The following is a 56,109-nucleotide window of genomic DNA, read 5'->3' on the forward strand; positions in this document are numbered from 1 at the left end:
CACACCGCCCGCCGGAAGAGCAGGAACTCTTCCACCCTCGCCGGTGTCAGCCCGGCCGCGGCGAGTTCACGCCGATCCATCCACAGGCTCAGGCGCCGCATCATTCGTACGGCGTCCTTCACCGACGCCGCCGCGTACCCCCGGGACGCCAACTCCGCACACACCAGCGACTCGTACGACGCCAGCGGTCCCGTCACCATCAACGGCACCGGACCCCGGCGCCGCCCTCCGATCGCATCCATGATCTTCCCCTGTCTGCAGGCAACTCGCCTGTACAGACAGGGGTATGGGCCACCTCGAGCGAAGGCCGCCGGTTATGCTGAAGCTTTCGGAACCAGGCCCCAGGTCCGCCACGCTGTCGCCCCCACAGTCGGCATAACCCGGCGCACGGCATAAGCGGACCTATGCCGAACTCGGCATAGGTCCGCGTACCGCACCAGCACCGGTGTGCCCGCCACCGACCAGGACTCACGGCCCTTTGAGGTCTGGTAGCGGCACCCGGCCGCCGTCTCTAATCCGTGCAGGGCAACGTTCAGCAGCAGCGGGCTGATCACGCCGCCCTGAGGAGTTCCCTCCTCAGTCGGAGCGAACCGACCGCGATCCATCACGCTCGCCTTCAGCCATCCCCGGACCAGCCCCCTGGCGGGGAACTGGCCGAGCATGGCCATCAGATGGTCGTGATCAATACGGTCTAAGGCCGCCGCCAGGTCCGCGTCCAGGACCCACAGGCGTTTCGCGGCCTTGCCCTTTGCCGTCCAATAGATCGCCGCAATGGCATCCTGACAACTGCGGCCGGGCCGGAAGCCGTAGGACCTCGGCTCGAACCGCGCTTCCCACTCGGGTTCCAGCGCGTTCTTCACGCGGGCCTGGAGCACCCGGTCACGGATGACCGGGCTACCGAGCGGTCGCTGCTTCCCGTTGCTCTTCGGGATGAACACCCGCTTGACCGGCCTGGCCTGCCAGGGCTTCGACTGCCGGTGGACGCCGGTCGCCAGCCTCCCTCTTGCCTCAGGGGTGAGGGCGAGGTGCCCGTCGATGCCAGGGGTCTTGCGGCCACTGCTCTGTTGCGTAACCCGCTTCACGCTGACCAGCGTGTTGCTGCGGCTGCGCAGCATGAGCTTCTGCAAGTTGCGGACCTTCTTCAGATCCCCTTCCTGCGTTGCCTTGAAGATCCTCTGCCTCAGTCGCCGTACGTTCTCCTCGCACTGCCCCCAGTCGATGCTGTGCCAGTCGAGAGTCCCGGCCTCGGGTCCGTTCGCCGCAGCCGCGCGGGGCCCAGCCTCGGCTGTGTCCTGCATGTGCGCCTCCGGTGTCTAACTTGTCCCTTGGTTCCGGTGTCCTTGGGTCGGAGCCTTCAAAGGCTCACCTGACCCACGTGGGCACCCTTTCGGGCCGGGCCACCAGGGCCCGTATCCGGCGAGTTATGCGGAAGTGGGTGAAGGCCCCACCACCCCGGTTTCCTCTGGCCTTTCGGCCCGCCGGCGTTCGCTTCTTGGGTCATCCTGTTCCCGCCGGGGAGTTCAGCTCTCCTCACGGTCGGCCTACCAGGCCACTGACCTGGACCCCGACGGGGTTTCCACGTTCCGCACCAGGAAGATGCGGCTGGGGAGGGCGCCCTCTCTACCCCGGGGCCAGCGGTGTCCGCCCCCTGGCTTGAGATCCCCAGGGGTCGCTTTGTGCCTTCCAGCACGCGGGTCCTACGGCTGCCGCATACGTGCCATCGCGCAGCCTCAACGTCACGGGGCATGATCAAGGGTTCACTTGCGTTCGCCCGTCCAGCCTTCCCCTCACCTGTAGCTCCTCGATGGCCGAGGCGCCCTTGGGCTTGAACGCTCAGCTCCACACCCCGCCGTTGCCAGCGACGCATGTGAGCGCGGGGACGAGCCTGGATACTGGCTCGAAGTCCAGCCGTTCTATCTCTCCTTCATCTGGCTGTCCTTACTTCTCTGGTGCGACTTCGTGTCGCACTCTCGGGACGTTGGTTACACGAAGTCCTCGAACGTGAGCTGCTGCGGGATGTCGATGAGCGGTTCGGGCGGCTGAGCGAAGACGAGGCGGTAGTCGCTTCCGGCGGTCCGGCTGATCGGTGGTCGGCCGCCGAGCGCGGCGTGTGGCCGGTCGTGGTCGTAGTAGTTCACGAACTCGGCGAGCGCGACGCGGCGTTCATGCTCGGAGGTGTAGTCGCGGACATACGCCCACTCGCGGGCCAGAGTCCCGTTATAGCGCTCGACCTTCCCATTCGTGCGCGGCGTGTACGGCCTGGTCCGCTTGTGCTTCGTGCCGGTCGCGGCAAGCGCGTTCGCCCAGGTTGTGGACCGGTAGCACGAGCCGTTGTCGGTGAGGCAGCGGCGGATCGGGTTGATGTCGTGGGCTGCGAAGAAGGCGACGGCGCGGTGCCAGAACGCGACCGCGGTGACGGCCTTCTCGTCGTCCAGGGCCTCGGTGTACGCGAGGCGGGAGTAGTCGTCGAGTGCGGAATGCAGGTACGTGTCCCCGACCTTTCCGGTGCCGGGGCCAGTCCGCTTGGAGGCGCGGGCAGCCTCCGTGCCGACGCCATGCATGCGCCAGCCGCCGCCGTCGGGGATACGGCCGAGCTTCTTGACGTCGACGTGGACCAGGTCCCCGACGCGCTCGTGTTCGTAGCGAATGACCTCGCTTCTATTGGTCGGCGGGTCCAGGTCTCGGAGCCGGTTGAGTCCTCGCCGCACGAGGATGCGGTGCACGGTGGCCGGCACGACCGCGACGCCATGCAGACGCTGGAGTTCAGCAGCCAGGCGGGCGGGCCCGTACTTGGTCTGCCGCCGCAGCGCCTCCACCAAGTCCGCGAGGGGCTCGCTCGTGCGAGCCGGGCTGTTGGCGGGACGGGAGGAGTGGTCGAGCAGGCCGTCCTCGCCGTGCGCCTGCCAGCGGGCGTACCACTTGGCCAGGCAGCGGCGGGAGATGCAGGTCTTCGATCGACGGCAGCTCCGGCGCGTCCTTGGCCCGCTGCTCCCACAAGGTCCGGGCTACGCCGTCCGTGCCTCGGTCCTCACGGCGTCGCGACGGGGTGTCCCACCCCCGCGCGCGGGCGCAGTTCCGCGATCGGCTTCCATCCGACCGCGCGCAGACTCGCGCCCGACTCGCCGTCCTGCGTGTACGTGATCACCCGTAGGAAGCCCATCCGGGATGCGGCACCCCAGGCCGCCCCATACAAGGCGCTGCACGCGTTCGGGGTGCCGTCGGTGGCGACGCGGGTGACCTCGACGGTGAGCCGGTTGTCGAAGACGCGACTGACGGGGCGGCCGACGATGGCCCCCCCCGCAGAGGGCGCCGTTCGGGCGCCGCACGCCGACGCTGAACCTGTGCCCCCGCGGCTTCCTGTGGTGGCGGTGGAGTCGGTCGACGACCTCGCATGCGTCGTCGAGCGTCAGCGGGACGATCGTCAACCGCTCCTGCCTACTAGCCATCGGCGCCGCGCTCCCGTCGACCACCGCCGAAGCGCCGGTGTGCGGCATCGAGGATCTCGACCAACTGCCGACCGGAGTCGGAAGCAGCCATGCCGAGTTCGGCGAGCAGTTCAGCGATCTCGGCTTCGTCGATCTCGACATGGATGCGGCGCTCGCCGGGGCGATTGTTGGTGTACACGCGTTCCATCAAGTATCCCCTCCCTGGTCACGATGGCTAGCCACCTCCATCCTACGAGCGATGTGGACGGGTGGCTAGCCACCGTGAAATGCTGGTTTTATGCCCAGCAAGCACAGGAACCCCGCTGCGGTTTACCGCCCAGACCCCGATCTCCACGAGCGAGCCAAGGCGGCCGTCGCCGACGTCGGGTCCGACATGAACGCGCACATCGTCGGCTTCCTGCGCTGGCTCGTTGGCGATACCAACGACCTCCCCGCCCGCCCAGAGTCAATGGCACGCGAGGAGGTCAGTGAGAAGGCGGGCTCGGCCGTGCGGTGACCGCGGACATGGCACCAACCTCATGAGATGGCACAGTTAGGGGACGCTCGCATCGTGCTCACGGCTCGTGGTGCTCTGCACCGTCCGCGGCGCCCGCCCGCGTGCGCACCAGGAGCACGATGTCGTCCCAGGCCAGAGCGATCAGCTCCGCGAATTCCTGCTGCGAGATGCTGGATGAGGGGTGCCGGTACACCGCATAGGTGACCGCGGGCGGGATATCGTCAGCGTCCATGCCCCCACTGTCCCCCACATCCCCGTGTTGGGGCAGTGGCCGGCAGCATCTGCGCCGGGCCCTGCGGCCGCCTACCGCGCCGCGAAGACGTGTGCCGCATTGGGCCGGTCCGGTGGTACTGCGCCCCGGCGCGGCGGGGACCCCGGCAGGGCGGCGTCCGGCCCCGGCGCACTTTCAGGTGGCTGATGAGGGGCCGCAGGGGCCGGGCAGGCTTCAGCCGTGACCGGGCCAAGGATACATGTCGGTGCCATGCACTACTGTTGCGGATGTACATGACATAGACGGATATCAGGGTGAAAAGATGGGCAAGGGCATCGCGCGGCGCGCGGGTGTCTCGCTGGCGGCCGCCACCGTGCTGGCCGGCATAACAGGCTGCCAGTCAGACAGCTCGGCCAAGGCCGGCCACGAGCCACGAACGCAGCGCACTCCAGCGCAGGCGCTCACCGCGGCGTACCAGAAGACCGCGGGAGTGCACTCCGCGAAGGTCACGATGACGATGTCCGTGCCCAAGGGGATGCCGGACAGCGGTGAGACGAAGATGACCGGCACCATGGCCTGGAAGCCCACGGCGCTGGACATGACCATGAGCGACGGCGGAGCCAAGGCGAAGTCCGGCAACGACAACCCCAAGCGGATGATCTGGGTCGACGGCGTCGCCTACATGGACATGGGCGATTTCGGCGGCAAGAAGTGGGGCAAGTTCGATCTGAAGGCCGCCGCCAAGGAGGCGGGCGACGAGGAGATGACCAAGGCCGTGACCGCCGGCCTCGACGATGCGGAGCAGGACCCGGCTCAGCAGCTCGCGATGTTCCTCGGATCGCCGGACGTCCAGCACCTCGGTTCCGGTCAGGTGGACGGTGTACGCGCCGAGCACTACAAGGGCTCGCTGACGGTCGAGGAGGGCCTCAAGGGCGCCAAGACCGTCGGCGCGCTGAAGCCCGCCGACCGCGAGAAGCTGCTCGCGAACGTCAAGAAGAGCGGCATCAAGGGCTACGACTACGACGTGTGGGTCAACGGCGACGATCTGCCGGTGCGGATGACCGTGGACGTCAAGACGCCGCTGGGCACCATCAGCACCTCCGCGTCCTACTCCGAGTACGGAACCACGGCAGCCGTCAAAGCTCCTCCGGCCGCCGAGACCACCGACCTGCTCAAGATCCTCAAGGAAGCCGCCGGCCGTGGCGGGACCCGTTCCTTTGCCTGAGCCTTCGGCTACGGGGCCCAGCCCGGCAGGGGCGGGCCCCGCAGCCCCGCGTACGGCGGCGGAGCTGCCTGCCGGGGCCACGGGCCTGGCCGACCGCCCCAGAAACCGGCAGCGCTTTCGCGCCCGACCCGTTGGGCCGTGCCGCCTGTCCAATGTCCCTGAACCATCCGCGCATCGAGCTGATCCCATAGTCACATCTGACTAGCGGAGCCGCGCAGCGTGCTGCGTAAGGACGGGAGTCGATTGAATACTGCGCAGCGGCCGGACCGCAGAGCACTTCGCGCTCGGCGTGAAGTCCGCCCCCGAGCAAAGTTCCGCTCGGCCGCCAAGTCCACAAGCGCCCGACCCATAGGGCCGCGGAACCATACCGCTCCGGGGCGATCTGGGAAGTACTGAGCGCACTGACCGGAGTAGCCCTCGACACCCACCTGGTCAACAGACCGCTCGCCACCGTCGTTCGCGCCACCTGAGCGCCCCGAACCGGGGCCCGGTCTTGTTCGCCCTGGCTGATGGGGAAAGGGGCTGCGCCGACGGCGGGCCCGCGGGCACGAGAACGTCAGAAGTGGCAGGGGTGACAGGAGTCGAACCTGCGGCATCCGGTTTTGGAGACCGGCGTTCTGGCCTCTGAGCTACACCCCTTCGCGTGTGTCCAGTGTTGCAGGCCGGCCCGCCGGCTTCCAGCGCAATATCCAGCCCCGGTACGGCAGGAAGCTGCGGCAAGACGTCATCACTTGCCGAGGATGCTGCGCACCGTCCCTCGTGACAGCCCGCTCAGGCGTGCGGTCTGTGCCTCGGAGACTTCTGCGGCGACCGCGCGCCGGACCATGTCGTCCCTGCCCTTGATCATCCGGCGGTAGGCCTTGAGTTCCGCGAGCGCGTCCTCGCGGGGGGAGGTACTGACGAGACGGACGTCAACCTTGGGGCCGCTGCCCTCTTCCAGGAGCTCCTGGAATTGGCTCAGTTCTTGACCGGTCACGCGCATCCCGTTCTTCCCCCTGCCGGGTACTGCTTCCTTGGACAGCAGGGTCATGACGGCGTGAAATGACCTGTAGCTGCCCTGTCCCAGCATCTCCACGGCGGGCACCGGATAGCCGCACTGTGCAAGGAGTTCGGCCTGCCGCAGGCCGGCGTCCTCCGCGGGGCCACGATGGTCGTCGAGGAGCAGCGCCAGTCCACGCAGGGCGTCCAGCGCATCCTGCGTATCGCAGCGGGCCGTCTCGAACTGGCCCTGCCGCAACCGTCCGACCAGCCGTGCCACCGACTGCAGCACAGCCACCAGCACCGCCACTGTCAGCCGCTCACGCGCCCTGCCCGCCATCTTGGCCATCACGGACTCTCCTTGGTTAGCCTGCCCGTACTTGCCGTTCAACGAGCCGACCTTCATGGGTGGTACGCCCAGAACCGAGCGTCGGGCTGGGCCTTGTGGCGGGCCGGTCACGGTGCACGGTTACGTCCGCAGCGAAGCCGTGAACAACTGACGGAGGATGCCATGCCATGTGGAGAGTCCAGGTCCCGGTGCCCACGCGACTGCGCCCGGACCGCCCTCAGGACGGCTCTGGCGGGTCCGATGAGACCACATGGCCGTGGTGCGCCGTGGCGGACCACCCTGGCGTCGGGCTGCCCGCGATCTGGCGATGCGCCTCGCCTTGTGCCGTGCCGTCAGCGGCTGGTCGGTCGCCGCGCTGGCCCGGCGCGGCGGCGTCAGCCGGCTTTCCGGCTGGCGGGAAGGAAGCCAGAAGAGCGGTGGAGTGCCGTGCCCCGGGCGAGGGCCGTGTCGCGCTGCTGCTGCCAGCGTGCCCTGTGGGCGTCGCAGTCACGTGCTGTCACGGCCCCCCGGGGCCCGCACACGGACCGGTCGACTGCGGTGCTTCGGCCGGGAGCCGGCGGGCCACAGGTCGGCCGCCAGACCGGCTCCAGGCTGGCCATGGTCGGCAGACCGGGCCGCGCCCGGCCTTCGGATACGTGAGCGACGGTCAGCGACAACCGCTGCACAGGGGGCGGCCGTGCCCGGCCCGGTAAGCGGCCTGCTCAGTGAGCGGCGTCGGTTGCCCAGACGCCGGGGCCGAAGGCTTCTTTGATGTCGGAGGCGACCGCTGCGGGATCCACGAGGAAGCCGAGTTCGTAGACGATGGTTTTGTGCGAGGCCTCTACCCGCAGGCGCACGGGGTTGTCGCCCGGGTGGGCTGTGAGGATGCGTTTGAGTTCGGCGACCGTGCGGGCGTTGATGCGGTGGGCGGGGAAGGCGAGCTGCACCGGGGGGTGTCCGCCGGCGTCGGCGAAAGAGACGTCCAGGACCTGGATTTCCTGTCCGAAGATGCTGACCGTGCCGTCGCGGTCGTTGAGCCGTCCCTGGGTGGAGACGACGCTGTCCGGCAGCAGGGCGTGCTGGACGAGGTCGTAGACGGCCGGGAAGAACAGGATCTCCATCTCGCCGTCCCGGTCGGTGAGGCCGGCGATGGCCCAGGCGCGGCCCTGCTTGGTCATCCGGCGGTCGACGGAGGTGATCAGGCCGGCCAGTCGGACGGTTCCTTCGGTGCGGCCGGAGGCCAGCAGGTCGCTGATGGTGGTGTCGCGGTGGCGGGCCAGGATGTGCTCGGTGCCGTCCAGCGGGTGCGCGGAGACATACAGGCCCAGCATGTCGCGTTCGGTGGCCAGGAGTTGCTTGCGGGGCCACTCGTCGTCGCCGATGGGGAAGCCGAGGCCGAAGCCGGGGGCCTGGTCGCTGCTGGTGCCCAGGCCGCCGGCGAACAGGTCGTCCTGGCCGAAGGCGGCGGCCTTCTTCACCGGGATGATCGCGTCGATGGCGTCCTCGTGGGCGGCGGCCAGCCCCTTGCGGGTGTGTCCGAGGGAGTCGAAGGCCCCGGCCTTGATGAGGGAGTCCACGGCCCGCTTGTTCAGCGCGGCGATGTCGGCCTTGTCGAGAAAATCGGCAAAGGAGCTGTATTTCCCCTTGGCCTTGCGGGCGGCGACCAGGGAGTCGATGACGCTCTGGCCGACATTGCGCACCGACAGCAGGCCGAAGCGCACGTCGTCGCCGACGGCGGTGAACTCGGCGACCGACTCGTTGATGTCCGGGGCCAGCACCTGCACCCCGAGCTTGCGGGCGTCGGCCAGGTAGATGCCGGCCTTGTCCTTGTCGTCGCCGACGGAGGTGAGCAGCGCGGCCATGTACTCGGCCGGGTAGTTGGCCTTGAGGTAGGCGGTCCAGTAGGAGACCAGCCCGTAGCCGGCGGTGTGGGACTTGTTGAACGCGTAGCCGGAGAAGGGGAGCATGACGTCCCACAGGGCCTGGATGGCTTCCTTGCCATAGCCGTTGGCCTGCATCCCGGCATGGAATTTCTCCCACTCGGCGGCCAGCACCTCGGGCTTCTTCTTGCCCATGGCGCGGCGCAGCAGGTCGGCGCCGCCGAGGGTGTAGCCGGCCAGCTGCCGGGCGATGGCCATGATCTGCTCCTGGTAGATGAGCAGGTGGAAGGTGTTGCCGAGGATGGGGTCCAGGGCGTCCTTGAGGTCCGGGTGGATCGGCTCGATGGCCTGGCGGCCGGTCTTGCGGTGGGCGTAGTTGGTGTGGGCGTTGGCGGCCATCGGGCCGGGCCGGTACAGCGCGAGGGCCGCCGCGATGTCTTCGAAGCGGGTCGGCTCCATCAGCCTGAGCAGGGTGCGCATGCCGCCGCCGTCGAGCTGGAAGACGCCGAACGTGTTGCCCTCGGCCAGCAGCCGGTACGTCTTCGCGTCGTCCAGCGGAATGGGCTGCTGGCCGTCGTGCGGGACGGTGTCGGTGGTGAGGGCCAGGCCGCGGTTGTCCCGGATGTTGTGCAGGGCCTGGTCGATGACGCCCAGGTTGCGCAGGCCCAAAAAGTCCATCTTGACCAGGCCCATGGCCTCGCAGGACGGGTAGTCGAAGCCGGTGATCTTCACGCCGTCCTTGGCGCGCATGTGCAGCGGGATGCGGTCGGTGAGCTTCGTCTTGGACAGGATCACCGCGGCGGCGTGCACACCGGTGCCGCGGGTCAGGCCCTCCACCCCGCGGGCGGTGTCGATGACGCGCTTGACGTCCGGCTCACTCTCGTACAGGCGCCGGATCTCGGCGGCCTCCGCGTACCGCTCGTGGGCGGGGTCGAAGACGGCGGCCAGCGGGGCCGGTTTGCCGTTCTGGTCGGGCGGGAGCGCCTTGGTGATCCGCTCGCCGTGGGCGTAGGGGTAGCCCAGGATGCGGGAGGAGTCCTTGATCGCGTTCTTAGCCTTGATCCTGCCGAAGGTGTTGACCTGGGCGGTGTAGGCGTCGCCGTACTTCTCGGTGACGTAGCGCACCATCTGGTCGCGGTGGCGGTCGTCGAAGTCCAGGTCGACGTCCGGCGGGTTGATGCGCTCGGGGTTCAGGAACCGTTCGAAGAGCAGGCCGTGCTCCAGGGGGCACAGTTCGGTGATGCGGGTGGCGTAGGCGACGATCGAGCCGGTGGCCGAGCCGCGGCCCGGCCCGACGGGGATCCGGTGGGCGCGGGCGTGGCGGCAGATGTCGGCGACGACCAGGAAGTAGGAGGAGAAGCCCATCGGGCCGATGACCGTCATCTCGGTCTCGAAGCGCTCCAGCACGTGCGCAGGCACCGGGTCCCCGTAGCGCATCCGCAGGCCTTTGAGGACCTCTTGGCGCAGCCAGGACTCCTGGGTCTCGCCCTCGGGCACGTCCGGGTACTGCGGCATCTCATCGACGTGGTCGAAGACCTCGGCGTAGGAGCCGATCCGCTCGGCGACCAGCAGGGTGTTGTCGCACGCTTCGGGCAGCTCGGCGAACAACTGGCGCATCTGGGCGGCGCTCTTGAGGAAGTAGCCGGAGCCGCTGAACCGGAACCGGTTCGCATCGTCCTTGTTCTTGCCCACCCCGATGCACAGCAGGGTGTCGTGGGCGTCGGCCTGCTCTTCCAGGACATAGTGCGCGTCGTTGGTGGCCAGCAGCGGCAGGCCCAGATCCTTGGCCAGGCGCAGCAGGTCCGCGCGGACACTGCGCTCGATGTCCAGGCCGTGGTCCATCAGCTCCAGGAAGTAGTTGTCCTGGCCGAAGATGTCACGGCAGGTTGCGGCGGTCTCGCGTGCCTGGTCGTACTGGCCCAGGCGCAGCCGGGTCTGGACGGCGCCGGAGGGGCAGCCGGTGGTGGCGATGATGCCGCCGGCGCGCTCGGCGATCAGTTCGAGGTCCATGCGGGGCTTGCCAGCGGGGAACTGGCCGGTGTAACTGGCCTCGGTGGACAGGTGGAACAGGTTGCGCAGGCCCTGGGCGCCCTGTGCCCACATGGTCATGTGGGTGAACCGGCCGCCGCCGGAGACATCCTTGGAGCCCTCCCCGTCGTCGGCCACGGCCCGCACGCCGCCGGGACCCCAGAATTCCTGCTGGCGGTGACGGCGCGAGGAGGGGGCGACGTACGCCTCGATCCCGATGATCGGCTTGACGTCGGGGAAGGCCTTGGCCACCTGCTGGAACTCGTAGGCACCGAACATGTTGCCGTGATCGCTCATCGCGATCGCGGGCATGGCCTGGCGGGCCACTTCGGTGAACATCGGCTCCAGGCGCTGCGCGCCGTCGAGCATCGAGTACTCGGTGTGGTTGTGCAGGTGAACGAAGCTGCTGCCAGACACGAGGAATCGCACCTTTGTTCGACGGCGGAGGGGTTCACCCTAGCCCTGCCGGCCCGCGCACCACCGGCAATTCCGCCGCCCTCGGCGCGTTGTGCGGCGCTCCCGTCAGGCCGGATCCCGGCATGCCGAGGACAAGGTTTCGCGTCCCGGGGCAAGAGAGACGGCTGCTGCGGCAGGCACGGCGCCTGGCCGCTAGGGCAGGCCGGTGTGCTCCAGGTAGCCGGCGACGCCGGTGCGACGGGCCTCGACCATGGCGGCCAGACGGCGGAAGGTCACCGCGTCCATCTCGGCGCGCCAGTCCTCCAGGGACCGCACAGCGACCTCACTGTGCTCCGTAGAATCCAGGACGATGCTGTCGATCTGTGCCTGGGTGAGCCGCCCCCCGTCGAAGATGAAGCCGATCTTGTGGGTTGACCAGTCGCCGAGCGGTGGCAGAAAATGCGTCACGAGCAGCCGCGGTTCGTCCGCGACCCGCAGGCCGGTTTCCTCCCAGCACTCGCGGACTGCACATTCCCAGGGAGTCTCGGACGCCTCCAAATTCCCGCCCGGGCATTGCCACAGTGCCGGGTTGCCGACGGCGCGCAGCTGGATCGGCCGGTCGGCGAAGTCGGTGATCAGGAAACAGCCATAGATGGTTGCTTTGGGCAGCGTGGCGAGATACTGCTCGGGCGGAAGCCATGTACTGCTCATGATCGCTCCAAAGTGGGTTGGGATTGGCGGTTACTGGCCCCGTGCGGGCGTCTTCCCGGCCGGGGCGCCACACTCATGTCACTGAGGGCGCTCCCGTGGGGGCGCAGGGGGGTGCAGGAGAATCCGATGGACCGGGGGCAGGCCCGGCAGCAGCCCCGGCCACACCGATTCGAGCACCTGTGCGCTCGGAAGGAACAAGCCGCCCGGCAGGACGGGCAGGTCGGCGGGTGCGCACCACTCCCACCGGGTGATCAGGTGGGGCTCGCGCACGGCGGGCGTACCGCGGAAGGCAGCGATGCGGACCGCGGCAGTCAGGCGCGCGATGCCGTGCGTGGCGTCGAGCAGGATGGCCAGCAACTGGGCGTCGGCGACCTCGGCGCGCAAGCCGGTCTCCTCCCGCAGCTCGCGGACCGCGGCCTCTTCGAAGGTCTCGCCGGCGGTGTTCTTGCCTCCCGGCAGCTCCCACAGGCCGCGCACCGAGCGCCCCAGCAGCACCCGCCCGGCGGCGTCGGTGACCACGACACCTGCGCCGGTCAGGGCGTGCGGCGCGGGCCGGGACTTGTTGCGGTACCTCACCGGCTCGGGCTGGGGATCACGCAGGAACACGACGGCCAGGTCGTCGGCCGCATAGCGTTGGGCCGTGCCCCAGCCGGCCGTCAGCAGGCCCAGCTCGTCGTCGTCCAGGGCGATGCTGCGCTTGGTGGCGGGCACGGCGTCCGCCACGGGGGTGATCACGCAGAGGGCGCCGCCGGGCCGCAGGTGCTGTTGCAGACGGCGCAGCACGTGGAGGCGGGAGCGGACGAACGCGTAGCTCAAGCGGAAGACGATCAGGGCGTAGCGGTCCGGATGCAGCCCGGTGAGCGTCTCGGGCTGCTCGACGTCTGCCAGATGCCACCGGATGCCCGGGCGCGCCTGCTGTTCCCGGCGGGCGCGGGCCAGGGCGCCTTCGGCGAAGTCGAGGGCGTCGACGGTGTATCCGAGGGTGGTCAGGAAGGCGGCGAGTGCGCCGGTGCCGCAGCCGATCTCCAGCGCCCGCCCGCCGGCGGGCGCTGGGACGTGCTCGGTGAGCAGAGCCCGTTCCGTGTCCCCGAGGCGCCGGAATCCGCGCCCGTCGTCATAGCGCCTGCTCCAGTCGTCCGGGGCCAACGCCGTCGCTGCGCGTGTGGGCGGGGCCGGTGCGGGGCCCGCGGCGGCAGTTCCGGCGGCCTGGGCTGCGTGTTGCCTGATCACGTCGGCTGTCCAGGGGCACATCACCAGCCGGTCGATCAGGTGGCGGGTGAACCAGTGGAACAGGATGCCCTCGGTGACGGGCAGGGCGGCCGCGTCGCCGTTCCACCGGCCCCGGAAGACCTGAATGACGCCGTCCCCGCGGGTGTTGGGGACCACCGTGTGCGGTGCGAGGCCGGGCAGGACCAGACCCGTCTCCTCGCGGAGTTCGCGGGCGGCGGCCGCCTTAAGCGACTCGTGGTCTTCGCGGGCGCCGCGGACCAGGCTCCAGGTGCCCGGATCGTCGATGCCGGCGATGTGGTCGCGCAGGTGCAGCAGGTACTGCCCGGCGTCGTTGTACAGCAGTACGGCCACGCCCTGGGGGGCGTCACAATCTTCAGCAGCCATCGGAAAGAGCACCACCTAAGATGACGGGCAAGCACGGAAGTTGGGGTTCGCGGGGCCGCGGCGAAGGCGGCGCGGCAGGTCACAGGGCGGCACGGAGCGCCTCCTCGGCCTCATCCAGGCGGTCCAGCAGCATCAGGGCGGCGGTGTGGCGGGCCCGCCCGTACGCCTCCAGGGCCGCATCGACCGTCTCGGGCGCCGTCAGCGGCTGCGAGAGCGGGTAGGCGGAAGCCAGAGAGTACGCGCAACCCACGGCAGCCGCATGGACCAGATCGTCTGCCCGGGCAGCGGGATGCTCGTGCTGGTAGGCGGTGGCGAGCCGCAGGAGCCCCGGCAGCCAGTCCGGGCCGCGGGCGACGGTCCGCGGATCGCAAGCGATCCGTGCGACCTCCCAGGCCAGGAACCGGGGGCTCGGGGGCTGGAAGTCGATGAAGCCGGCGACCAGGTCGTGGCGCAGCAGGAGGTTGGGGGCGGCGAGGTCCCCGTGGACGATCTGCACGCTCAGCGCGGGCAGTTGCTGCAGGAGCTCGGCGAGGCGGGGCAGCAGGGCCTGCCGTACGCGGGCGGCCTCCAGCGCCCACTGCTCGAAGCCGGTCAGGTGCGGTCGGCGCCTGTAGGCGTCGATGAGCTGGCCGTAGCGGCGCCGGGCGCGTGGCAGGTCGCACACCAGGGAACCATCCTGCGGCGCGGGGAGCGCGGCCGGGTGCTGGGCCAGGCGGCGGTGCAGACGGCCGAGGGCAGCTCCGACCGCGCTCCACCGCTGCCCGTACAGGCCGCCCTCGGCAGTCTCGGTCCCGGACAGGTACTGCCACAAGGACAACGCCGTCGGCCCGCGCTGTGCGATCAGGCTGCCGTCGTTGGCCGGGCGCACGGCGGGCACCGGCAGGCCGCCGTCCCGCGCGAACTGCGACAGCCGCACGGCGGCCAACTCGCGCCCCAGGTCGGCGTTGTCGCGGTAGAGCTTGGCGAACCACTGTTCACCGGTCCGGTCGTAGACACGGAAGTTGGCGGTGGCGGTGCCCGACCGGATCCGCGTCATGGCCACACCCCGGATGCTGTAGGCCTGCCTCAGGGCTGCGGCGAGGGCGAGCGCCTGGTCATCCACCGGCTTCATCCGCCCTCACCACCCCACACAGCGCTGAAACGCCGGCCAGCGGGCAGGCTGCGGCGGGCGAAGCGCCCACCGCACCACGGCGCTCGGCAGGAAGAAGCGGGCACCGGTGTGCGGCGCGGCCGCGCCGCGGCCGCGAGCGTCGGTACTGGCCCCGGCGCCCGGGAGCGTCCGCCGCAGAGCGGGGAAGCTGTCCGTCTCGCTCGAACACCAGGTGCGGGGCGGCTGGGGGTGCATGAATCTCCTTGTTGACGCTGGGATCGGACAACTGCTCGCTAGAACGGGGGCGCCGGGGCCGGGGACACGGCCGTTCGGGGACGCTTCGCCGTTCGCTAGTTCGGCAAGGGGGCCAGGGGTGCGTGCTGTTAGGGCTGTGCCCTGTGCGATTCACCCGCACAGGGCCCCTCACCCGATCCGGGGATTGACGCAGAGGCGCGCGGTTGACGCGTGTTCGGTTCGGGTGCGCCCGCGTGCGCGCCTGCGCGTGATACGGCCCGCGGCGCGGCCGCGGGCGGCCCGGCCGTCGCCGTGTCCGCGCGCTCTGGGGGCGGGGCGTGCCGGCGCGGGGGAGCGGTGGCGATGGCGGCGTACGCGAAGGAGTGTTCGGGGCGCGGCCTGCGGCGTGCCGCCGTCGGGGGCAGGGGGCGCCAGTGGGCTGTGGGGACCAGGCCCGGCGGCAGGAGGCTGAAGTGGTCCAGCAGCGTCTGGATCTGTTCTCGTGTGCGCGGCCGGTAGGCGAGGGCGGCCTCGGCGTAGCAGGTGACGAGGTCCGCCATCATCCGGGGGGCCAGGTCGGTGCATGCGTGGGTGATCGACAGTGCGCTGTGGTCCGGCAGCCAGGCGCGCAGTGCGGTCAGGGCGTGCTGGGCCTCGGTGTCGCTGACCCAGGGCAGCAGGTCGTGGAGCAGGACGGCGATGGGCCGGCCGCGGTCGAGGCGCTGGACGGCAGGTGCGGCGAGGAGGGTGTCCATGCGGCGGATGTCGGCGTGGACGGCCGCGGTGGCCGGGTGGGTGTCCAGTTCGGTGCGGGCGTGCGCGTACACGGCGGGGTCGGCGTCCACGTAGACGACTTGGGCGTCGGCGTGGACGAGGCGGGCTGCCTCAAAGGTCAGCGCGGGATCGTGCCGCTGCAGTTTGCTGTTCCAGGAGGAGGGCAGGCCGCAGCCCAGGTCGAGGAACTGGTCGATGTCCAGTTCCTGGGCGAGGACGGTGACGGCGTGCGGCCGGTGCCGCTGGTTGATTGTCACCATGTCCGGCAGTCCGGGGGCCGCCTGCACCAGACGGGTGGCCAGGTGGCGGTCGGCCTCGTAGTTCTCGTACCCGCCGGTGAGGCAGTCGTCGATGCGCGCTGTGGCGGGGTGGTTGGCCCAGTCGTCGGGCAGGCGCGTGCTGTTGGGTGTCTGGTCAGACATGAGGCTCCTGCGGGGTGGGTGGGGTGGGGAAGGCCGCGGCGCTGTCAGGCCCGGCTTTCCTGCGGCACCCGTGCGGGGTGAGGCGGTCTCGCGCTCCGGGGTGCGCCGGCCGGCGGGGGACCAGGGCGGTGCTCGAGCTGGGCGGCTTCGCGCAGGGTCCGAAGGTAGGAGCCGGGCTCGGCCAGCAGCTCGTCGACCGGACCGAACTGGCGGATGCGGCCTTGGTCGAGGACCAGGATCCGGTCGGCCAGTCGGAGATGTTCCAGGTGCAGGCGGTGGGTGACGACCAGTGTGATCCGCTGCGAGGCGTCCTGGCGCACCGCATGGGCGAGCTGGCCTTCTCCGCAGGCGTCCATGTGGCTGGTCGGCTCGTCCAGGATCAGCAGGCCCGGGCGGCGGTACAGGGCCGCGGCGCAGGCCAGCCGCTGGCGCTGGCCGCCGGACAGCTGGTGCCCGCCCCATACGCTCTTGGCGAGCAGAGCGTCCATCTGGCCGGGCAGGCCGCCGATGACGCCGTCCATGCCGACCTGCGCGGCCGCTTCCCAGACCTGGGCGTCGCCGGGGGAGCGGGACTGTCCGAGGGTGATCGTCTCGCGGGCGGGCAGCGGCCAGTGTCCGGGGTGCTGGCCGACATATCCGGTGTGCGCGCAGGCCGATGCCGCATCCACGGTGGCCAGGTCCCTCCCGTCCCAGTACACCGCGCCCTGGGTGGGCTGCAGCAGTCCCGTCACCAGGCCCAGCAGGGTGGACTTTCCGGCCCCGTTGACGCCGACGACCGTCACCACCTCCCCCCTGCGCAAGGTGAGGGTGGCCTGCCGCACCGCGGGAGCACCGCCGCCGGGGTAGCTGAAGGTGACGTCCTCCAGCCGGATCTGACGGGGCGCGGCCACCTCGGCGGCGCTGTGCGGCGCCGCCTCCAGTTCGGCGAGGTGCGACTGCAGGTCGGCGACGTACAGGGAGTGGGTGAAGATCTCGGTGCCGGCGCGGATCAGGTGCTGCAGAGCCCGGCTGGCGGCCAGGAAGGCCAGGGCCGCGGCGCCGGCGGTGGGCAGGCTCACCCGGCCGGTGACCACCAGGGCGCTGAGCGAGAGCCACATTCCGGCCGTGAACAGGCCGCTGAGGGCGGCCGCGGCCAGGGAGATGCGCAGATACGCCGCGGCGCCGGCGACCTCGCGGGCGCAGATGCGCTCGCCCATCTCCCCGTACCAGCGGTACAAGAACATCTGCATGGTGTTCAGACGCACCTCGTCGGCCAGGGCTTCGCGGGTCACCCAGGACCGCGCCTCCCGGCGCCGGGCGTGGTCGTTGATGCCGCGGTCGTGGACCTGGTAGTCGGCGCGGGCGGCCAGCAGGGCGCCCCAACCGCGGGGCACCACCGCCAGCAGCAGCGCGGCCAGCAGCGCCGGGGACAGCGCGCCGAGCACGGCGGCGGCAGCGAGCAGCTGCACCAGGCCCTGGGCCAGCACGTGGCCGTCCTCGGCCAGGTGGGCGGTGCGCTGGGCGCCGATGTCCGCCGCCTGGCTGTGTTCGCTGAACTCCGCGCGCTCGTAGACGGCGCGTGGTGCCTGCAGATGGGCCCGGACAAGGGCCAGGTCTGTGGCGATGGCCAGCTGCGGGGTCAGGCGGCGGGCGGCCCAGCGAGCGGTGATCCCGCAGATGCAGCCGATGGCCGAGGCTCCGGCGGCGACGGCCAGACCCGGCCACGCCGCGGTCACGGCCCGGTGGGTGTCGTGCGCGCCCAGCACTACCTTCAGCACCCGGCTGGCGCTGAGCAGCATCACCGCCGTGCCGGTGCCGGACAGCACCTGGCAGACCACGGCCGTAATCAGCATGGGCCGGTCCAGCGACCAGGCCAGCCGGACGGCGTAGCCCAGGGCGGCGGGGATGCGCCGGGCCAGCTCCCCCACGCTGGCGTCGGTCAGGGCCCGGCGGTGCCGGCGGCCGGTGTAGTCGATCTCGGCAGGAGGTGCGGGCCGCGGGTGCGGTGGGGCGGCCTGCTGGGAAGCGCTGGTGGTGGGGGTGGGGTGAGGGTCGGGCATGAGTTCTCGGTTCTTGCGCTCAAAAGGAAGGGTCACCGGCGGCCGTCCGAGGTGGGAGGCCAGGGCCGGGGCCCGGGGGCTGGGTGGTAGGTGGCGGCGAGCCGGTCGAAGACAGCGGCGACCTCGGGGCGGGAGGAGGCCGGGCCGGTGGTGATCAGGCGCAGGCCGGTGGCGCGGCCGTGCGGGTCCGCCCGGAATGCGGCGAGCTCCGGTTGGCTGTCCTGGTAGGCCAGCGGGCCGGCGTGCCGTCGGCTGGCGTGCCGGTGGCCGGGGGTGACCCGCACGGTGATGCCGCCGCGGGTGAACCGGACCCGGTGACGGCCTTCTTGGTGCCGTACCCAGCCCGGGCCCAGGGCGAGGACGAAGCCGCACGGGTCGAGGTGCATCGCCTGCACCGGTGCCATGGCTGTGAAGCGGTCCGGCGGGCAGGCGGCGTGCGCGGCGGCACGGTCTGCCGTTGCCGTCAGGAGCACGGCGCAGACCGCGGCGGCCAGCACCAGCACCACGACCAGCAGCACCAGCACCGTCCCGTGTGTCAGCCGGCCGCCCTCGAGCGGGCGCGGCAGACGGGGCAGCGGAGGCAGGCGCCGCCGCCGTCCGGTGCCCCGATCCCGGCGCGCGGGGCGCGGCGGGGCGTCCTCGGGCGGCCAGTTAGGCTCCGCGACCGGCTTGCTGGCGGATGCCGGAAGGCAGGATCGGGGCATCCGGGGCACCGGTTCGGGGGTGCCGTGCACCAGTGTGTCCAGCCACGCCTGCACCTGGCCAGGCGGCGGCCGCTGCTCGGGAGCGCGGCGCATCATGCTCTCGATGACCGGGCGCAGCGCCCCGCAGTCCTCGGCTGCGGCCGGCGCCGTGTGCGTGACGGCGCTGACCAGGGCCTGCGCAGTGGTCTGCGGGTATGGGGCGCTGCCTTGGGCCATGCGGCACAGCAGCAGGCCCAGGGCCCATATGTCGGTTGCGGGGCTGACCGGCGGCAGCGGCAAGCCGGCCGTGGCGCCGGCTACTTCCGGCGCCCAGCGTTCGGCGACCGGCCCGATGAGCAGCAGCCGACGGCGGTGGGCCGCGCCCGGGTCGACCCCGTCCAGGGGGACGGTCTGGCCCGACGGCGGCAGGGCCGGGTAGCCGCACAGGGCTTCCTGCACCGCGCCGAGGGCCTGGCCGGTCAGGTGGATGCGGCCGCTGTCGCTGACCCGCACCGATGCGGGGGTGATGTTGCGGTGCGCCCAGCCGCGGTGATGCACCGGGCCCAGGGCCCGCAGCACGTGGCCGACCACGCGTGCAGCGTGCAGCGGCTCCAGCACTCCGGCGGCCAGCAGGTCGGACAGCGGCCGGCTGCGCGGCAGATGCTCGGTGACCAGCCACACCGTCGCGTCCTGCACGACCACATCCAGCACCGCTTCCAGGCCGGGGTGAGGCGGCAGCGCCGCCAGGGCGCGGACGGCAGCGACGGCGTGGTGCACGCACTCCTGCGACGCGGCGGATGCCGGCGGGTGCACGGCAAGGGGGACGACATGGACGGCGCGGCCGGTGGCGTGGTCCAGGGCCCGCGTCGGAGCCACCACAGTGGCGTCCTGGGGCAATTGGTAGCGGCGGGCGAGGTATCGCTGCGAAGACCCGGGCACGGCTGACGGCCTTTCTCCTGGTTACGGCGGATGACGGAAGCGGTCGACGCACCCGTAAGGCGTGGCCGTCCGAAGCTGACCGGGGCCGGGGCGCTGTCACCTGCCGCTCGCCTGTGGCAGGGAACTGGACGTGGCCGAACAGGCAAGCGGCGGTACTGGCGTGACACGCGCTTCGCCCGGGCTGGCGCGCGCCGCGGCCAGCAGGTTCGGGCCGCAGCGCGGCTCGCCCGAGCCGTACCCCGCCGGGCGGCCCGTGCGCGCGTGAGTGCGTCGGGCCCGCTCACGGCGCGTTGCCTTTGCGGCCTGCCGGCAGCTGAATCCCGAGCTCGACGAGCTGCTTCATCCGGTCAGCGGGCAGTTTCCCTTTCCGGTACTCCTGGAGGCGAGTTCCGATCCAACTGCCCAGGCGAAGCTCGATGGATCCGACCTTTACGACGTAAGTGCGCGGGACTCTGACATGGCCGTACTCCTTCTTGAAAGCCTTGATTTCCTTGATGTGCAGGTCCCAGCGGAATTTCAAGGAGTCCCAGATGAAGCCGACGGCATCAAGCCGGGCCCGTTCCTCTTGCGTCAGCCGATCCGGATTTCTGCGGAATCCGCTTACCTGGACGCCGAGATTGCGGCCTTCCGCCGTGTGCCTCTGGGGCACGTCAAGATGGCCGTATTCTTCCTTGAAAGCCGCCAGATCGGCCATGAACTGGGGTGTTACGAGGCTGCCGTTGTCCCAGATGAATCCCTCTGCGGTCAGTGCTTCGGCCTTCTCCGGGCTCACGTCGCCCCGGGAGTGTGCACCCCGCAGCGTCGCCGCGATCTGGCCGAGCTTGTAGGTCTGCTCACCTCGCCGGACGACATGACTCTTGGGGATGTGGAGGTGGCCGTACTCCTTCTTGAAGGCTCGCAGTTCACGAATGAGCGTCTGCAGTTCGTGATCGCGGGCTGACCAGATCATTCCCAGTGCGTCCCATTCGCTCTTCCGCTCGGGGGAGAGCGTGCCGCTCGCGTACTGCCGGCGCAGGTATTCGATGCACCGGCCCAGCGGCAGGCCGGTGGCGGTGCGGTGGTTCAACTGGATGTTGAGATCGCCGTGCTCGGCACGGTAGAGCTCAGCGGCCCGGACGTACTCCGGCCAGGAGGTGGTGGATTTCTGCACGGTGCGGACAGTGACGGCCTCGGCGAACCCCGGAGGAACGGGGATGCCGCTGATGGACAGCCACTGCGGACTGGTGTCCGTCCGCTGGCGTTCGAGGCGGAGTGGCGGGCCGTCGGTGGCGGGCTCGGCCAGGGCACGGCGGGCCGATTCCAGCGTCAGCGCCAGCGTGTCGTCGTGGGAAGCGAGCGCGCGTACGGTCTGCCAGACGGGGTTGAATGCGGAGGAGGCGAGGCCGGCCTCGGGGTCCTGTCCGGGACCGAGGACGACCGGGACGAGGATGGAGGCCGTCTTCGGTGTGCTGCGGTCACCGCGGCGCAGCGCACGGCCCACTCCCTGGATGGTGTCGATCGTGCTGCGTGGGTGGAAGAAGCACACGGAGTCCACCGCGGGGACGTCGACGCCCTCGGACAGCACCCGTGCGTTCGAGACGACCCCGAGGCCGTCGCCCTCCGACGCCAGACGGTCCAGGGTCCGCCGGCGCGTTCGCGGATCCTGGTAGCCGTTGACAGATTCCGCCCACACCGTGCTCGGCCGCTCACCCGGTGGCAGGAGTGAGTGCGCGTGCGGCAGCAGCGTGGCGAACCAGCGGGCCTCCTGCACGTTGCGGTGATAGGTGATCATGCGTCGGATGCCGTGCTCGCGCGCTGCCCGCAGCACGGCCAGTTGGGTGGCCAGCATCGAAGCTGCGACTCCGGTCTTCCCGACTTGCAGGTAGGCCTTTGCGTCACCCAGCAGGGCCTGTACCTGTTCGTTGGTCACGACGGGGACGACCAGGCGGTAGTTCGCGAGCAGGCCCAGTTCGATGGCGGTGGCGAACGACATCCGGTAGGCGACCGGCCCGTACAGATGCTCGTTGGACATGCTGATCACGTCGTCGTGGTCGCCGGTGACGATGCGGGGGGTCGCGGTGAGGTAGAGCCGTCGCCGGGCGCTGATCGTCTCGTTGTAGTGGATCGCCGACCAGAGTTTGCCAGCAGCCCCGGCGGTCCGGTGGGCTTCGTCGATGACGGCGATGTCCGGCGGCGCGAGGCGGTAGCGGGCTTGTGCCTCGGCCAGGACCCCGAGGCTCGCATACGTGCATGCAACGGTGACCGGCCCGTCAGTCTCGGCAAGCTGGGCCAGGCGGGCCGGGTCGACGGTGACTGCGGTACCTGTCGATTGCGCAGCCAGGCCGCTGCGGTGTGCTGCCAGCACCTCCCGGTCGGAGCAGACGGCGATCATCCGGCCCATCGGCTCCCGGCCAAGGTGGCCGGCCCAATCACGCATTGTCTGGTCAATGAGTTCCAGGGTGGGCACCACGACTAGCCGGTGCCCCTCGCCCGCGGCTCCCAGATGGTGGGCGACCTCGGCTCCGACCCGGGTTTTGCCTGTCCCGCAGGGCATCACCGCAGTGGCCCGCGGGCTTTGGGCCAGCGTCTTGCGCGCGGCGTCTACCGCCTCCCGCTGATGCGGGAACAGGGAGGCGGGGGTGGTGGGCGGCAATGCCCCTCTCCTTTACGTCCGTCAGGTGGCTGTGGTTGTTCATCGGGCCAGGGCCGCGGTCAGGAAAGCGGCCGAAGAGGCCCTTGGGCCCGTTGCGCGCTGCAGGCGTCTGACCGCCGGCGTCCGGCAGCAGACCAGCGCTGCGGGGTGGCGTGGAACTGCCGGGGGCAGCGTGGCGGCCGGGGCGGTCTTTGGCCCGGTCTGGTGGTGCGGCGTCAGCGCCCGCAGGGCGGGGCAGGCAGAGACGGGTTAGGTCGCCGTCGGGTCTGTGCGAGGGGGCGGCGCAGGTCTCCACGGGTCGTTCCAGGGGCCGGTCAGCTCCGGCGGCAGCACCGTGCGCAGGCAGTGGATCAGGCGGTACAGCTCCTCGCGCGGACGTAAGCGGGTGTCAGGAGCCAGGAGCTGTCCGCCGTTCTGGATCGCGGCGTGCAGCCGGGCACATCCGGCGGAGGCTGCCTGGCGTTGTCGTGCCAGCGGCAGGAAATCGTCGAGGTGTTTGCGCAGCTCACCGCAGGCCGTCAGGACCGTTTCGGTCTGCGCGTGGCGCAGGCGGCGCGTCAGCCGGTATGCCTCCTCCAGCCTGACCAGCACATCCAGGGCATCGCCCAGAAAGTCGTGGGCCGAGAACGACGGCGGGTCGGCGCAGTGCACCGCGACCCCCAAGCTGTCTGCCCACCGATACACCTTCCGCTGGGCTCCGCAGGTCAGCGCGAGGTGGTCCATCGAGGAAACGACCAGGTGCCCCGGACGCGTCGGTGCCGCCTCCAGCATCGGTTTGATCCTGTGCTTCCAGCAGGGGCGGCTATGGAGGTCGACTGTGGGCTCGCTGCTGTCTCGGAAGGTCTGCGAGTTCAGGCGCAGATGCAGCCGGGCGTGGCGTTCCAGCCGGGCCAGCAAGGACTTCGCCAGGGTGTCCGCTCCGGGCTGGCAGATGTAGAGCACCGCGGACGACCCGGCCGGTGCGCCGTTACTGCGCATGGCCGTTGTGCAGGTGGGTACGGGTGCCGGAGCGCGCACGCGGTGCGGCGTCAGACCGCAGGGGTGCGCTCGGCCGCAGTCGCGGCTGGGATTGCTGCATGGCGTCGGGCCCGGCGGCCGCCGGCCCGCGAACGGCCTGGCGGGGCGGCACCGGGGCGGATGCCGGGCAACTGGGCAGCACGGGGAGCACCGCTGGCCAGGATGGTGTGCGCCGTGCGCCGGTGCAGAAGGTGGCGTAGCGGCCGGCGGGCTGTGCAGCGCCCGTGGTCCGGGCAAGCCAGGCCGCCAGCCAGGGCCGGAGCGCGGGGGCAAGGGCGGCGGCCGTCACCGCCGTATCGTGCGCGTTCATCGCAGTACGTCTTTCGTGTCCGGGGATTCGGGAAGGGGCCACAGCGCCTGGGCGGCCGTATGTGCGGGGCCGGGCGCCCGGGAAACGGCTTTAAGGACGGAGCAGCGTGGGTGCGGCGGGCGTCGAGTTCGCCACTGCGGGCAGCAGCCTCACGGCGGGGCGGGTGGCGGCTCGTCCTGCGGTGGCGGCGCGCTGCCGGCGGGCATGGTGGTGCGGGTATCTGGAGTCTCCCGGAGGGCTGCACGGTGCGGTCGCCGGTTCAGTTGCGCGAGGCGCCGTGGGCGGCCTGCCGGAGGATCTCGCCCAGCAGCGGGCCGTCCAGGGTGATGCGCAGGATGTGATGGTCGGACAGCCTTTCGTCGACGTCGATGACGTCCACGCCGGTCACCGCGGGCAGCAGCTCGGGGGTGACGTAGGCACGGTCGATCCGGGCGTCGGGGCCATGGGTCGAACTGGCGTTGACCGTGCGGGCGACGGCTTTCGGGCTGCCGTGCGGTGCGGTGGCCCAGTAGCGCGCGACGTCCTCCATCAGGTTTTCGGCGCGCAGCGTCTGGTCGGGGCGGATGTCCATGTGGCGCTTGCCGTCCGGCCCGATGAAGGTGCGGTGCACGCGGTGCGCCCGGTTTTTGATGTTGTTCAGGTCGGGCAGGGGCGGGTCGCCGGCCACGCCGGGCTCCGGGTAGCTGTTGTGGTCCCCGGCGATGAGCACGGGCAGTGTGCACCACGTCCCGTCCGGCCGCCGCCAGGCCTTGTCCGCGAGAGTGGTGAGCCACTCCGCTTCGAGGAGCCGCTGCGTGGAGCTGGCATAGGGGCTGTGGGAGGAGCTGGCGACGAAGGGGACCGCGTCGTCGCCGGCGGGCAGGTAGCGCAGGGTCAGCGCGGTCGGCGGCAGAACCCATTTCGGCCCGCGGGCCTGGTGCCAGTCGCGCACGGGGGCGAAGAGCCGCGGGGTGAAAAACAGCGCGGTGCACGCGTCGGGGCCCATTTCCCCTTCAAGCCCGAGCGCCCGCTTGTCGTCGTGGAACAGGGTGTGGCCGTCGGCGTCGGCTCCCCACATCTCCTGGCGGGTCAGCAGGTCGGGCTTGAGGTCCTTGACCTGTGCGTGGGCGGCCCGGCGCAGTGCGGGGTCGTTCTTGCCGTTGAGCTCCAGATTCCAGTTGACCACGGTCAGGGTGTCGTCGCTCTTGCGGGTCATGCGGGAAGCGTTCCTTCCTGGCAGGCGGGCGCCTGTGGGTGACGGTTCTGGTGAGGGGGGCAGGCTGCTGCGTTGCGGTGCAAGACCGTGCGCAGGACCGCGGTGTCGAAGGTGGCGCGCAGCGGAAGGTGGCCGGAGATCTGGCGCAGTCCGTCGGTGTCGCAGACCTCGAAACCGGTCAGGGCGGGGGTGAGTTCGGCGCTGAGGTAGCCGCGGTCGATGCAGTACCGCCGGCCGGGCGGGCGGCCGGGGCGGCGGCGGTAGCCGGAGGCCGCCTTCGTGGCGTTGAGCTGCTGGAGCCTGTTGGCCGCGTAGCAGGCCATCTCCACGTACCCGGCCCCCAGCATCTCGCGGTCCGGACGGTCATCGCTGTAACGCCGGCCACCGTGGTCGTAGGTGCGCATGGCGACGTAGGCGTGGTCGGTGTACTGCGACCAGTTCTGGGGTCCGTCACCGACGCGATAGCTGTTCCAGTCCCAGAAATGGACGGCCAGCCACCCGGGCTTGGCGAGGGTGGAGCACCACCGGGCCTCGTCGCGCCGGTGTCCGGCGTTCCAGTAGCAGGCCTGGCCGCTGACGCAGGAGATGCGCCGGGGGCTGAGCGTGCCGTCGGCGTCGCGCAGGCGCACGGTGAGGTTCGCCGCGATGCTCCACGGCATCCAGGTCTGGCGGAACTCCTCGTCGAAGGCGAGCGGGCCGCCGCGCTTGAGGAAGATCGCGTTGCGGTGGCGGTCGCGGAGGTCGTCGTCCCTCCCGGGGTGGCAAGGGGCGATGTAGCCGTCCATGCCCAGGCGCTCGGCCTGGGCCGTGAGCTGGTCGGGCGGTAGTTCCTGCTGGAAGAAGATGTCCGGCTGCTGGGCGCGCACCCAGGCGGCGGCTTGCTGGCCGTTGATGCCTTTCTCGATGTTCCAGCTCAGCGCGGTAAGGGGGGACGTCACGCGGGTTGCCTTTCGGTGTGAACAGGTCAGGCGGGTGCGGGTGGGGGAGAGGTGGAAGCCGACGCTGAGGGCCGCTCAGCGGCGCACCCACACGGGTCAGGGCCCGGGCACGGTGCGGAGATGAGCCGCCGCTGCGCGGTGACCGGCTGGGTTACAGGTGCAGGCCCTCCAGTGCCTTTTGGACGGTGGTCAGCAGGCTCCGGATGGCCGGTGCCAGGGAGGACTCACTCAGCAGAAAGCCCAGGAACATGGCCAGCAGGGCGTGCAATGGCTTGAGCCCGCATTTTTTGATCAGGAACCAGACCCACGCCAGCAGCAGGAGCACGATCGGCAGGTGCACCGTCATGCGGGCGCCGCCCTGGTCCTGCGTGGCCGGTGCGTGGACCGGACGGCCGGGAGGCGGTGCGGCCCGCTCAAGGAGCGCGGGGCACCATCAGGCGGCGGATCCCGCTGCGCAGGGTCATCTGCGGACGGCGGCGGACTGTCGCCCTGGGGGCCCGTGCGGCCGCGTCGCGGGGCCTGCGGCTGCCGGCCGATGCGGGCGACGCATCGGGCCAGCCAGCGCTCCCGTGCCGCATCGAGCAGATCAGGGGTGTGACGGGAAGGCTGCGCGCAGGTGTGCAGGGCATCGAGGAGAGCACGTTTGCCGCTGCCGCCGTCGGCGCCGGTGCAGTACAGGGCATGGTCGTTCTCGACGACGTACAACGGACCGTGCCCGTGGGGAAAGGTCAGTTCACTCAGGGTGTGGCCCTGGCCGACGGGGGCGTGCGCTGTCGCCAGCACGATGCGGAGGTCCGTGTGCCCGGCAGCCGTCGCCTGCCGCAGGTGAGCGAACTGCTCGCGCAGCACCGCGGGGTCGGATGAGACGGGCCACAGGGCGTACTCGTGCAAGAACACCGTCAGGCGCTGTCCGGACACCGGCGGACGGGCAGCGGCGGCAGCCCGCTCGCCGTCATCCGGGGCGGCGCTGAGCACGGCGGCGGCATAGGCGGGGGTGCGCAGGACCGGGGGGATCAGGCGGCCGCTGTAGACGCGCACAGCGGCAGCCTGGCGTTCGCAGGCCGCCAGCCGCTCGGACCAGCCCGGCATCGAGTCCGGGCAACGGGAGCCGTCTGCGTCCAGCAGCGTGTGCACGGGCCGGATCCGGTTGCCGGGCACCTGGTAGCAGCGCAGTAGGCGTTCGACGACATCCAGGCGCAGGCGGACGCTGGCCTGCTCCATCCTGCCGAGCGTCGAGGCGTGGATGCCGAGTTTCTCGGCGGCCTGGAGCTGGGTCAGGCCACGGTCGAGGCGCAACGCCTTCACATACATGCCGATCAGCAGCTGGGCCGGATCGGGCGCCTTGGCGGAGGGCGGGGACTGCATCAGGAGAACTCTCTGAGGTGAAGGGGAGGGGAGCTGGCGGCGGTGCGCAGCCGAAACGCTGCGCCCGTCCAGGGGAGTTGGCCGGGGGTGGCGCTCATGTCGCGTCGTTCGTGCGGGTCACCGGGCCGCGTGGTACAGGCGCACCCGCCGTGCGCGGGGGCGGCCGCCGCGTCGGTGAGCCAGGAGCCGGCGGGAGGCGCGGCGGCCAGAGGCTCGACGTGCCAGGTCAGCGCGCCACGGTCATCGGTGACCTCGACACTGACGGACAGCGCGAGCCGGTCCAGCGTGCGCATCAGGACGTCGCGGACCCAGGGGTCCTTGGCCCAGTCCGTCAGCGCTTCGGAGCGCTGCGCGGACAGCAGGGGACAGACGGTGAGCAGGGAGGTGGTCAGCCACCGCATCGCCACGGCCGCCGAGGGGGCCGGTCCGGCGCCGGTGTCCCGCCGGGGCCCGGCCGTGTGCGGTTCAGCAGGCGTCTCCCGCAGCTCACACTGCCACCGCACCGCGGCGCCGGGTGCCGGGCCGAGGGGAGGTCTGGCCCAGGTGACGCTCGCTCCGGAGTCCGTGCCGCCGATGTGGTCGGTCACCGGGTGGGCGGTGCACACCGTGCGAGGCGCCGGTCTGCGCCGGGCCCGGGGGAGCAGTAACGTCCGTATCGTCAGCATCTGTTGTCCGATGGCGGGTGGGAGGTGGCGGGGAGCGTCGGCGGGCCTGCCGTGGGTGTTACGCACGGCACGGACGTGATCACCGTGCGCGGCCGGCGAGGTAGCAGGGCCGGCCGCGGCTGAGAGCCTCCAGCGCGGCGTCGACCCGCTCGACCCCGTCCTCGGGCACGTAGGCACTGAGCTGCTTGCGGGGCACGAACCGGGCGTCGAGGACTTCCCCGTCGGGGGTGAACCGGAAGACGGTCCCCGAGCGGATGACGGGGGCGTTCCCGACGTAGGTGTGCTCCTCGACGGCACCGTTGCGGGGAGGCTGCCAGTGCATGAGCAGCAGTTGCCCGGGCTCGACGGTCACGCCGAGGCGCCACCGGGGCACCCAGGCGGGCTGGCCGGTGTGCAGGCGGTCGGTGATGAGGGGTTCGGGGGCTTTCACAGGTGCTCCGTGTGCGGGTTGTGGCGTGTGGCGGGCTGTATGGGCTGGGTCAGGGGGCGGTCTCGTCGAGGGCCAGGGCGAGGAAGCCGCCGCAGTCGCGCAGGCGCCGCAGGGCTGCCTCGTAGGGGGCGTCGTAGGGGGAGATGTCGGTGCGCGAGGCGGCCACGAGGCCGTCGAGTTCGCCGCGGGCGACGGCGGCGAACAGGCGCTCCAGCTCGGGACGGGTGGCCGGGTCGGTCGGGCCGGTGGTGTCGACGGCGGGGGTGAGGGCCTGCCAGCCGGCGCGGACGATGATGGCGCGGGCCTGGGCGAGGCGGGCCGCGGGGTCCTGGCCGGGCCGGATCAGCGCGTACGGCGCCACCCGGACGGACCCGGGCTCCCGGCCGTCCAGAAAGGCGTCGGCCTGCAGCTGACGCAGGCACCACAGACGGCGTGCCCCGCTGTGGCCCCGTGCCGCGGCCAGAAAGCTGACGATGGCCGGCGGGAGACCGGGGGCGGTCACCAGCACGCTCATGACGCGGCCTCCGTCGCCAGGGCGGCCTCGTGGAGGGTCAGGGCGGTGTCGACGATCGTCAGCAGGGACCAGGCCTGGGGGGTGTTGCCGACCTGGCGCTGGGCGCCGGTGTCCCACTCCTCGGCGAGCAGGCCCAGGTCGTTGCGCAGCGCCAGCAGCCGTGCGAACAGCGCGTGGGCCTGATCGGTGCGGCCGGTCATGGCCAGGGCGTCGGCCAGCCAGAACGAGCAGGGCAGGAACGCGCCTTCGTCGCCGGCCAGGCCGTCCAGTCCGGCGGCCGTCCCGGCGGTGCGGTAGCGCAGGACAAAGCCGTCGGCGGTGGACAGTTCGCGCTGGATGGCGTCGATGGTGCCGAGCACGCGCTGGTCGTCGGCCGGAAGGAAGCCCACGCGCGGGATCAGCAGCAGTGCGGCGTCCAGCTCCTGGGAGCCGTAGGACTGGGTGAAGGTGTTGCGCTCGGCGTCGTAGCCGCGGTCGCACACCTCTTGGTGGATCTCCTCGCGCAGCGCCCGCCAGCGCTCCACCGGTCCGTCGATGCCTTCCTCCTCCAGCAGACGCACGGTGCGGTCGACGGCGGCCCAGGCCATGACCTTGGAGTGGACGAAGTGCCGCCGGGGCCCGCGCACTTCCCAGATGCCCTCGTCCGGCTGTCGCCAGGTCTTCTCCAGCGCCTCGACCAGCGTGATCTGCAGGGCGGCGACGGGGGCCGGGTGCAGGCCTGCCGCCCGGCCGTGGTGGAGGGTGTCGATGACCTCGCCGTAGACGTCGTGCTGCAGCTGGGTGGCGGCGCCGTTGCCGATGCGCACCGGGCGGGAGTCCTCATAGCCGGGCAGCCAGCCGAGCTCCGCCTCGGGCAGCTGCCGCTCCCCGGCGACGCCGTACATGATCTGCAGGGGTTTTGGAGCGCCGTCCACCGCGCGCAGCAGCCACTGCATCCACTGCTCAGCCTCCTCGCGGTAGCCGGTGCGCAGCAGGGTGGACGCGGTGATCGCGGAGTCCCGCAGCCAGCAGTAGCGGTAGTCCCAGTTGCGCCCGCCGCCGATCTCCTCGGGCAGCGAGGTGGTGGGCGCGGCGACGATGGCGCCGGTCGGCGCGTAGGTCAGGGCTTTCAGCAGGATCAGGGCGCGCAGGACGGCGTCGCGGTGGGGGCCCTGGTAGGTGCACTGGCTGGCCCACTGCTGCCAGAAGGCCAGGGTGTCCTCCAGCGCGACGAGGGGGCCGGGCGCTGTCGGCGGGGCGGGCTGGTCGCAGGGCTGCCAGCTCAGGGTGAAACAGGCGCGGTCGCCTTCGGACAGCGGCAGGTCGTGGCACAGCCCCCTGCCCCGCAGGCGCACGGTGGCGCCGCAGACGAGGGGGGCGTCGACGTCGAGCCACAGGCCGTCACCGTCGGCCGCAAGCCGGGTGCGGCCATCGACGGTGGTCACGGTGGGGGCGGTGCGGCCGTAGCCGAAGCGGGCGTTCAGGCGGGAGGAGACGGTGACCCGTCCGCTGATCACGTCGACGATGCGCACGATGCGGGCGGGGGCGTCGCTTTCGTCCCAGGGCGGCATGAAGTCGGTGATCTGCACGGTGCCGTCGGGCGTGATCCAGGTGCTCTCCACCACCAGGCTCTGGCCGCGGTAGCGGCGGTGGGTGGCCGGCACGGCGGCGCCGTCGTCGCTGGCCGGGCCGAGCTGCCAGGAGCCGTGCTCGCCGGTGCCGAGCAGGGCGGCGAAGACGGCGGGGGCATCGAAGCGCTGCGGGCAGTACCACTGCACGGTGCCGCCGGTGTCGATCAGGGCGGCAGTACGCAGGTCACCGATCAGGGCGAGGTCTTCCAGTCTGGGCACGGGAGTCCTTAGAGCGTCGGGGCGGGGCAAAGGGGGTGGGAAGGCGGGGTGCATGGGGCTGCACCGGTGGGCTGGGGCCGTGCCGCCACGCGGCGTGGCGGCGGCTGGCGGCGATGTGCGGGCCGGGCGGGGCGGCGGCGGCCGGGCTCGGCCCGCTGCAGGGGATTCGGCGGCGGGCGGCGGGGCGCAGCTGAGGGCGGCCACCAGCGGCTGCAGGAGCAGCGGCGCGGTCAGCAGATGCCGGTCCGCGCGGCGGCGTACCCATCCGCAGCCGCTGCCGTCCAGGCCCCGTACCCACTGCGGCGGCGGCAGGTAAATCTCCGAACCGTCCCGCAGGTACGTGGTGCCGGCGGGCCACGGCGGGTCGTCGGACCAAGGCGGCAGGAAGAACCCCCACCGGCCCTCCAGCGCGAAGACGGCGCCCACCGGGTCCAGGGACATCGCGTCCAGATCCCGCACGGCCTGGCGGGCCACCTGCTCGGGCACCAGGACGAGGTCCCAGCCCGGGCCCACCAACTGCCAGCGCAGCGCGGCGTGTTCCCAGGCCCGCAGACAGGCGGACGGTGCGGAGGAGGACATGATCACGAAGGGGCTCCTGGTCGGTTTGTCGGCTCGGCGCGCGGCCTGCCTGGTCGAACGGGGTCAAAGGGGTGCCCCGGCCGCAGGGCCGGCGTCCCTGCGGCCGGAGGCTGGGGTGTGCGGCCGCCGGGCCCGTCAGCCGCGGGCCCGGCGGTCCCGCGCATGGCCCGCTCCCTTCCTGGCAGTCGCAGCAGCGGGCTGGCCGGCCACATCGGGGGAAAGGACCAACCCCCGCAGGAGCCGCGCGGTCGCGGTGGCGGCCCGGGCCGCCACCGCATCTCCCGGGCTGGGCGCTGGATGCGAAACAGCGCGGCCGGGAGAGGCCATACAGGGGCGGCGCGTGGCGCCCGGTGCCCCACCCGAAGAGGGGGCGGCACCGGGCCACGGCTGTGCCTTCCCGGCCGGTCGCGCCGCTGGCTGCGGCAAGACCTTCGCGGGGCCGGGAAGGCCGGTACGGCCGGAACGCGGCGGCCGTACCCGCCCTCGGGTGGCCCCCTCAGTCCGCCCGGGGGAGTTCGGTGGTGCGGGCCTGGCGCCGGAGCACACAGGGCGGCAATTGCGTGCGGACGGCGGAGGCGAGGCGGGGAAGGCGCTTGGCCTTGCGGCGCAGGATGAACAGGGAGGCACCGGGGGTGGTGTCGTGCACGACCTCCAGGCCGTAGCGTTCGCCGAGGTGGCCGGCCAGCGGCCCGTCGAAGCTGTGCGCGGCCAGCCACCGCACGCGCTGCTGCGCGCCGTAGTCGAGGAGCCAGTCGATCAGCAGGGCGCCGTACCCTTGGGCGCCGGCGTCGCGGCGCTCGTAGAGATGACCGATCCACAGGGCTCCGCCGGGCTTTGGATCCCAGCGTGGGGTGCGCATGCGGTCTTTGGTCACCAGGGCACAGCTGCGGAGTATGCCGTCTTCCAGCAGCAGCCAGGTCACCGGATGACCGCGTTCGACCACGCCGAGATTCGGCACCAGCGTGCAGCCTGCGGCGGCCGCTTCGCCGGGCGGTTGGTCCATCCAGTCGGGATGGTGCCTGACGAACGCCTTCACGGCGCGGTGGTCGGCGTACTCGCCCGGGCGGATCAGGAGGCTCGGCCGCCGGGCGGGGGCGGCCGGCGGCGCCGGGGTGGTGGTGGGGGTGCGGGGCATGGTCATACCTCCACGCAGACGTCGGCGGAGCGGTCGTCGGCCGGGGCCAGACGGGCCGACCACTGGCCCTTGTCCAGGCCGAGCGCCATTTCGCCCAGGCGCCGCAGCTGTATGTCCGAGGTGCCGGCCGGGGCGAAGAGGTGGTGGGCGTCGCGCAGGTAGCGCTCGACGGGACGGTCGGTGAACAGGGCGCAGCCACCGTGGATTTCCATGGCCGCGCGGGCGGAGTCCAGGGCCAGCTCGGTGTTGAGCAGCTTGGCGTTCATCAGCTCCGCGTCGCACGGCTGGCCCTGGTCGAGCAGGTGGGCGGCGTGATAGGCGGCCAGCCGCGCGGTCATCAGCCGTGACTGCAGTTGCCCGATTTTGAGCCGGATGGTGGACAGCGTGTGCAGCGGCTGGCCATAGCGCCGACGTTCGGCGGCGAAGCGCACGGTCTCCTCGACGATGGCCTGGTGGATGCCGAGCGCCACCGCGGCCAGGTTGGGCCGCCCGTACAGCACGCTGGAGGAGTACGCGACGGCCAGCCCCTCGCCCTCCCGGCCCAGCAGGTTCGCCGCCGGGATGCGGCAGTTGTCGAAGACCAGCTCGCCGAAGCCGAAGCCGTGCAGCCCCATGGCCCGCCGGTGGTCACCGACGTGCAGGCCCGGCCGGCCTGCCTCCACCAGGAACGTCGACAGGCCCGAGGAGCCCTCGCCGGTGCGCAGCACGACGCCGTGCAGGTTGCCGATGTGGCTGTTGCCGACGTAGATCTTGTGCCCGTTGAGGACGTAGGTGTCGCCGTCGCGGACCGCCGTTCCGCTCATGCCGAGCACATGGCCGCCCGACTCCGGCTCGGTGACCGCGATGGTCGGCAGGCACTCGCCCGCGGCGATGGCCGGCAGCCAGGTCTTCTTCTGCTCCTCGCTGCCGAAGTGGATGATCTTCGCGGTGCCGAGCTGGGAGGCCTGCGCCATAGCGCCCATGGCGCCGCTGACCCGCGACAGCTCCTCGATGATGAGGGTCTTGGCCAGGTGCCCGGCCCCCATCCCGCCGTAGGAGCGGTCGACGGTGGCGCCGATCCACCCCTGCGCGGCGACCGACCACGCCAGCTCGCGCTCGATCGCACCGGTGGCTTCCATGTGCGCCACGCGCGGGGCGACCTCGCGCTCGGCGAAGGCGCGCACGCTCTGGCGCAGCTCCCGGTGGTGCGGCCTCAAGAACCAGTCGGACATCGTGGAGCTCCCCTTTTCTCCCGGTGAAGGCGGTGTACGGCGATGCGGCACAGCGCTGCTAGCGCGGCGTGAGACCGGAGCGGCGGCAGAGGTAGCCCATGACCTCGTCACTTCCGGCTTTGATCAGGGCCAGCGAGCCCCGGCCGGTGGCCTTCGGTTTCTCCTGGTGACCGACGAAGCACACGGTGCCCAGCACAACGCCGCGGCAGATCAGGGGCGCACCGGCGTAGGTGCGGATGTTGATCCGGTCGACGACCTCGTTGCCGGCGAAGCGCGGGTGGACGAAGACGTCCGGCAGGACCAGGGCCTTTTCCCGCTGCACGACCTCGGGACAGTAGCCGTGCTCGAGGGCCATCGAGCGGCCCACCACCGGCAGGCCGCTGTCCGGGCCGGGGGTGCACAGGCCCAGGAAGTGCTGCTGCTCGGCGCCGAAGATGTTGACCATGGCGTAGGGCACGCCGGCGGCCTGGGCCAGGCGCTGGGCGAAGGCATCCAGCTGCGGGTCGGGGCCGGTCAGGCCCAGGGCTTTGAGCGCGGCGTCACGGTCGAGTTGGCGGGGGGCCCTCTCGTGCTGCGGTGACGGGACGGGACGGGTCATCGGCGGGCTCCAGGTGCGGCGGCGCGTCGCAGGTGCAGGCTGTGGCTGACCAGGCTGGTCAGGGCGGCGCGGGCAGGTTCGTAGTGGCGGACATCGCACGTGATGATGGGGACGGCAGGGGGCAGGCCCAGGGCGTGGCGGATCTCGTCGGGGCAGTAGCGGTGGGCACCGTCGAACTCGTTGACGGCGATGATGAACGGCACCTTGCGCTGCTCGCACCAGGTGACCGTGGGGAAGGAGGACGCCAGGCACCGGGTGTCGACGAGGACCACGACGCCGAGCGCGCCGAGCAGCACGTCATCCCAGAGATAGCCGAAGCGTTCCTGGCCCGGGGTGCCGAAGAGGTAGAGGACCATGTACCGGGGACTGGTGAAGGTGATCTTCCCGAAGTCCATGGCCACGGTCGTGGTGGTCTTGTCCGTCGCGTCATCGAGGTGATCGGTTGCGGCGCTGGCGGTGGTCATCACCTCCTCCGCGTGCAGGACACCGGTCTCGCTGAGGGTGTCGACCAGCGTGGTCTTGCCGACCCCGAAGCTGCCGGCGATGACCACCTTCAAGTCGAGCGGAAGCCCAGCTCCGGACGTGGTCGCGGCGACGTCAGGGGAGGTTGCACAGGCCTTCAAGTAACGCCTCCAGTAGCGGGACTTCAGGGTCGGTGGGGCCGTCGGGGTTGGCCAGCATCAAAGCGCCCGCGTCCAGGAGGTCGCCGGCCAGGACTTTGATCGCCTGGACCGGCTGCCCGAGGCGGGCGGAGAGCTCGGACACCGCCTGGGCGCTGCCGCTGCAGTACAGCAGCAGCGCTTCGTGTTCGGCGGTGGTGTACAGCGGCCGGGTGGCGGCTCTGGTGATCAAGGTGCTGGACAGGTGCAGTGTGTGCTTCGGGCGGGTGCGTCCTGCCGTGATCAGATACGGGCGCACGTCCCCCAGGGTGCTGCTGCTCCAGCCGCCACCGGCCGCCATGTCACAGCTCCAGCCGGCGGATGCCGTTGCGGCGGGCGGCCACGACCAGCTGCTCGTCCAGGCCGGTGACGAACCGCTCCATGTGGTGGCCGGCCTGGCCCGGGTCAGCATCGCGCCCGGTCATGACGGTCAGGAGGGTACCGACGGCCTTCTCGTCCACCAGCCCGGCGCCCATCACGAAGCAGAAGCCGTCGTCGTGCTCGACCGCGACCTGCCGCACACCGCCGGGGCTGTCCTTGAACAGCTGGCGGGCCGCCGAGCGGATCCCGGTACAGGCCGCGGCGCCATCGTCGGCGTCGTCCACACTGCGGTTGCAGAAGGCGAGCTTGAGACCGTCGCCGGTCGACAAAAGCGCCCACTGCGCCCCGGAGATCTGCCGGACGAGGGCTTCCAGCAACTTCGCCAGCTTCTCCTGGGCCTCTGCCGTGTCGAGGTCGGTGGGCTCAGCGTGCACGGTTGTCCTCCTGCATCGGGTGCTGGGCGGGGGTATCAGAGATTCCGGGCTCGGCCGCCGGTGCGTCCGGGGGCCGGGGCTGCGGAGCGCGCGGGGTGCGCGAGGCGAAGCTGGCCAGCAGCCTGCCGGTCGGACGCCCGTGCGGGCCCTGCTGCGGCCTTGCGGCAGGCGCCGCAGCGGCCAAAGCGTCCCGGCGCGGCAGCGCGGGACGGCCGTCGCCGAGGGGCTGCTGAGACGCTGCCTGCCCCTGGGGCTGGTCCTCAGGGTGAGCAGTGAGGGAGGCGGCGCTGGACAGCACAGCGCGCTGTCCCGCCGGCGCCGGCAGCCCCCGAGACCCGCTGCGCGCGGCCGGTTGCTGCGTGGGGGCCTCGACGAGCAGGCCGGCCGGCAGGACCACGATGGCCTGGGTGCCGCCCGTGATGTTCGGCCGCAGCTCGATCGTGATGCGGTGCCGCTGCGCCAGCAGCGCGGCCACCAGCAGGCCGAGGGTTCCTTTACGCAGCCGGACGCGGGGGTCCTCGGTGTCCGGGGCACCCAGCAGCCGGTTGAGCGCCTCGTACTTGCCCGGCGACATCCCGGTTCCGCTGTCGATCACCCGGATGACGACACGGTCCGTCATCTGACGCGTGTGAACCTCCACCCGCTCCGAGGAGAACCGCGTCGCGTTTTCCATCAACGCGGCCAGCAGATGCACGAGGTTGGGGCTGACGTAGCCCAGCACCGCCGCTGCCACCGGCGCCTGGGCTATCCGCACCCGGGCGTAGTCGTGGATTCCGGAGGCGGCGCTGCGCAGGGCCTGCATGATGGGGACCGCCTCGCTGTTACGGGAGGGCAGGTTGCCGCCGAGCACCAGCAGACTTTCCACAAGGCGCCGCATCTGCGTCAGAAGGTGGTCGATGCCGTACAACCCGTGCAACAAGTCCGGGTCCTCCAACCCCCACTCCACCTTCTCGATGTCGTGAATGGCACGGTTGACCAGGCTCTGCAGGCGCGGAGCGATGGAGTTGAACAGCTCGGCCAGCTCCGCCTGCGGGCTCAGCTGCTGACGGGCATGGGCCGCCGTCGTCAGCACCGCCTGCCACGCCTCGGCGAACGCCTGCTGCAAAGCAGCCGGGACATCGACGGCGAGGCTGCCCGTGCGCGGCTCGACCGGCGGAGGATCGTAGTCCAGGCGCACGGAGCCGCGACTGGCCTGATCAAGGGCCCACCGGATCCTGTCGCGGCCACCGTCGATGAGCGGAACCAAGCCGGCCAAGGACTGCAGCAGTTCGCCGACGGTCTGCTGAGCGACGTCGCGCTCAGTACGCAGCCGCCTGGCGCACTCCGCGGCAGTGCGGGTGCGGGCAGCGGTCCACCCCAGCACGCCTGCGACCGCCGTACACGAGACGAAAACGGCGCCCGCGGGCGGCAGGAGCCCCAAGGTGTCGACGAGCCATCCGCCGCCGACCGCCGCGGCCGTCAACGAGGCCGCGGACGTCGCCGGGGGAAGACGCAACGGGGCCTCGGCGTGCCAGGGGCCCGAAGGGGCCACGGCGTGGGCTGCGCGGTCAGACACGCCCCACCTCGCTACAGACCGCGCCCCGCTTGCGGGCGTGGGAAGGACACCGGTACTGGCCGGCGGATGCGGGCATCGCTGCCACGGGAACGACTCCAGACGTAGGAATACAGCAGGAACTGCGCAGCACCGACGGCAGAGGGGAACTGGCCGATCCGTGCTTGGCGTTGACCAGAGGGGGAATACCGTTGTGATCAGAGAACCGCGAAGCGAAGCGGCGGGACAGCCCGTAGACGACGCGGATGCTGCCAACGCTGCCAACGGCACCCCGGGACCTGAAGGATGCACGATGGCGCGTACACGCAATGCTCAGTTGGCCGCTGTGATCCGGGAATCCGGCTGGTCGCAGCACCAACTGACCGCGAATTTCCTCCGGGTGGCCGACGAGCACGCAGCCGGGGAACTGGCCTCCGTGTCGCGATCGACGATCTCCATGTGGATCCAGGGAGCCCGTCCGGGGGAAAAGGCCACGCATATCCTGTGCGAGACGCTCTCGCGGCGCCTCGGACGGGTCGTCACGCCGGTACAGATTGGGCTTCCCCCGGTGGAAGCGGCGCAGACGGCTACTGGACGTGGCTGGGACGTCGGCACGGACACAGTGGCTGCGCTGGTCGACCTCGGGGACGCATACATGGACATGAACCGCCGACAGGTGCTGTAGAGCACCACCTATTCGCTGGCCGGTGCCGCGCTTCCGCCGGACTCCTGGTGGCAGCAAACCCTGCAGGCCGCACCGGGCCGACAGGCCGCCTCCGGGCTCACCGTCACCAACGCCCACGTGGACAGCGTGCGCGAGGCGATGCGGTTCTACAGCCGTCAGGACCAGCGGCTGGGCGGCCGCGCCGGCCGCGACGCCCTCATCGCATACCTGCGCTCTGATATCGCCTCCTACCTTCAGGCACGCTTTCCCAGCGAGCGCCTGCGCCGGGAGACGTTCGCGGCCGCCTCCGAGCTGACCTATCTGGCGGCCTGGATGGCCTTCGACTCCTCCGAGCACGCCATCGCCCAGCGCACTTTCGACCTCGCCCTGCGGCTGGCCGCCGAGGCCGGCGACGCACCGCTGGCCGGACACATCCTGCGGGCCGCCGCCCACCAGGCCGTCGACCTCGGCCACCCGGTGCGGGCGCTGCAACTGGCCGCTGGCTCGGTCAACCAACGGCGCTACTCCCTGGCGAGCCCGCGGGAAAAAGCTCTGCTGGGCGTGGTGCACGCCCGGGCCCTGGCCGCCAACCGCGACACGGCCGCAGCACTGGCCGCTTTGCGGCGCGCCGAGGACGACCTGTGCCGCGCCGGCGGCGAGGAGCCCGAACGCGTCTTCTTCTTCGCGGAGGCCTCGCTCGCCCACGAGACGGCCTGCACCCTGCGCGACCTGGGCGACCTGAAGGGCGCCGAAGCCGAATTCCGGCGCAGCGTCCGCACCCGGGCCCTGCCCGCCTCGGCGCGCACGCATGTGGTCACCCTCGGGTACCTGGGCGAGGTGCAAGCCCGTCAGGGGCATCTCGACCTGGCCTGCGCCACCTGGTCGTCTGCCCTGGACGCCCTGACCGGCATCCAGTCCGGCCGGGCCCGCGAGACGGTCGTGCGGATGCGCCGCGCCCTGTCCCCGCTGCGTCATCGCGGCGGCAGCGTCGCCGCCGAGCTGGACGAACGCGCACGGGACGTCCTGCGCGGCGTAGGCTGACGCAGCCATGGCGGCGGTGCGGCGCCCAGCGTTGCACCTGCGAGAACAGATGGGGGACAGCCCGTGCCCGAGCAGTTCATCACGGTGCCGGTGATCGGAACGGTCGTCGGCGGCCACACCGGACGCCTCGACGACTACAAGGGCGGCGTGGAGTCGATCATCCGTCTCAACGAGGAGTACCCCGTCGAGACGCTCCAGGGCATCGAGGAGTTCAGCCACCTTCAGGTGACCTGGCACTTCAGCCAGGGTTCGCCGGCCGACGTGGCTCTGCACGCCCGCAGCCCCCGCGACAATCCGGCCTGGCCGGCCACGGGAACCTTCGTGCACCACAACCACCGCCGGCCGGCCCGCCTGGGAACCTCGTTCCCGCGACTGCTGCGGGTCGACGGGCGCGACCTGCACGTGAGCGACCTGGACGCCGACGACGGCACGCCCGTCATCGACGTCGTGGCCGTCTTCCAGGAAATGCTGCCGCGCGGCCCGGTGAACCAGCCCTCCTGGCCCACCGAGATGCTGACCGCCTACTGGGCCGATGCCAGCGACCGGCCCCTGGGCGCGTAGCAGCAGGCCGTTGGCTCCCCGCCGGACGGGGCGGCGCACCGGCCACAGGATCAACCGGGCGCTGAACACGCTCAGTTCGCCGGTGCCGCCTGTGCCCGGGGACGGCTGGAACGGGCGCCGCCGAGACCGGGCGGCGTCGCGGTCACCGCAGGCAGCGGCGTCGAGGCGGACAGTCATACAGCGGCCCCAACCGGCACCGGCGCGCCGAGGTAGGCGGCGATGGCGCTCTCGCTGTAGCCGTAGAAGCGGCCGATCACGGCAGCGTTCCACGAGGCAGGAACGCGTTCGCCCCACCGCACGAGATGACGAGTGCCCGGATACAAGGGCCAGGCCAAGCGCACGCGAGGGAAACCATCGCGGCCCTTGAGGGCGTCACGGAGACGCCAGCCACAACGCAGACAGCACGAGGAGAGGTAACCGCCGCGGCGACAGCCACCGACCGGTACCGCCAGGGCGGCACCCGTGTGGATGTGCAGGCCCAGGCTGCGGCGCAGGAGCGCCGGATCGGCCAGCCTGTGCTGGAAAAAGCTGTAGTCCAGTGCCTCGTGGGGCGGCACCAGCGTGACAACGTGTGCAGGCATGGCGGGTGTCGGTCTCCGAAGGTAAGAGCGGGGCAAGACGGCGTGAGGCGGTACGGGGAGGTTGCGTCGGACGCATCGCGGCGCCCGGCCCGGCGAGAGGCACTGGGCGGCAATCGCGGGTCAGCGAGAGCGCCGGGCTGCAGGTGCGCGGTCGGCGCACTCACGTGCGGGGCCCTCGCGGTGTGAACGAAGAACCGCAGGCCAGCGACGTGACAGGCCCGCCACTGCGTGGGGCACGTACGGGGAAGCCGCCGGTCTGCCGCAGACAAAGCGGCAGACGCTGTACGGCGCTGCGTCCACGGCGGACATCCCCGGCGCCGCCCGGGCGGCCCGCCCCCCCTCGGGCGGACCGCCCGGTGTCTTCCCGGCGTGTGCTTGTGGCTGCCGGGAAGGTTTCGGCGCGGCCCTGCCTCGTCTGAACCTCACGGCAAGGCAGGGCCGCATCCCGGGAGCACCCCGGTCAGGAGGCTGCTCCTGGGAAGGTGGGCGGCTGCCACGGGGGAGGGGGCCGCCCAGGGCACGACGTCAGCACTCGTGCCCGCCCGCGCGACGACACCGTTGCACAGCCGACACACCAGCCCTGCTCCGGGTGGTGCGCCGCCAGGCGGGCGGCCTCCCGGTTAGTGCTTCCAGCCGTCGGGCACGGCGGTCGGTGCTGGCACTGCGTCATGGTCAGCCTCGTAATCAGCAAGGATTGGGGGTGCGGGCAAGCCGGGGCCCGCCGGGCTTGCCCTCGGCCGAATTCCGCGGCCAAGGGCACAGACACAGCTTGATGATTTTTGCTCGGCATCGGTACGCCATATGTCTGCCACTTCATGCCACTTCTCCGCCGACACTCCCATGGCGCACGGCAGGAACATCCCGCAGCAGACACTGATGAGACGGACAAAATGCGGAGAGGTTCGGGTGCTGCCACGCCAAGCCGATGCCACTTCACTGCCACTTCCCTCAAAGCGCTTGACAGCACAGCAAAGTGCTCAACGGCAGGCGTGCCAGGGTGGCGGTTTCATGGTCCAGCGGTCGGATGAACGACGAGGCGAACCCCTTCCACCTGCGGATTTCCGGGCCGGCACCGTCTCCTGCGAAATGCGCCGAGCGTTGCACGCTGGGCCCTTTTGATGCCGGACGCAGCGCCGTGCGCGCCGGCCAAGGCGACCGTCGGGTCTCATCTGCCATTGCGGCAAAAGGCAGGAAGTGGCAGAGGCATGACGTACTGCTGCCGGGCCGCGTCCGGCACGGTTGGGCGCGGGCCCGTCGTGGCCACGCCGCAGGGCGTCTCGACCCGAGGAGACGAGGATGTCCCTGACCATCACCGAACTGGTGCAAGAAGGAAGCCTGGGAGGCCTGCTGACAAGCTGCGATGCCTCTCTTAGGGGCCTTGAGGCTCCCCAGAAGGCGGCGCGCGCCGCCTTGCGCGACATCCTTGGAGGGCGCGGCAGCGCGGACTGGCTGGACACCGCGGTGCTCATCGCCAGCGAACTCGTCGCCAACGCCATCCAGCACACAGCCGGCCCAGTTTCGATCACGATCGGGGTGTATGAGCGAGGTCTCGCTATGGCCGTCATGGACAGAGGCACCGACATCACTGCCGTCCCCGCTCGGCCCACCAACTCCTGCGCCGACGGCGCAGAGGTGGCCGCCAGCGGGCGGGGACTCTTCATCATCGACCACCTGGCCAGTGACTGGTCAGTCGCGCCTGCGAAGGACGGAAAGATCATCAAGGCTGTGCTCGCCATACCGGCAGGCCCCGGTGCCTGACAAGAACTCCACCCGCCGCCTGAGCCAGGAACTCCGGGTCGCCCCGCTGGGGGTGAGCTGCGGCGCCGTCGGCGTCGCGGATGAACCCGCATTCGGCCCGGACAGCGCCGAGGACCAGCAGTTCCTGGACGGCCTGCGCGTCGCCGTTGAGTTGGGGGCGACCTTGTTCGACACCGCGGACTGGCACGGCCACGGCAGAGCGGAACGCCTCCTGGGCCAGATCCTGCGCGAGTACCCGAACCGCGGCCTCGTGGTGGGAAGCAAGGTGGGCCGCCTCAGGGGCTCGGCGCCGCACCCGTATGCGGACCGCCGCATCCACCACCAGCTCCAGCAGACCACGAAGAACCTGTACGTCGAGGCGGTGGACCTGTACTGCCTCGACTCCTGGGACTTCGGTCCGCAGGACTGCTACCTGCACGCCGCTGTTGCCCAGGTGCAGACGCTGCGGGAACTCGGAGAGATCAAGGCTCTCGGCCTGCAGGGCCCGTACCTGCCCTACGGTGCCTCGGCCGCATACCGAGCCGCCGCGAGCCGACGGTTCGTTCACCTGTTCCACCTGATCGAACCGGACGTCATCTGGTGCCGCTTCAACGCTCTGACGCCCAGCATCTACGTGGGCAACGAAGACCTGCTCGGCTTCACCGCACGGCACGGCGTCGGCGTAGTGCTCGCAGCCCCGCGACCGCGTGACCAGACGGCTCGCGGGCTCCGCCTGCCGGGCGGACCGACAGGCGGTGGTGAGAAAGCACGAAAAAGCCCTCACTTGCCCGAACTGGGTAACGAGGCGGGAGACGAGATGGCATCACTGGAACAGGTGGCGCTGCGCTGGTGCCTGCAGCGAGCACGGCACTGCGCCGCAGTCGTCGAATGCACCAACTCGGACCACGTCGAGCGGGCCTTCGCTCACTTGGCTCCGGCCCTGACCACCGTGGAACTCGCCCTCGTCGACGAGACGTACGACCGTGCTGGGCACCCCCCTGCCGCCGATGCCCCCGCTCGGCCGGTAACCGCGCGCGTGCGCATACCGTCTCACCGCCCCCCTACCGCAGCGCGCTGACCCGCGATCCGGCACGGGCCCGGGGCCGCATCCGTGTCACCCGTCCGTGCCCGCGCCCGCCGGCTCCTGCGGCAGGAACGTGAGGGAGCAGTGGGTCTCCCACCGGTAGGCCCTGCCCTCTCGCCGGAGTTCCACCAACTCGACGGACGTGATGTCCAAAGGGACCGGCGGAAGGCTGCGCAACGGCGCCACGGCCTGAATGACCGGGGCCGCCGGCCGTGCGCGATTGCTGTAAGCGACTCCCAGGTGGGGGCGGAAGGAGCTCGTCGGCCGCCCTCCGGGCACGGCAGCCCGGCTGCCGAGTGCGCTCAGGGAACGGTGCAGGCGGATCAGCGGTCGCCAGGGCGCGAGGCTGAACCGCACAGCACCGGGCGAGCCGGCGAGAGGATGCGCATCCACGCCAAACGCGTGGATGCGCATCTCCTGGGCCAGGGCGGTAAGGCGGTGGAGCTGCGCCGCCGGCACCTGGTCAGTGGAGCCGATGCGGCTGACGGTGACGTGCAGGCCGTCGTGGGCCACGGGGTCCATGCCCAGATGGTGCAGGGAATTTTGGCAGTGGGCGGTGTGCTGCAGCAGCTGCGGGGTGGCATTGGGGAAAGTCAGCATCCAGTAGTAGGCCCGCTGCCCGTCGCGCCACCCGGGACGATCCCAGTGGTCGCTCATGCGCTCGACGGCGCGGAAGGCCTGCCAGTCATGCTCGACGATCACGCGGCCGTCGTCGAGGTCGGCGGGGGGAGCACACGGAAACACCTCGGCATCGACGGCCAGCTCGGACGCCACGACTCTCCTTGAAAATCTGGGGCGCGCTCAGTCACCGCGAGCCGACGACGATAGGTTCAGCCTGCGGCTGCGATCGCCACGTCCGCAGTTCCTCGGCATACTCCCTCACCTGGGCCTGCTGACGCCACTTCCGGGCGCTGTGAAGGAGTTCGTTCGCCCGCTCCCACACAGACTTGATCGGTGTGGTGCTGCCGGTGCGCAGCGCCTTACGTCCCAGCGTCATCGCCTGCTCGACCTCGGGCGCTTTCTTCTGTTGGAGCAAGGCTGTGGCGACATCCAGGCTGACCAGAGCCTGGCTCCACGACGAATTGGAGCACACGACCAGATCACCGATCTGCCCGGCGTCTGCCAAGACTGCGGAGGTGTCCCCCAGCGACAGGCGCGCGGTGATGGCGTTGGCCAGGGTACGGGCGGGGGAGTAGGGCTCGAAGGAGATGCAGGAGGTCAGGCCGCCCGGAAGTGAGGCCTGCCGGCCGGAAAGCTCCAGGGCCTGGCCGATCGCCTGCTCGGCCCCGGCGCGGTCACCGAGCCGGGCCAGCGCTCGGGAACGCCCGTTGACCAGCAGCCGAATCGCCTGAGCGTTCTGCGGTGCCAGGGCGATTCCGGAGCAGGCCGCGGCATCGGCGTCCGCGTAGCGCTTTTGATAGTACAAACCGAGCGAACGCGTTCCGCTGGCCCACATCTGTACGGAGACATCACCGATCTCACCGGCCAGGGTTTCAGCTTCGGCGCAAAAGGCATCTACTACGTTGAAATCAGTGCCGGAGTTGACGGCCATGTACCCCAAAAGTCCAGCCGCCTGGGAGGCAAGCCGGAAGAGCTCGGCCCGAATGCGCGGCGTCTGCTGGCCTTCGAGCACGCTGTGCAGGGCCTGGCGGGCCAGCCGCGCTTCGCGCGCCAACTTCTGGGGCCCGCACAGCTCGTAGCGGGCCACAATACTGGCAATCTGCTTTTCCATTCTCGCCAGAAATGCGCCATCAGTATTTGAGTGGGTCAGACGGCTGATTTGTGTAATGATGGCGAACGGGTCGTCAGAGTCGGTAGATGGCGGGGAGACACCGGCCATGCCCGTACTGCCCTCGCTGAAGAACCCAGCGCGGAGCTGCTCCGCCGCAGGCCGCGGGGCGGTCGGCGCCTGTGCCGCAGACATGGGCGGTGAGATCGCGCGCAGTGCTGGGGACGGTGAGCCAAGATGCCCGGCAGCGCCCCCTCGGCCCGCCGCGGGGGTGGCTTCGGCGCCGGGGTCGAGGAACAGGCCGTCAGCCGGCTCCTGGAACAGGTGTTCCAGGACGCGGCAGGTGCACCCCCGAGGCATCTGCTTGATGTCGCCGGCCATCCAGCGGTCGAACGTGCGCAGCGCCACAGACAGCGACGCGTACTTCTCTTTTCTATCCAAAATGGCGACTTCCTTCGCGGCTCGCTCGAATTGGATAGAGAATGTCTCGTACACTGTCCAGCGATTCTGCTTTACCAATTGGCGGAACCGTGTAGGCCTTTTCATTAGCTTCCCGGTTCGGTTCGTGTGAAGAGGGTCCGAACGCCCGCCCGTACGGGCGGGGCGGTTTGGGCGGCGCCGCCGGAGCACCGGCCGCAGGTTGCGGGCAAGGGCGCGGCCCGACCGGGACGTCCGTCGAGCATCAGCGCGGGCAGTGCCCGGTCGCCGTTCGTACCGCGGTGCGCGGCCAGGGCCGGCGAAGCGGTGCGGCTCAGCCCGGCCGCACCGTGGGAGTGCTCGCCGCATGCCGCGGTGCGATGGGGCACCACCAGGCGGATGCGGGCGGCGTAGGCCCGGGCAGGCCCGGCGGCCACAGGGTCAGGCGGCGTCTGCCGGAAGTGAGCTGCCGGCGGGCGCCTTGCCGCTGCCGCGCGGTGGGGCAGGCGAAGGTGAACGCTGCCTGTTCTGCAACTCGTGATGTAGATCACGAGGTTACTATGCGCGCCGACCAACTCACTGTGCAACCGCCCGGTCTGAAATTTTCAGACCGTCTGTTGGCGATCCGGCGGCGACTGAACTAGCGTGCTCTTGAATCGAGTTGTCGTGTCGGCGAGGGGCCGGGGATGGGCGAATCGAAATCACCGAGCGCGCCGCCGTTCTGGCGCATCATCCTCGGCAGGAGACTGGCTGACCTGCGTGAGCAGGCCCGCATGTCCCAGGAGGACGCCGGCAAGATCCTGGACGTAGCGATGGCAACCGTCCGCCGGATGGAACGGGGCGAGGTCGGCCTCAAACCGCTCTACGTCCGGGCGCTGCTGCAGGTCTACGGCCTGCCCGCATCCGAAGTCGACGCGTTCATGGAGCTGGTCGAGCAGGCGAACACGCCTGGCTGGTGGCACCGCTACCGGGACGCCGTACCGGCATGGTTCAGCCCCTACGTGGCACTGGAAGATGCCGCGAGCCTGATCCGGATCTACGAACCTCACTACATCCCGGGGCTTTTGCAGACGGAGGACTACGCCCGTTGCGTGCTCCGCGCGGGCCAGCATCGAAGTGACGAGGAGCTCGAACGGAAGGTCGTCGTGCGCGTCAAGCGGCAAGAGCTGCTGTGCCGGGAGGACGCGCCCACGCTGTGGGTCCTGATGGAAGAGAGCGCCCTGTACCGCCCCGTCGGGGGGCCGGAGGTCATGCGCGCTCAGATCCAGCGAGTCCTGGACGTCTCACAGCAGCCGAACGTCCGGGTCCAGATTCTGCCGCTCGGCATCGGAGCCCACCCCGGCACTTTCGGCCCCTTCACCTACCTGCGGTTCCCGGCCCGCGAGCTGCCGGACACCGTCCACGTCGATGCCCTGACCGGCGGGGAGTTCAAGGACCGGGAAGATGATGTCGCCCGCTACCTGGAAACCCTGGACCACATGACGGTCCAGGCAGCCAGAATCGACCCCTCCCGCGAAATGCTGAAACACGCCCTCAAGAAGGACTAAATGGACAAGGACATAGTCATCCGCAACGGCATGCCCGCCAGCGACCTCGGCACCGAGGGCTGGCACAAGCCGTGGAGCGGGCCCAACGGCGGCACCTGCGTGGGCGTCATGCCCCTCCCGGGCGGCCAGGTCGCCCTCACCCAGACCGCGGACACCCAGAGCCCCGCCCTCGTCTACTCCAAAGAGGAATGGCGCGTCTTCATCGAGGCCGTCAAGGCCGGCCAGGCCGACTTCCTCCTGTAACTCCCCACCTGCCCGCCCACCGGCGCACCCCGCCCCGCACACCGACGGACCACCCATGACGATCCTTGGGCAGCCTGCCCGTGACATCGACACGAGCAAGGCCCACCCCGCCCGGCTCTACGACCACTACCTCGGCGGCAAGGACAACTACGAGGTCGATCGGGAAGCGGCCAAGAAGGTCTTGGCCATCAACCCGCACATGCCGACCGTCGCCCGAACCAACCGTGCCTTCATGCACCGCAGCACCCGCTGGCTCGCCACCGAAGCCGGCATCCGGCAGTTCCTCGACATCGGCACCGGCATCCCCACCCAGCCCAACCTCCACCAGATCGCCCAGGAAGCCGCGCCCGACGCACACATCGTGTACGTCGACAACGACCCGATCGTCCTGTGCCACGCCGAAGCGCTGATGACCAGCACGAAAGAAGGCCGCACCGCATACCTGCACGCCGACGTCACCGACCCCCAGAGCATCGTCGGCGAAGAAGGCCTTGCCACGGTCCTCGACTTCCGCCGGCCCGTCGCGCTCTCCCTCAACGCCTTGCTGCACTTCGTGCCCGATGACAAGGGCCCGTACGAGATCGTCCAAAGCCTCATGGACAGCCTCGCCCCGGGCAGCTACCTGGTGCTCTCCCACTGCACCGGAGACTTCGACGCGCAGACGTGGAAGAAACTCGTCGACGTCTACGCGGAACAGGGCATCAGGTCCCAAGTCAGGTCCCGGGAGGAAGCGCTCCGATTCTTCGACGGCCTCGAGCTCCTCGCCCCCGGTGTGGAGGTGGCGCACCGCTGGATGCCGGACCAGCCCACCAGCGGCCTCACGGACGCCGAGGTCTCGCTGTACGCCGGGGTGGCGCTGAAGCGGTAAGAGAAGGTCACCCGGAGCATCGGAGAGGCAAGGGCTTCGCGCCTTCGGCAGCGCGGCCCTGCGCCCTTTGCCCGTCCCGGGGGCTGGCAGGTTGCCCTGATCTAGCACTAGTCAGCGAGCGTGGCCGTCATGACGGCCACGCTCGCTGCGCTCGACGCACTAGGCTCGTGGGTATCGCGGAGCCGCGCCTCCGCAAGATCGACGAGGTCGCCCGCGCTTCCGCCGCAGGAGGTCAGATGCGGGCCTCGCCGACTGGCACCCGGTCCCGTCCAGCTGGCCGCCAGCAGCCCTTGCGCCAGCGGACCTGCCATGGCGCTGAGGACTCTCCGGGCGAGGTGTTCCTCAGTCTGCCTGGCCGTGGTGCGGCGCAGCGGCAATTGCCTCGTTCAGATGCTCGTGCACGGGCATGACGCGCGAGAGGCCGGCGATGCGAAAGATTTTGCGGAGCATCCCGTCAGGAGCGTCGACCACATGGATGCCGTGCCCCGATGCCTGGATCTTCCTCAGGGCGCCGATGAGCACGCCAAGGCAAGTCGAATCGAAGAATTCCATGGCGCGGCGTTGGCTGTCCACGACGACGATCAGGTTGCCCCGTGCGTTCGCCGCCAGCGGCCACAGCACCTCACGGAGCGTCGGCGCGCTGTAGACGTCGAAGTCGCCTTGTAGGCCGACCACCGTGTGCGGTCCGTGCTGAGTGTGCGTCACCTTGAAAGTGCTCTTGTCGATGATGTGCACCCCGTTTTCAGGAGCGGTCATGCGCAGGCCCTCCTTGGCGACGGTCGACGGCGGTGTGGACAGTGTGGGCGAGGGTGCGGGCGGAGCTGGAAGTGAGGCGGCCGAGGCGGAAGCGGTTCGGGCGGTCGCAGGTGCAGCATGCGGGCTCGGCCGTGATGTCCAGGCTTACGCCGGTCGTCTCCTCCAGGGCCGCGGTGAGGAGCACGGTGAGCTGGGGCAGGTGTTCCCAGTCGTCGCAGTCGGGCATCGCGCCCTCGCTCGGGTCCAGCAGGTCGAGCAGAGCGAATGCGAGGGTCGCCTCGATGCCGCCCAGCTCCACGCACGGCTCCGCCGGGTACGGATCGGCCGGGCCGGCCAGACCTTTGCACACCGAGACCGGGAGCTGGGGGAGCCCCGCCGCGCCCAGGGCGCAGCGCAGGGCGTGGGCGGCTGCGTACGGTTCGGGGAGGTGCTCGAGGATGAAGGCGGCCAGGTGGTGAGCGTCGGCCGGGCGGCGCAGCCAGAACGTGGCCAGCGGGTCGGTCAGCTGGTCGGCGTCGACGGTGACCTCGGCGGGGATGCGCTGCTGGGCCAGCGTCTGAACCAGCGCGGCCCCGGCCTCGTCGGCCGACAGTGCTCGCAGGTTCGGTGCGAATCCGAGCGCGGCGTCGTGCAGCAGGAAGGTGGCCCGGAAGGCGGTGTCGCTGGTGCGCCGGCATTGGGGTGGGGCGCCGGCGGCTTGGAGGGCCTGGCTGAGCGTGGTGAGCGCCGGAGCTATGTCGTCCGGCGCCGGGTGGGCGCGGGGCATGGACGTCCTTGTTGCGTGGGGCGGTGTCCGGCCGGACAGGGGAGGCATGTCCGGCCGGACACCGGGTCAGCGGCCGGTGGGCGGGGAGCCGGGAAGCATCTGGCGAAGGCGCTGTTCTTCGTGGCGCTGCCGGTGCTCCTGGAGCAGGCCGCGGCTGTCTTCGGGGCAGGCTGCGGCGGAGGTGGCGTTGTCGAGGACCTGGCGGAGCGAGGCGCAGGCGGCGGGTGGCCCGGAGATGTACAGGGGGTCTTGGTCGCCGTCGGCGTACAGGTGGTGGCCGTGTGGGGGGAGCGTCATCTCGCGCAGGGCGCGCGGCGGAAACCCTTGGTGCTGCGGGAGGATGCGGATGTCCAGCCGGTCGTCGTCGGCCAGCTGCTGCAGGAGGCAGATCTGTTCGGCCATTACGGCTGGGCTGCCGATCTCGGTCCGCAGTACGGCCTCGTCCAGCACCAAGGTGATGTGCTGGGGGTGGTCGGGCGGCGGCAGGCGCGGTTCGGGTGAGCCCAGCTCGATGGCATGTCGGGGCAGCGCGGTGGCCAGGGCCTCGGCGTAGGCCGGGGTCTGCACGATGCCGGGGAGCGTCAGCGGGGCACAGATGCGCAGTGTGCGCGCGGTGCGTTCGCAGGCGGCCAGCCGCGCGGCCCAGCCGGGCGCCGCGTCGGTCAGACGATGCGGGTGTGGGGAGGGGGCAAGAAGCGCCTGGGCGGGGTTGATGGCGGAGGGGGTGACGCCGAGGAGCGAGAGCAAGGCGGTGAATGGCCCAGGCGGGGGCGCCGGCCGGCTGCCGGGGTCGGTGATCCAGTCGCTGTCGCGGCCCAGGCAGCCGGCCAGGTGGTCCACGTCGACGGCGTTCGCGGTGCACAGGGCCCGGAGGTAGGCGCCGAGCAGCAGATGAGCGGCCGGTGCGGGGGCGGGGTTGGTGGTCATCGGTCTTCCTCGGAGCAGCAGCAGTAGGTGAGCAGCACGGCGAGCGGGGTCGCGGTGGCGACGGCGATGGGCACGAGCCAGGGCAGCCCGACCGCCAGGTCCCCGAGGTGTCCCATGCGGCTAGGCAGGGGTCTCACACGGTGCGGGCGGGGCGGGGGAGCGGGCGGCTGGTGCCACAGCAGGCGGGTGAGGTGCGGGCCGGTGACGGTGAGATGGGCGCGTACGTCCGTGATCACCGGCTCGGCCGCACCCTCCTTGCTCCGCAGGTGCCACCGGCGGGTGCCGTCAGGGAGCGCCCAGTTACCCGTCGCGCGGGGTATCAGCGGCTTGAGCGGGTGCAGGCAGGCCGCCGCCGTGCGGTAGGTGCGGGCCAGCGTGTCGTGTGTGCGTTCCCGGCCCTGTTCACGGGCGAACGCCCGCAGGGCTTGGCCGGTCAGCAGTGCGCAGCAGCACGAGCTGGTCCGCAGCAGGTATCGCCAGACCGCGTCCCGGCCCTGGGCCGCGGGCGGGGACGTGCTGGACAGCCACGCGGTCGTATCGAGCGGCGGCCGGCCGGTCGGGCGGCGGCAGAACGCGGCGGCGTGGCCTGCCTGGTACTCCAGGATCCGGCGACGGGCTGCGTCGATGGCTATCGCGTGGCACAGGTGGCTGTCCTTACGGGCCGTCTCCGAGCCGCGCACGACGAAGCCTGTCGGGCCATACGCCCACCGGTCGCGGTTGGCCAGGTCAGCCAGTATCGGCCGACGGAACAGGCGAGCGAGCCAGGGCTCGACGCGGTGGGCCACCGCCACCGCGGCCACGGCGCTGTCGCTGACCTGGGCCTGGAACGCGCGGGCTCGGGACAGCGGCGGGTGGCAGGAGTCCGTCGGGGCGGCGAAGACACTCGTGGCGGGGCGCCGCGGGCGGGAGCGGGGGGTGTTCATCGCAGGCGCGCCGAGTCGAGTGTGACCACCACCGGCAGGTGGTGGGACAGCCGCTGGGTCGTCTCGTTGTCGATCACCGTGTACGACTCCAGCGCCGGGGCCAGGTCCGGCGACAGCAGGATGTGGTCGGTGCGGTGGTCGGTCTCCTCGCGGCGGCCGGTCTGCTGCTGGATCCAGTAGCCGGCGGTGCGCGGCGCCTTCATGCCCAGTTTGGCCGGCGGGTCCACGAAACCGGCGTGGAGCAAGGCGGCCATGGCCCGCTGGTCCAACCCGGCGTAGGTGCCGTCCTCGCGCATCAGCCGCAGCCGGGCGTGCTGGTGAGGCGGAATGATCGACCAGATCCGGGAGTGCTGGTCGTCGCCGATGCCGGTCATACCCATATCCCCCATGCACAGGGCGTACCGGCGTGACATGCGCCCCCGCCCCCAGCCCTTTTCGGCGTACGGTGTCAGCCGCGTCACCTCACACTGCCGGGTCTGCGGAGACTGGTGGTCAAGATGCGCGTGCACTACATCGAGCGTCTCGAAGTCGTCGCTGGTGAAGGTGAGCAGCGCCGCACCATGGGTGAACGTGCCGCGTGGCAGGTCGGCGTTGTAGCCGATCAGCTTCAGGCGAGGGGGCCGGTAGAGGGTTACCAGGGGGAAGCCGGTTCGAGACGGCGTGAACCGGGCCTGCATGTCCAGTCGGTTCGCCACGTGCAGCATGTCGTCGAACCCATTGGCGTCCCAGTCCGTGGTCTCTTGGAGGCACAGGAGGTCCACCTCCAGAGCCTTGAGCATCGCGAGTTGGTCCCCCAGGCGGTCGCCCCCGCCGTCCAACGTGTTGTAGGTCGCGACCCGAAGTGGCGCGGAAGGCATGATCGGTCCTTTGCGGGAGAAGTACGTGGTGGTCAGCATCCGGGGCCGGCCCGGAGGGAGAGGGAGACGGGCAGTACCACAGCCGCGTTGCGTCCGGCATGTCGTGCGGGCAGGTGCCGGAAGCCGCGAAACCGTCACGAGCATGGAGCGTCCCACCAGCCCAGCCGCAGCCCGCAGCACAACATCCGGGTCCGGCCGCGCCAACGCTGAGCGACCTTCACGGCCTCCCGGATGCGCGCAGCCTGGTAGTCCTGGCAGTAGTCATCCAGATCGGCCGGCCGCACCCAGGCCCAGCCGTCCAGCTCGGCCAGTTCGCCGGTGCCGGGCGGCGCGGGCAAAACGAACTGGGTGCCGCGCCGGACGAAACCGAAGTCGAAGACGAAGTTGTAACCGGGGGCCCGCTGCGTCTCCTGCTTGCCGCGAATGTAGTCGACGATCAGCAGACGACCGGGGGGCCGGGTCCGGCCGACCTCCTCCAGCACCTCCCGCTCGGCAGCCTCCCACACCGGCTCGCCCTCCCGGGCCGCGCCGCCGGGCAACTGCCAGCTGTGCTCGGGTGCGTCGCCATAGGTCGGCCGGACCAGCAGCACCTTGACGCCGACCCGGTGCAGCGGCCAGCGCCGGCGCTGACGGATCAACGCCAGCCCGCTCGCCCGCAGCCGGTAGCCGGCAGACGCACTGTCCTTGTGCATGGATCTCCTCGGATCATGATCAGTGAACGCGGGACGAGACCGCCGAGCGCACCGTGAGTGCTGAGGCCGGACGCTCACTTCCGCCCCGCCCCGGCACCGAACCGGACTGCGTACACCGGCCGGGTGCTGCTCCCAGAGGCCAACTGCTGGGAGCAGCACCCCACGGCGCAGCGCCGCCGCCGGCGGATACGGACGGCGCTGCTGATCTCCCCGGGCCCCGTCGCACCGACGGGCGACGGCGGCATCAGCCCGGGGAGAACACAGGACGGTCACACGTCCGTGGCCGTCCCGGGCAAGGGAGCTGTCCACCGCGCCCGCATATGCAGCCGCACACGCGGGGGTGGCGGGCGTTGGCTTCCCGCACCGCAGCAGTCAGCCCCACCAGGCGCTCCACCGAGTCGGTCAGGGCCCTGCGAGGTATGGCACGGCATCCCGCCGACACCTTGACCGCACCAAGGAACGCGCGGATCTGCTCTCGCTCCGGTGCGTCATCCGGCTGCGCGCCGAGGCAGGCCGCCGTGTAGGTGCCCAGCTTGGTCAGCGACCCGCGGAGGCCGGCATCCGTGGCCGACCATGCATTCGGGGTCTTACGCCACAGCTTCGGCCGGCAAGCGAGACCGAGGGCGTCACCGATCCGCACGGGGCCGAAACCGGCCGGTGAGCTCGAAACACGGACGGCATGGCACATCATGCGCACCCTGCCGATGCCCGTCGGGACGGGAGAGGTGCAGGTAGCAGAGCAGTGCTCTCCTTACCTCCGGGATGTGTCACGACTTGCAGGTGGCCCCCGCGCCCGGTAGCCAGAGCCCTGGCCATGTCCCAGCCGCGGCCGTTCTGTTCCTTGGGACCAGCGCGTCCGGGCCGCGGGGGCTGCGGCGACTGGTCCGAGATGCTGATCGAAAGCGCGCCGGCGGAGTAGCCGACCTGGACGACGACCTGGCCCCGGCCGTGCACCACGGCATTGGTCAACACCTCGGCCAGCAGCAGCGTGACCTCATAGGAGAAATCATCCGGGAGGCCCCACACCGACAGACGACCCTGAACAGTTCGCCGCACGCGTGACACCTTCTGCAACGCCTGCGCCGGGGCCCTCTCGCCGAGGCCTCTATCGATCGCCTCCTCCAGCGGCGGGCAGATCGCTCTTCTCGGCTGCTGCTCTCGGTAGACGCTGGTCATCTGCGGGTCTCCAGAATCTGACAGTGCGTGTCAGCCACGGCAGTGCGGGTGGGTGATGGAGAGTCGGGTCGAAGAACAGGCAGCATGACCCGGTCAGAGGAACGCTTGAGCGGGTGCCAGCCGCCAGCTGACTTCCTTGCGGTGAGCTGCCTCGGCGGAAGGGGCACGACGGTTGCGAGCGGCAAAATCTCTGGACGCTACGGGGCTGCCTGGCCCGGTGCGTCCTTCACTTGGCAAGTACGCGATACAGCCACTCCACACCGGACCAAGGGGTGAATAGGATCCCGCCCGATCTCCGGCACGGCCATATCACGCGGGTAGCACTTCACCACTCATTGCAGCGCCATATGTGCACGGAGATGCCACCTGGGTGCCACTTGGCGCCAACCGGTTGTGTTCTGGGGACAGTAGGGGAAAGTGACGTGGACGACGGTCGGCTTCGCGTCCCGTCGAGCCGAGAGGAGTGCGCGTGGCCACCCAAGAAGTTCCCACCCTGTTCAAGCGTCTGGTGGACGACGCCCACCAGACCTACGAGATGTTCGCGCAGGAGTACCAAAAGGCCGCACGGGAAGTCGCAGCCGTACGCCGTGAGCGCAGCATTGCCACGGCCACCATCTCCGAGAACACCTTCCGGCGCTGGACAACGGGCCGGATGCAGACCCTGCCGCATCCGCCCGCGCCCCTGATCCTGGAGCACATGTACGGGCGCCCGGCACGAGCCTTGTTCCAACCAGCTCCTGCAGCATCAGGCCAGGCCCCCGCTGTACTTACGCTCGAAGAAAGCGAGATCGACATGACCGCTCGCGACGCTGCCGCCCACGCGGAGGACGCCGCCTCTCTCACGGTGCCGGACATATCATTGGACCGGCTTCACGACGCGATCCTCGACATCGCGCGCACCTACAGCAGCACCTCCCCGCCCGAAGTGCATCGCAAGGCCAAGGAACTCCTCCTCGACGCCCAGGACAAACTCGAACGCACCCAGGTGCCCCGTCAACGCGAGTACCTTTACCTCACCGCTGGCCAGGCCGCCGCCATGCTCTCCGGGGTCTGCTTCGACCTCGGTGCTCTGCAGGCAGCCGTTCAGCACTCCCGCACAGCCGCCCTCTACGGCCAAATCATCGAACACGGACCGCTCCAGGCGTACGCCCACGGCGCCCTCGCCTTCCTCGCCTACTGGAGCGGACGCCCCGCCGCCGCCCTGACACGCGTACGCACCGCGCAGAACTTCGGAGGCCTCGGCGCCATCGCCCGCTCCCGTCTCGCCGCGATCGAAGCCCGCGCCCATGCCCACCTCGGTGACTGCGAACAAGCCGTCCGCGCCATACGACGCGCCCTGGATGACCGCCACACGGGCCGCGATGAACTGCATGACGACATCGGCGGCGAGTTCGGGTTCACCCCCGAGCGTCTCGCCATGAGCAATGCCACCACCTTCCTGCTCATCGGCGATGCCGCCGGAGCCGAAGAAGCCGCCACCCACGCCCTGCACCTGCTCGACGAGCACACGGACGGCACCCGCCCGATGCTCATCTCCTCACAAGCCTCAACCGACCTCGCACGCGCCCGCCTCCTGCGCCGTGAACTCGACGGCGCCTGCGAAGCCCTGGGACCCGTCTTCGACGTTCCGCGCGACTGGCGCAGCGTCGGCGTCCTCGAACGTCTCGCCGCGACCCGCGCTCAACTCACCCACCCTGACTTCCGTACCACCGCTCAAGCGGCCGACCTCGGTGAGCGCATTGAGGACTTCACCGCCGTGTCCATCGCACGCCAACTGAGCGGATCACATCTCGCCCTCGAAACGTGACATCCGGCCATCGAACACCTTCAACAACCGCTGTTCCTTACCCGCATCAAGGCCGTGCTCGGCAGCCCGAGAGTGCGCCACCGCCACACCGCCTTCACGTAGCCATTGCCACGTCGCGCCCACCGTCTGCGCAAGCGGCCGGCACACCAGCCCGGCCGCTTGCGCCCGCTGTGAGGCGATATTCCACACCCCCGCGTGTGTTCGCCACAACGGAAGCTCCGTCCACTGCTCCACGCCCTCTTCGAGCAGGAAAGCGTCCGGCACCCAGCACAGCGTGCCGCGGCATCCGGTCACCTCACGACACGCCTCCAGCAGACCACCCATCGTCTCGCGCCCCACCGGGGCCACTACGTTGTAGGCCCCGCCCGCCGAAGCCGCTGCCTGATCCAGGGCGAAGACCGCCACGTCGCGCACATCCACCGGCTGAATGCTCTTGGCCGGATCTCCCGGTGCCAGAATGCGGCCACCCCGTTCCGCCCGGCGCAGCCACCACGGCAGACGCCCCACGTATTCGCCCGGCCCCAAGATGACGCCCGGACGCAGCAGCACCGACCGATTCTCCCCGAACACCTCCAGCACCGCCCGCTCGGCTCCGGCCTTCTGCCGCCCGTAATACCAGTCCGGACCCTGCCATCCCTCAGGCAGCCGTCCGTACTCGGCATCCGCATCCGGCGGTCCGTCCAGCAGCTCAGACATCTCTGTCAACGGAGCGTCCGGCCAGTCGCGGTAGGCATTGACCGTCGAGACGTACACGTACCGTTCAGCCACTGCCTGAAGGGCACGGGCGCCAGCCAAGACGTCGCGCGGTGGCAGCTCCGAAGACGACGTATCCACCACCGCCTCCCACGGGCCGTACCTTGCCAGAGCCGCCAAGTC

At 70.7% G+C, this 56,109-nt stretch carries 52 protein-coding genes, 1 tRNA gene and 2 pseudogenes (1 of these 55 only partly in view); 11 read left to right on the top strand and 44 right to left on the bottom strand.

The window, feature by feature from the left end; translation table 11 throughout:
- From ACZ4QV_RS39355 to ACZ4QV_RS39375, 5 genes and pseudogenes are all read right to left on the bottom strand, one after another.
- A partial coding sequence (locus ACZ4QV_RS39355; protein WP_467764203.1) for a hypothetical protein occupies window positions 1–242 on the bottom strand: 242 nt, incomplete at its 3' end.
- A gap of 135 nt (window positions 243–377) precedes the next feature.
- Window positions 378–1,298, bottom strand: a pseudogene (locus ACZ4QV_RS39360) (reverse transcriptase N-terminal domain-containing protein); the annotation flags it as partial.
- Window positions 1,299–1,982: 684 nt separating this feature from the next.
- Window positions 1,983–2,942, bottom strand: coding sequence for an IS481 family transposase (locus ACZ4QV_RS39365; RefSeq protein ID WP_467764254.1), 960 nt, complete (start codon window positions 2,940–2,942; stop codon window positions 1,983–1,985).
- 86 nt (window positions 2,943–3,028) lie between these two features.
- The gene (locus tag ACZ4QV_RS39370) at window positions 3,029–3,289 is read right to left on the bottom strand and encodes an XF1762 family protein (RefSeq protein WP_467764255.1); all 261 of its coding nucleotides are present in this window, start codon (window positions 3,287–3,289) and stop codon (window positions 3,029–3,031) included.
- A 149-nt stretch (window positions 3,290–3,438) separates the two neighbouring features.
- The gene (locus tag ACZ4QV_RS39375; protein ID WP_467764204.1) at window positions 3,439–3,633 is read right to left on the bottom strand and encodes a hypothetical protein; all 195 of its coding nucleotides are present in this window, start codon (window positions 3,631–3,633) and stop codon (window positions 3,439–3,441) included.
- A 90-nt stretch (window positions 3,634–3,723) separates the two neighbouring features.
- Here ACZ4QV_RS39375 and ACZ4QV_RS39380 point away from each other — a divergent pair, with 90 nt between their 5' ends.
- The gene (locus ACZ4QV_RS39380) at window positions 3,724–3,942 is read left to right on the top strand and encodes a hypothetical protein (protein WP_467764205.1); all 219 of its coding nucleotides are present in this window, start codon (window positions 3,724–3,726) and stop codon (window positions 3,940–3,942) included.
- A 58-nt stretch (window positions 3,943–4,000) separates the two neighbouring features.
- Here the strand turns inward: ACZ4QV_RS39380 and ACZ4QV_RS39385 are convergent, their stop codons facing one another.
- Window positions 4,001–4,174 carry a hypothetical protein gene (locus tag ACZ4QV_RS39385; protein ID WP_467764206.1) on the bottom strand — a complete coding sequence of 58 codons (174 nt, stop codon included), beginning with the start codon at window positions 4,172–4,174 and terminating at the stop codon, window positions 4,001–4,003.
- Window positions 4,175–4,475: 301 nt separating this feature from the next.
- On the opposite strand from ACZ4QV_RS39385, the gene ACZ4QV_RS39390 reads away from it, so the two are divergent.
- A complete protein-coding gene (locus tag ACZ4QV_RS39390) occupies window positions 4,476–5,378 on the top strand; it encodes an SCO4651 family lipoprotein (RefSeq protein ID WP_467764207.1) in 903 nt (300 codons plus the stop codon).
- A gap of 563 nt (window positions 5,379–5,941) precedes the next feature.
- On the opposite strand, the gene ACZ4QV_RS39395 is transcribed toward ACZ4QV_RS39390, so the two are convergent.
- From ACZ4QV_RS39395 to ACZ4QV_RS39520, 26 genes are all read right to left on the bottom strand, one after another.
- Window positions 5,942–6,017: transfer RNA gene (locus tag ACZ4QV_RS39395), tRNA-Trp, on the bottom strand.
- 88 nt (window positions 6,018–6,105) lie between these two features.
- A complete protein-coding gene (locus ACZ4QV_RS39400) occupies window positions 6,106–6,705 on the bottom strand; it encodes a hypothetical protein (RefSeq protein ID WP_467764208.1) in 600 nt (199 codons plus the stop codon).
- Between the two features lie 701 nt (window positions 6,706–7,406).
- Window positions 7,407–11,009, bottom strand: a complete 3,603-nt coding sequence (gene dnaE, locus ACZ4QV_RS39405) for a DNA polymerase III subunit alpha (protein WP_467764209.1) — start codon at window positions 11,007–11,009, stop codon at window positions 7,407–7,409.
- A gap of 192 nt (window positions 11,010–11,201) precedes the next feature.
- Window positions 11,202–11,699 carry an NUDIX domain-containing protein gene (locus tag ACZ4QV_RS39410; RefSeq protein WP_467764210.1) on the bottom strand — a complete coding sequence of 166 codons (498 nt, stop codon included), beginning with the start codon at window positions 11,697–11,699 and terminating at the stop codon, window positions 11,202–11,204.
- A gap of 78 nt (window positions 11,700–11,777) precedes the next feature.
- On the bottom strand, window positions 11,778–13,313 hold the full coding sequence (locus ACZ4QV_RS39415) for an NUDIX domain-containing protein (protein WP_467764211.1): 1,536 nt from the start codon (window positions 13,311–13,313) through the stop codon (window positions 11,778–11,780).
- A 79-nt stretch (window positions 13,314–13,392) separates the two neighbouring features.
- Complete coding sequence (locus ACZ4QV_RS39420) at window positions 13,393–14,424, bottom strand: phosphotransferase enzyme family protein (RefSeq protein WP_467764212.1); 1,032 nt, start codon at window positions 14,422–14,424, stop codon at window positions 13,393–13,395.
- Window positions 14,425–14,786: 362 nt separating this feature from the next.
- On the bottom strand, window positions 14,787–15,833 hold the full coding sequence (locus tag ACZ4QV_RS39425; RefSeq protein WP_467764213.1) for an SAM-dependent methyltransferase: 1,047 nt from the start codon (window positions 15,831–15,833) through the stop codon (window positions 14,787–14,789).
- A 44-nt stretch (window positions 15,834–15,877) separates the two neighbouring features.
- Entirely contained in the window at window positions 15,878–17,872 is a 1,995-nt protein-coding gene (locus tag ACZ4QV_RS39430) for an ATP-binding cassette domain-containing protein (protein ID WP_467764214.1), read from the bottom strand.
- Window positions 17,873–17,904: 32 nt separating this feature from the next.
- Complete coding sequence (locus ACZ4QV_RS39435; RefSeq protein ID WP_467764215.1) at window positions 17,905–19,494, bottom strand: protein kinase family protein; 1,590 nt, start codon at window positions 19,492–19,494, stop codon at window positions 17,905–17,907.
- A 280-nt stretch (window positions 19,495–19,774) separates the two neighbouring features.
- Window positions 19,775–22,126, bottom strand: a complete 2,352-nt coding sequence (locus tag ACZ4QV_RS39440) for a helicase associated domain-containing protein (RefSeq protein ID WP_467764216.1) — start codon at window positions 22,124–22,126, stop codon at window positions 19,775–19,777.
- A 249-nt stretch (window positions 22,127–22,375) separates the two neighbouring features.
- Window positions 22,376–23,104: a hypothetical protein gene (locus tag ACZ4QV_RS39445; RefSeq protein WP_467764217.1), complete on the bottom strand. Its 729-nt coding sequence runs from the start codon at window positions 23,102–23,104 to the stop codon at window positions 22,376–22,378.
- Window positions 23,105–23,712: 608 nt separating this feature from the next.
- Window positions 23,713–24,648, bottom strand: coding sequence for an endonuclease/exonuclease/phosphatase family protein (locus ACZ4QV_RS39450; protein ID WP_467764218.1), 936 nt, complete (start codon window positions 24,646–24,648; stop codon window positions 23,713–23,715).
- Window positions 24,645–25,586: a hypothetical protein gene (locus tag ACZ4QV_RS39455; protein WP_467764219.1), complete on the bottom strand. Its 942-nt coding sequence runs from the start codon at window positions 25,584–25,586 to the stop codon at window positions 24,645–24,647. Before ACZ4QV_RS39455 ends, ACZ4QV_RS39450 begins: the two co-directional genes overlap by 4 nt.
- A gap of 151 nt (window positions 25,587–25,737) precedes the next feature.
- On the bottom strand, window positions 25,738–25,932 hold the full coding sequence (locus tag ACZ4QV_RS39460) for a hypothetical protein (RefSeq protein ID WP_361157830.1): 195 nt from the start codon (window positions 25,930–25,932) through the stop codon (window positions 25,738–25,740).
- A complete protein-coding gene (locus ACZ4QV_RS39465) occupies window positions 25,929–26,951 on the bottom strand; it encodes a Scr1 family TA system antitoxin-like transcriptional regulator (RefSeq protein WP_467764220.1) in 1,023 nt (340 codons plus the stop codon). Before ACZ4QV_RS39465 ends, ACZ4QV_RS39460 begins: the two co-directional genes overlap by 4 nt.
- Window positions 26,951–27,538, bottom strand: coding sequence for a hypothetical protein (locus ACZ4QV_RS39470; protein ID WP_467764221.1), 588 nt, complete (start codon window positions 27,536–27,538; stop codon window positions 26,951–26,953). Before ACZ4QV_RS39470 ends, ACZ4QV_RS39465 begins: the two co-directional genes overlap by 1 nt.
- A gap of 157 nt (window positions 27,539–27,695) precedes the next feature.
- Complete coding sequence (locus ACZ4QV_RS39475; RefSeq protein ID WP_361157824.1) at window positions 27,696–28,046, bottom strand: NUDIX hydrolase; 351 nt, start codon at window positions 28,044–28,046, stop codon at window positions 27,696–27,698.
- Window positions 28,047–28,095: 49 nt separating this feature from the next.
- A complete protein-coding gene (locus tag ACZ4QV_RS39480) occupies window positions 28,096–28,560 on the bottom strand; it encodes a hypothetical protein (RefSeq protein ID WP_467764222.1) in 465 nt (154 codons plus the stop codon).
- Window positions 28,557–30,443, bottom strand: a complete 1,887-nt coding sequence (locus ACZ4QV_RS39485) for a glycoside hydrolase family 15 protein (RefSeq protein ID WP_467764256.1) — start codon at window positions 30,441–30,443, stop codon at window positions 28,557–28,559. The genes ACZ4QV_RS39480 and ACZ4QV_RS39485 overlap by 4 nt, the downstream gene beginning before the upstream one ends.
- 1,021 nt (window positions 30,444–31,464) lie before the next feature.
- On the bottom strand, window positions 31,465–32,103 hold the full coding sequence (locus ACZ4QV_RS39490; RefSeq protein ID WP_361157819.1) for a hypothetical protein: 639 nt from the start codon (window positions 32,101–32,103) through the stop codon (window positions 31,465–31,467).
- Window positions 32,104–32,105: 2 nt separating this feature from the next.
- Window positions 32,106–33,314 (bottom strand): acyl-CoA dehydrogenase family protein, encoded by a 1,209-nt coding sequence (locus ACZ4QV_RS39495; RefSeq protein WP_467764223.1) that lies wholly within the window; start codon window positions 33,312–33,314, stop codon window positions 32,106–32,108.
- A gap of 58 nt (window positions 33,315–33,372) precedes the next feature.
- A complete protein-coding gene (locus ACZ4QV_RS39500; protein ID WP_467764224.1) occupies window positions 33,373–33,912 on the bottom strand; it encodes a GAF domain-containing protein in 540 nt (179 codons plus the stop codon).
- On the bottom strand, window positions 33,909–34,535 hold the full coding sequence (locus tag ACZ4QV_RS39505; protein WP_467764225.1) for a GTP-binding protein: 627 nt from the start codon (window positions 34,533–34,535) through the stop codon (window positions 33,909–33,911). Before ACZ4QV_RS39505 ends, ACZ4QV_RS39500 begins: the two co-directional genes overlap by 4 nt.
- Complete coding sequence (locus tag ACZ4QV_RS39510) at window positions 34,510–34,872, bottom strand: DUF742 domain-containing protein (RefSeq protein ID WP_467764226.1); 363 nt, start codon at window positions 34,870–34,872, stop codon at window positions 34,510–34,512. Before ACZ4QV_RS39510 ends, ACZ4QV_RS39505 begins: the two co-directional genes overlap by 26 nt.
- A 1-nt stretch (window position 34,873) precedes the next feature.
- Entirely contained in the window at window positions 34,874–35,326 is a 453-nt protein-coding gene (locus tag ACZ4QV_RS39515; protein ID WP_467764227.1) for a roadblock/LC7 domain-containing protein, read from the bottom strand.
- Window positions 35,316–36,881, bottom strand: a complete 1,566-nt coding sequence (locus tag ACZ4QV_RS39520; RefSeq protein ID WP_467764228.1) for an ATP-binding protein — start codon at window positions 36,879–36,881, stop codon at window positions 35,316–35,318. Before ACZ4QV_RS39520 ends, ACZ4QV_RS39515 begins: the two co-directional genes overlap by 11 nt.
- Window positions 36,882–37,170: 289 nt before the next feature.
- Here ACZ4QV_RS39520 and ACZ4QV_RS39525 point away from each other — a divergent pair, with 289 nt between their 5' ends.
- The 3 genes from ACZ4QV_RS39525 to ACZ4QV_RS39535 all read left to right on the top strand — a co-directional run bounded on the left by ACZ4QV_RS39525 (window position 37,171) and on the right by ACZ4QV_RS39535 (window position 39,123).
- Window positions 37,171–37,542, top strand: a complete 372-nt coding sequence (locus tag ACZ4QV_RS39525) for a hypothetical protein (protein WP_467764229.1) — start codon at window positions 37,171–37,173, stop codon at window positions 37,540–37,542.
- Between the two features lie 117 nt (window positions 37,543–37,659).
- Window positions 37,660–38,562, top strand: a complete 903-nt coding sequence (locus ACZ4QV_RS39530) for a Tat pathway signal protein (protein WP_467764230.1) — start codon at window positions 37,660–37,662, stop codon at window positions 38,560–38,562.
- 63 nt (window positions 38,563–38,625) lie between these two features.
- A complete protein-coding gene (locus ACZ4QV_RS39535) occupies window positions 38,626–39,123 on the top strand; it encodes a TrmO family methyltransferase domain-containing protein (protein ID WP_467764231.1) in 498 nt (165 codons plus the stop codon).
- A gap of 173 nt (window positions 39,124–39,296) precedes the next feature.
- Here ACZ4QV_RS39535 and ACZ4QV_RS39540 read toward each other — a convergent pair whose 3' ends face one another.
- The gene (locus ACZ4QV_RS39540) at window positions 39,297–39,704 is read right to left on the bottom strand and encodes a DUF6302 family protein (protein ID WP_361157798.1); all 408 of its coding nucleotides are present in this window, start codon (window positions 39,702–39,704) and stop codon (window positions 39,297–39,299) included.
- 422 nt (window positions 39,705–40,126) lie between these two features.
- Window positions 40,127–40,374 (bottom strand): annotated as a pseudogene (locus ACZ4QV_RS39545) (DUF5999 family protein).
- A gap of 626 nt (window positions 40,375–41,000) precedes the next feature.
- On the opposite strand from ACZ4QV_RS39545, the gene ACZ4QV_RS39550 reads away from it, so the two are divergent.
- Complete coding sequence (locus ACZ4QV_RS39550; RefSeq protein WP_467764232.1) at window positions 41,001–41,462, top strand: ATP-binding protein; 462 nt, start codon at window positions 41,001–41,003, stop codon at window positions 41,460–41,462.
- Entirely contained in the window at window positions 41,455–42,519 is a 1,065-nt protein-coding gene (locus ACZ4QV_RS39555; RefSeq protein ID WP_467764233.1) for an aldo/keto reductase, read from the top strand. Before ACZ4QV_RS39550 ends, ACZ4QV_RS39555 begins: the two co-directional genes overlap by 8 nt.
- A gap of 36 nt (window positions 42,520–42,555) precedes the next feature.
- Here the strand turns inward: ACZ4QV_RS39555 and ACZ4QV_RS39560 are convergent, their stop codons facing one another.
- Together ACZ4QV_RS39560 and ACZ4QV_RS39565 are read right to left on the bottom strand one after the other, a co-directional pair.
- Entirely contained in the window at window positions 42,556–43,299 is a 744-nt protein-coding gene (locus ACZ4QV_RS39560) for a 2'-5' RNA ligase family protein (RefSeq protein WP_467764234.1), read from the bottom strand.
- Window positions 43,300–43,330: 31 nt separating this feature from the next.
- The gene (locus tag ACZ4QV_RS39565) at window positions 43,331–44,749 is read right to left on the bottom strand and encodes a hypothetical protein (RefSeq protein WP_467764235.1); all 1,419 of its coding nucleotides are present in this window, start codon (window positions 44,747–44,749) and stop codon (window positions 43,331–43,333) included.
- Between the two features lie 608 nt (window positions 44,750–45,357).
- Between ACZ4QV_RS39565 and ACZ4QV_RS39570 the strand changes: the two genes are divergently transcribed.
- The 3 genes from ACZ4QV_RS39570 to ACZ4QV_RS39580 are packed head-to-tail and all read left to right on the top strand — an operon-like array spanning window position 45,358 to window position 47,329.
- Window positions 45,358–46,218: a helix-turn-helix domain-containing protein gene (locus ACZ4QV_RS39570; RefSeq protein WP_467764236.1), complete on the top strand. Its 861-nt coding sequence runs from the start codon at window positions 45,358–45,360 to the stop codon at window positions 46,216–46,218.
- A complete protein-coding gene (locus ACZ4QV_RS39575) occupies window positions 46,219–46,461 on the top strand; it encodes a DUF397 domain-containing protein (protein ID WP_467764237.1) in 243 nt (80 codons plus the stop codon).
- A 55-nt stretch (window positions 46,462–46,516) separates the two neighbouring features.
- On the top strand, window positions 46,517–47,329 hold the full coding sequence (locus ACZ4QV_RS39580; protein ID WP_467764238.1) for an SAM-dependent methyltransferase: 813 nt from the start codon (window positions 46,517–46,519) through the stop codon (window positions 47,327–47,329).
- 342 nt (window positions 47,330–47,671) lie between these two features.
- Here ACZ4QV_RS39580 and ACZ4QV_RS39585 read toward each other — a convergent pair whose 3' ends face one another.
- The 7 genes from ACZ4QV_RS39585 to ACZ4QV_RS39615 all read right to left on the bottom strand — a co-directional run bounded on the left by ACZ4QV_RS39585 (window position 47,672) and on the right by ACZ4QV_RS39615 (window position 53,426).
- On the bottom strand, window positions 47,672–48,085 hold the full coding sequence (locus ACZ4QV_RS39585; protein ID WP_467764239.1) for an STAS domain-containing protein: 414 nt from the start codon (window positions 48,083–48,085) through the stop codon (window positions 47,672–47,674).
- A complete protein-coding gene (locus ACZ4QV_RS39590) occupies window positions 48,072–48,851 on the bottom strand; it encodes a hypothetical protein (RefSeq protein ID WP_467764240.1) in 780 nt (259 codons plus the stop codon). The genes ACZ4QV_RS39585 and ACZ4QV_RS39590 overlap by 14 nt, the downstream gene beginning before the upstream one ends.
- A gap of 66 nt (window positions 48,852–48,917) precedes the next feature.
- Window positions 48,918–49,778, bottom strand: coding sequence for a DUF5753 domain-containing protein (locus ACZ4QV_RS39595; RefSeq protein WP_467764241.1), 861 nt, complete (start codon window positions 49,776–49,778; stop codon window positions 48,918–48,920).
- On the bottom strand, window positions 49,775–50,701 hold the full coding sequence (locus ACZ4QV_RS39600; RefSeq protein ID WP_467764242.1) for a hypothetical protein: 927 nt from the start codon (window positions 50,699–50,701) through the stop codon (window positions 49,775–49,777). Before ACZ4QV_RS39600 ends, ACZ4QV_RS39595 begins: the two co-directional genes overlap by 4 nt.
- Window positions 50,698–51,558: an endonuclease/exonuclease/phosphatase family protein gene (locus ACZ4QV_RS39605; protein WP_467764243.1), complete on the bottom strand. Its 861-nt coding sequence runs from the start codon at window positions 51,556–51,558 to the stop codon at window positions 50,698–50,700. The genes ACZ4QV_RS39600 and ACZ4QV_RS39605 overlap by 4 nt, the downstream gene beginning before the upstream one ends.
- Window positions 51,559–51,692: 134 nt before the next feature.
- On the bottom strand, window positions 51,693–52,250 hold the full coding sequence (locus tag ACZ4QV_RS39610; RefSeq protein WP_467764244.1) for an NUDIX domain-containing protein: 558 nt from the start codon (window positions 52,248–52,250) through the stop codon (window positions 51,693–51,695).
- A gap of 687 nt (window positions 52,251–52,937) precedes the next feature.
- Window positions 52,938–53,426, bottom strand: a complete 489-nt coding sequence (locus ACZ4QV_RS39615; RefSeq protein ID WP_467764245.1) for an ATP-binding protein — start codon at window positions 53,424–53,426, stop codon at window positions 52,938–52,940.
- 469 nt (window positions 53,427–53,895) lie between these two features.
- Here ACZ4QV_RS39615 and ACZ4QV_RS39620 point away from each other — a divergent pair, with 469 nt between their 5' ends.
- Window positions 53,896–55,233, top strand: coding sequence for a hypothetical protein (locus ACZ4QV_RS39620; protein ID WP_467764246.1), 1,338 nt, complete (start codon window positions 53,896–53,898; stop codon window positions 55,231–55,233).
- Here ACZ4QV_RS39620 and ACZ4QV_RS39625 read toward each other — a convergent pair.
- Window positions 55,210–56,109: the 3' portion of an NAD-dependent epimerase/dehydratase family protein gene (locus tag ACZ4QV_RS39625; RefSeq protein ID WP_361157761.1), read on the bottom strand. 159 nt of this gene lie beyond the right edge of the window; only the last 900 of its 1,059 coding nucleotides appear in the window; the start codon falls outside the window, past its right edge; the stop codon is at window positions 55,210–55,212. The genes ACZ4QV_RS39620 and ACZ4QV_RS39625 overlap by 24 nt on opposite strands.

This window comes from Streptomyces sp. NPDC026394, from assembly GCF_055567735.1.

Excerpts from the sequence above, each read along its gene's own strand:
- ACZ4QV_RS39375 (WP_467764204.1), bottom strand. The coding sequence starts at position 3,633 with ATGGAACGCGTGTACACCAACAATCGCCCCGGCGAGCGCCGCATCCAT.
- ACZ4QV_RS39380 (WP_467764205.1), top strand. The coding sequence starts at position 3,724 with ATGCCCAGCAAGCACAGGAACCCCGCTGCGGTTTACCGCCCAGACCCC.
- ACZ4QV_RS39385 (WP_467764206.1), bottom strand. The coding sequence starts at position 4,174 with ATGGACGCTGACGATATCCCGCCCGCGGTCACCTATGCGGTGTACCGG.
- ACZ4QV_RS39390 (WP_467764207.1), top strand. The coding sequence starts at position 4,476 with ATGGGCAAGGGCATCGCGCGGCGCGCGGGTGTCTCGCTGGCGGCCGCC.
- ACZ4QV_RS39400 (WP_467764208.1), bottom strand. The coding sequence starts at position 6,705 with ATGGCCAAGATGGCGGGCAGGGCGCGTGAGCGGCTGACAGTGGCGGTG.
- ACZ4QV_RS39410 (WP_467764210.1), bottom strand. The coding sequence starts at position 11,699 with ATGAGCAGTACATGGCTTCCGCCCGAGCAGTATCTCGCCACGCTGCCC.
- ACZ4QV_RS39415 (WP_467764211.1), bottom strand. The coding sequence starts at position 13,313 with ATGGCTGCTGAAGATTGTGACGCCCCCCAGGGCGTGGCCGTACTGCTG.
- ACZ4QV_RS39420 (WP_467764212.1), bottom strand. The coding sequence starts at position 14,424 with ATGAAGCCGGTGGATGACCAGGCGCTCGCCCTCGCCGCAGCCCTGAGG.
- ACZ4QV_RS39425 (WP_467764213.1), bottom strand. The coding sequence starts at position 15,833 with ATGTCTGACCAGACACCCAACAGCACGCGCCTGCCCGACGACTGGGCC.
- ACZ4QV_RS39430 (WP_467764214.1), bottom strand. The coding sequence starts at position 17,872 with ATGCCCGACCCTCACCCCACCCCCACCACCAGCGCTTCCCAGCAGGCC.
- ACZ4QV_RS39445 (WP_467764217.1), bottom strand. The coding sequence starts at position 23,104 with ATGCGCAGTAACGGCGCACCGGCCGGGTCGTCCGCGGTGCTCTACATC.
- ACZ4QV_RS39450 (WP_467764218.1), bottom strand. The coding sequence starts at position 24,648 with ATGACCCGCAAGAGCGACGACACCCTGACCGTGGTCAACTGGAATCTG.
- ACZ4QV_RS39460 (WP_361157830.1), bottom strand. The coding sequence starts at position 25,932 with ATGACGGTGCACCTGCCGATCGTGCTCCTGCTGCTGGCGTGGGTCTGG.
- ACZ4QV_RS39465 (WP_467764220.1), bottom strand. The coding sequence starts at position 26,951 with ATGCAGTCCCCGCCCTCCGCCAAGGCGCCCGATCCGGCCCAGCTGCTG.
- ACZ4QV_RS39480 (WP_467764222.1), bottom strand. The coding sequence starts at position 28,560 with ATGAGCGTGCTGGTGACCGCCCCCGGTCTCCCGCCGGCCATCGTCAGC.
- ACZ4QV_RS39485 (WP_467764256.1), bottom strand. The coding sequence starts at position 30,443 with ATGCACCCCGCCTTCCCACCCCCTTTGCCCCGCCCCGACGCTCTAAGG.
- ACZ4QV_RS39490 (WP_361157819.1), bottom strand. The coding sequence starts at position 32,103 with ATGCCCCGCACCCCCACCACCACCCCGGCGCCGCCGGCCGCCCCCGCC.
- ACZ4QV_RS39495 (WP_467764223.1), bottom strand. The coding sequence starts at position 33,314 with ATGTCCGACTGGTTCTTGAGGCCGCACCACCGGGAGCTGCGCCAGAGC.
- ACZ4QV_RS39500 (WP_467764224.1), bottom strand. The coding sequence starts at position 33,912 with ATGACCCGTCCCGTCCCGTCACCGCAGCACGAGAGGGCCCCCCGCCAA.
- ACZ4QV_RS39510 (WP_467764226.1), bottom strand. The coding sequence starts at position 34,872 with ATGGCGGCCGGTGGCGGCTGGAGCAGCAGCACCCTGGGGGACGTGCGC.
- ACZ4QV_RS39525 (WP_467764229.1), top strand. The coding sequence starts at position 37,171 with ATGGCGCGTACACGCAATGCTCAGTTGGCCGCTGTGATCCGGGAATCC.
- ACZ4QV_RS39540 (WP_361157798.1), bottom strand. The coding sequence starts at position 39,704 with ATGCCTGCACACGTTGTCACGCTGGTGCCGCCCCACGAGGCACTGGAC.
- ACZ4QV_RS39550 (WP_467764232.1), top strand. The coding sequence starts at position 41,001 with ATGTCCCTGACCATCACCGAACTGGTGCAAGAAGGAAGCCTGGGAGGC.
- ACZ4QV_RS39570 (WP_467764236.1), top strand. The coding sequence starts at position 45,358 with ATGGGCGAATCGAAATCACCGAGCGCGCCGCCGTTCTGGCGCATCATC.
- ACZ4QV_RS39575 (WP_467764237.1), top strand. The coding sequence starts at position 46,219 with ATGGACAAGGACATAGTCATCCGCAACGGCATGCCCGCCAGCGACCTC.
- ACZ4QV_RS39580 (WP_467764238.1), top strand. The coding sequence starts at position 46,517 with ATGACGATCCTTGGGCAGCCTGCCCGTGACATCGACACGAGCAAGGCC.
- ACZ4QV_RS39585 (WP_467764239.1), bottom strand. The coding sequence starts at position 48,085 with ATGACCGCTCCTGAAAACGGGGTGCACATCATCGACAAGAGCACTTTC.
- ACZ4QV_RS39590 (WP_467764240.1), bottom strand. The coding sequence starts at position 48,851 with ATGCCCCGCGCCCACCCGGCGCCGGACGACATAGCTCCGGCGCTCACC.
- ACZ4QV_RS39595 (WP_467764241.1), bottom strand. The coding sequence starts at position 49,778 with ATGACCACCAACCCCGCCCCCGCACCGGCCGCTCATCTGCTGCTCGGC.
- ACZ4QV_RS39600 (WP_467764242.1), bottom strand. The coding sequence starts at position 50,701 with ATGAACACCCCCCGCTCCCGCCCGCGGCGCCCCGCCACGAGTGTCTTC.
- ACZ4QV_RS39605 (WP_467764243.1), bottom strand. The coding sequence starts at position 51,558 with ATGCCTTCCGCGCCACTTCGGGTCGCGACCTACAACACGTTGGACGGC.
- ACZ4QV_RS39610 (WP_467764244.1), bottom strand. The coding sequence starts at position 52,250 with ATGCACAAGGACAGTGCGTCTGCCGGCTACCGGCTGCGGGCGAGCGGG.
- ACZ4QV_RS39615 (WP_467764245.1), bottom strand. The coding sequence starts at position 53,426 with ATGACCAGCGTCTACCGAGAGCAGCAGCCGAGAAGAGCGATCTGCCCG.